We start from the raw sequence: 56,774 nt of genomic DNA, 5'->3' as shown, positions 1-56,774 counted from the left end.
TGCGGGCGGCGACCGAGGTCGCCCGCTGGGTCTCCGTCCAGCTGGAACTCGCCGAGCTCGACCGCTCCCGCACCCGGCTGATCGAGGCGGAGATCCGCGCCCTGCGCGCCCAGATCTCCCCGCACTTCATCTTCAACTCGCTCGCCGCCATCGCCTCGTTCGTCCGGACCGATCCGGAGCGTGCCCGCGATCTCCTGCTGGAGTTCGCCGACTTCACCCGCTACTCCTTCCGCCGGCACGGCGAGTTCACCCATCTCGCGGACGAGCTGCGCTGCATCGAGCAGTACCTCGCGCTCGCGGGCGCCCGCTTCGGCGACCGGCTGAAGGTGACCTTGCAGGTGGCCCCCGAGGTGCTGCCGGTGACCCTGCCGTTCCTGTGCCTGCAGCCCCTCGTCGAGAACGCCGTCAAGCACGGCCTCGAGGACTCCCGGCACGAGTGCCGCATCATGATCGCGGCGCAGGACGCGGGCTCGGAGGCGACGGTGACGATCGAGGACGACGGGGTGGGCATGGACCCCGAGGTGCTGCGCGCGATCCTGGCGGGGGAGCGGTCCGCCTCGTCGGGCATCGGGCTGCTCAACGTCGACGAGCGGCTGCGCCAGGTGTACGGCGACGACTACGGGCTCGTCATCGAGACGGCCGTCGGAGCAGGCATGAAGATCACGATCCGGATCCCCAAGTACCGTGCGGGCGTGCACTTCTCGGCGGGCCGGCGCGTCGACTGAGGCCGCCCGGCCGTGGTGCGGTCCTCACCACAGGTGGATCGCCAGATGCCCCAGGGGCAGTCCCAGCTGCCAGGCCGGGGTCCACACCTGGCTCGCCTCGTCCACGCCGGCGGCGAGCGGGAGCGCCGGATGCCACGGCTCCAGGTCCCCGAGGTCGGCCGCGAGCAGTTCGGTGGTGCGCAGCCAGTCCCAGGCGGCGGTCGCCAGCGCCAGATCGGGGTCCGGGCTGCCGTGCCGTTCCCGGGCTGCCCTGGTGGCGAGCCGTTCCTCGACCCACTCCTGCCAGGGGTGTCCGTACGTGGTCAGCGACAGCCACTCCTCGATCGTGGCCGCCGAGCGCACCGCCTCCGGTGCTCCCGGGCCGTCGCAGAGGTGGATGGTCAGCGCCAGGGCCCGGCGCCCCGCCCGGAACTCGAGTGAGCCGTACTCGACGAGCGCACCGACCCGCAGCATCTCCTCGGCCGTGTACTCGGCACACAGCCACGCCATGGGGACCGCCAGCCCCGGTCCCCCGGCGCCGTTCGCACTCTCACGCTGCACGCCTCCCACCCACTTTCCTCTCGACGCGTCCGGGACTCGATGACGAGCCTCCACCGTCCAAGACGGGCGGGAGCCCTTCTTTGCTCAACTCCGGCGTGACGTTCGGCATAGGGACACCGCGCGGTCGTGATCCGTGTGCACGGAGTGCGGCACCGGGGCCGGCGGGGCGGACGGGACGGCGCGCCTGCTGTAGCCCGGCAGGGACCGGGCGAGGGCACGCAACGCGTAGTACGAGCGCGACTTGACGGTCCCCGGCGGGATGCCGAGCGCCTGTGCGGCCTCGTTGACGCTCAGCCCGCGGAAGTAGATCTGCACGAGCACCGCGCGGTGCTCGGGGCTCAGGGCGCCGATCGCGGCCCGGACGTCGAGGGCCAGGGCCGTGCTCTCCGTCGGGTCCGTCGGGTCCGGGGTGGTGGCGAGGACGCCGTCGCCGATCTCCGTGGGGCGCGCGAGCCGGGAGCGCCGTGCGTCGATGGCGAGGCGCCGGCCGACGGTGAAGAGCCAGGGCCGCATCGACTCGTAGGGGCCATCGAACGCTTCCGGGTGCTGCCACGCGCGCACCAGCGTCTCCTGCAGCAGGTCCTCGGCGCGCTGCTGGTCCCCGTAGGTGAGGCCGAGCAGGAAGCTCATGAGGGCGGGGCCGTGGTCGCGCTGCAGCTCCGCCATGGCCCGCTCGTCGGTCGTCACGGTCGCCGTTGCCATCGCCAAACACCCTTCCACCCGTCGGTCGCTGCCACGTGCCGTATACGAACGCATCCGGGCGCACAGCGACAGACGCCGCACAGCGGTCGTCGACGAACGGTCGCACCGAGCGGCGAGTGGTGCGGCGAACGGGCGGCCGGACCGGTACGCCCGTTGCGCGGTCACCGCCCGGCTCGGCCCTCGCGGACGTCGGCGCCGCCGCGCCCGGCCACGGCGGCGCGGCACGACGGACTCACCAAGGGCCGCTGAGGGCCCCGGGCACCGGCCCTACGGGACGACGGTCACCGGCCACCGGCCCGCTTTCACCAACCGCACCGCGACCGAGCCGATGATCCGGTGGCCCGCCGACTCCGAGGCCCCCACCACCACGGCGTCCGCCTTGAGTTCGTCGGCCGCGGTGACCAGACCCGTGTACGGGTCGCCGCGGAAGGTGTGGAACTCCCAGCGGACGTCCCAGATAGCGCGCACCCGCTCGGCCGCCGCACGGATCTCTGCGACGAGACCCTCGGCGATCTCCCCGGTCGCTTCGGCCACCGGCACACCGAGGGCCGCGCCCGCCGGCATCACCGGCTGGACGTAGACGATCGCCAGCAGCGCACGCTGCCGTCGCGCGAGACCGCTCGCGTAGGCCGCGGCCCGCAGCGACGAATCCGATCCGTCCAGGCCGACGAGGATCACCTTCGGCCCGTCCGTGCCGCGTTCGAACCGGTGGGCTGGATGCTCGGTCACGCCACCGAGGCTAGTACCCCGGCCGGAACGGCCGCCGACGCGCCCCAGGACCCCTGCGGAGCGCCCGGCCCGCGGTACTGCTCCCATCGGGTCAATCCGCCGCGCAACCCGGTGTCGATCGGTTGCCCGCGGCGTCAGCCGTGCGAGCCATGAGCCATGGACAAGGACCAGCTGCTCCGCGGACGCCGCTCGGTGCTCCGCCTCGCCGCTTGCCTCGGCGGCGCCGCCGTCGTCGGCGAGCTGTACGCCGGCGAGCCCACCACATCCGGGCGCACCGCGTCCGCGCCCGCCCCCGCTCCGCCCGGCCGTGCCGTGGGACCTCGGACCGCGGCACGGCCGCCGAAGGCGTCGTCCTACCGTCTGGAGCCCATGACCGCGTATCCCCCCGCGAGTCTGCGCCGCGCGGTCCCGCCGGTGCGCACGAGGCCCTTCCGCAGGGTGTCCGCGACGGACCGCACGATGGTGCTCACCTTCGACGACGGACCGGACCCGCGCTACACCCCCGGCATCCTCGCGACCCTGAGGGAACACGGCGTGCAGGCGATGTTCTTCGTCTGCGGGGAGATGGCGACGCAGCACGGGGACCTGCTGCGGGAGATGGCCGACGACGGCCATGTGATCGGCAACCACACCTGGTCCCACCCGCTCGTCCCCGGCCTGGCGCCGTCCCGGATCCGATACGAGCTGGGCAGGACGAGCGACGTCGTCGAGGAGGCGGTGGGCTCCGCCCCGCTCTGGTACCGGGCGCCCTACGGAGCGTGGAACCGGCACTCCTTCGAGATCGGCGCCGAGCTCGGCATGGAACCGCTGGCCTGGACCCTGGACACCCTGGACTGGGCGACCCCCGGCACCCGCACCATCGTCAGGCGGGTGCTGCGGGGCGCGGCCCCGGGTGTCGTCGTGCTCTCCCACGACGCGGGCGGCAACCGCTCCCAGAGCGTCGCGGCCCTGCGCAGGTACCTGCCGAAGCTGCTGGAAGAGGGCTACCGCATCACCGTCCCCCGTCGCTGAGCGGGCCGGCGACCGGCCGGCCGCCGGCCACGGAGGCCGCGGCCGGCAACGGGCCCCCGGTCAGCGGGCCTTGACCATACGGGCGAAGACGACGACGTTGCCGTCGTAGCCCTGCGTCTTGGAGTAGCCGCCCCCGCAGGTGATGACCCGCAGCTCGGGCGAACCGGTGTCGCCGTAGACGCGGACCCCGGGGAAGTCCGTCTTGGAGAACACCTCCACGCCGTACACCTCGAAGACAGCCGTCCTGCCGTCCTGTCGCGGCACCTCGACCGAATCCCCGGGCTTCACCGAGCCGAGACCGTAGAACACCGCCGGGCCCGCCTGGTTGTCGACGTGCCCGACGATCACGGCGGTGCCGCGCTGACCCGGGGCCACGCCGTTCTGGAACCAGCCCGCGAGGTTGGGCTCCTGCGCGGGCGGTGCCGCGATCCACCCCTTCTCGTCCAGGCCGACGTCCATGATCGGCGCGTCCACCTTGAGCGAGGAGACGCGCACCCGGACCGGGGGCGCGTACGGCAGCGGTTCGAGCGGCACGGGCAGGAACGTCTCGCCCGCGTGCTTGCCGAGCGACGCGGCGGCCGCGGGCTGCGGGGGCCCGATCCCCGCGTCGACGCCGTTCCTCATCAGCGCGATCCCGCTGAGCATGACGAGGGCCAGCACGCCCCAGGGCGAGCGTCGTCTCGGCTCGGAGCCGTAGATGTCCTGGCCCATGGTTCTCCCCTTTGTGCGCATGCGGTCACGCTAAGTGCGGTCGGCGGGCGCTGCGAGAAGGGAAGAGCGAACGGGTGGCGGCGGCCACTCGGGGTGACCCATCCGAGTAACGGGCTGATAAACACGCTGACGGTCTGTGACCTGCGGCTCCGTCAGGCGGCGGGACGCCCACACGGCGTGTCGCTCACTGGGGTGGACCAAGGCCGAAATGCGACGTACGTCACTGGCGGTGAGGGTTCGTCATGGGAGGCGTCCTCGTCGAATTTCCCGGAGCGCCGCTCCGGAACGTCTTCCGCTGGAGGTTCAACCATGCGTGCTACACGCGCTCTCGCGGCGACCGCGACCGCTTTCGCGGCCGTCGGGCTCTGCGCTCCGCTGGCCGCCGCCGGCGGTGGCGACGGCCCGAGGAACGTCCACGTCAGCCCGTCCTCGGTCTTCCCCGGAGGCACCCTGACGATCAGCGTCGACGGCTGCCACCGCGGTGGCGTCGTCAGCTCGAACGCCTTTCCCGACGCCGTGCTCTCCCGGAACGACGGCGGCGGCCGTGGGGGTGATGGCGGCAACTTTGGTGGTGACGGTGGGGGCCGTGGGGGTGATGGCGGCAACTTTGGTGGTGACGGTGGGGGCCGGGGTGGTGACGGTAGGGGCCGCGGGGGTGATGGCGGCAACCGCGGCGATAACGGCGGCGGCCGTGGGGGCGACGGCGGCAACCGCGGCGATAACGGCGGCGGCCGTGGGGGCGACGGCGGCAACCGCGGCGATAACGGCGGCGGCCGTGGGGGCGACGGCGGCAACCGCGGCGATAACGGTGGCGGCCGTGGTGGTGATGGCGGCAACCGCGGCGATGACGGCGGCGGCCGTGGTGGCGACGGCGGCAACTTGGGCGGTGACGGCAACCGCGGCGATAACGGTGGCGGCCGTGGGGGTGATGGCGGCGACCGCGGCGATAACGGCGGCGGCCGTGGTGGCGACGGCGGCAACTTTGGCGGTGACGGCAACCGCGGCGATAACGGTGGCGGCCGTGGGGGTGATGGCGGCAACCGCGGCGATAACGGTGGCGGCCGTGGTGATAACGGCGGCGACTTTGGTGGTGACGGCGGCGGCCAGGGCGGTGATGGCGGCAACTTTGGCGGTGACGGCGGCAACCGCGGCGATAACGGTGGCGGCCGTGGTGATAACGGCGGCGACTTTGGTGGTGACGGTGGCGGCCGTGGTGATAACGGCGGCGACTTTGGCGGTGACGGCGGCGGCCAGGGCGGTGACGGGGGCAACCGTGGTGACGACGGTGGCAACCGTGGTGATGACGGCGGCGGCCAGGGCGGCGACGGCGGCAACCGTGGTGATGACGGTGGCAACCGTGGCGGCCAGGATGACAACCGCGGTGGCGACACCGAAAACCGCGGTGGGGACGGTGGCAACTTCGGTGGTGACGGTGGCAACTTCGGTGGTGACGGTGGCAACTTCGGTGGTGACGGTGGGGGTACGGCCACGGCCACGGCCCGCGTCCGCAACAACGCTGCTCCCGGCACCTACCACCTGACGGTCCGGTGCAACGACAGCTCGCGGACCGCCAGCGCCTCGTTCAGGGTGATCCGCGCACGCGGTGCGGCGGGTGGTCTCGGCGGCTCGATCGGGCCCACCGGCACCGAGATGGCGGTCGGCGCCGGCCTGGTCGCCACGGCGGCCGTCGGCGGCTGCCTCTTCATCGTCCGCCGCCGCCGCACGGTCAGCGGTCAGGCCTGACCGGCCGAACCTCCCGGTCGGACCCATAACCGCCCGTTGCCCCGAGTCCTGTGCGGGACTCGGGGCGGCGGGCGGTTGGGTCCGGTTGAGAAGGGCGTTGGCCGCCAATCAGTGGCGGCGGTGCGCCGCGCGCCTGCGGACGACGAGGACGGTCGCCGTGGCGGCGGCCGCGACCAGGACACCGCCCGCCACGATCTCGGTCGTGTTCATCGCCTCGAAGCTGCCGCCCAGGCCGCCGCCCACACCCGAGGGGGCGATGGTCGTCGTGGAACTCACGGTCGGCGTGGAGGTGCCGCCGGAGATCCGGAGATCGAGGGTGCCGATCCGGCCGATGCAGTTGAACTGGACCGAGTACACGGCGCCCGGCGTGGCGTCCTGGTCGACCACGGCCGTGGCCGCGCCGTTCTGGGGAACGGTGACGACGTCGAAGACACCGGACGTCACCGTGGTCGTGCTCGGGCAGCCGCCCGCGGTCAGGGTCACGCGGCCGCCCGGGGCGACGGTCGAGGGCGTCACGCGGAAGTCATACGGCGTGTTGTTCACGGCGAAGGCTGCGGTGGGAGCGGTCAGGGCGAGTGCGGCCGCTCCGAGCAGAGCGGCGGACGCGGCACGTATCGCGCGCATGGTCGGACCTCCGGGTTCTCGGGGAGCAGTAGCGGAACCGTTCCGCACAGGTCGGGGAGTGCTCCTCGATCACCCGAAACGTTAGGAGCGGGGTGGGACGGACGCGATCGGTGTAGGTCAAACGGGGCATAACGCTGCGCCGGACGGGGGAGATGCCGGGCGTGTCGGCGTATCGGGACAAACCGGGGATGCGAGGGGCGACGACGCTGCTGTTCGCGGGGCCGGGCAGGGTCGGGGAGAGCCGTCCTGTCCTGGACTCGTACGACGGGGGCCGGACCCGCACGGCGGGCGGCCGACGACGGCGCCTCTCGCGCCGATGGGGATGGCCGGCTTTGCTTCGCCCACCGCGCCCCGGCTCGAAGAGAGGGCGACCCTGACCGCGGCCCCGTACCCGTGCGGAACTGGTCGTCGAATGGAGTACTCGGGGCCCAAGGCGAGCACAGAACCGCGCAGGCGGATGCGCTCCGCACGAGACCCCTGCCGCTGAGACACCGGCGTTGGAGTGACACAAGGGCCACATGGTTCAGTTGGGTTCAAGCCATTTCCCGCGCTGCCGGACCGGGGTGAATTCACCTGGTGCCACCGGGATTTCCCCATTCGTGTCCGTGCCGGCTTCGAAGATTTTTTCGCGCGCATTGAACACAGGCCGCTCCCCCGTCCGTACCTATGACCATGAACGGCGCCCCGAGGCGCCGGAACCGGCTGGAAGAACTACGGGAGTGGACATGAACACCTGGCGGAACGCCTCGCTCGCGGTGACTGCGGCGGCCGTACTCGCGCTGACGACGGCGTGCGGTCAGGACCAGGGCACCGAAACCCCCGGCCAGGCGGTGGGCGCCGCGAACCCCGCGCAGCCAGGCAGCGGAGGCTACGGAGCGGACGCCGGGTACGGCTCCGGCGCCGGGGAGGGGGCGGCTGCGGCCAAGCCCGCGGGCCAGCTCGCCGTCTGGGAGAGCAAGGACCTCGGCAAGGTCGTCACGGACAGCGCGGGCTTCACGCTCTACCGGTTCGACAAGGACACCGCCAAGCCGCCGAAGTCCAACTGCGAAGGGGACTGCGCGAAGGCGTGGCCCGTCGTCGCCGCCGGCGGTGCGACCGCGGCACCCGGTGTCGACCCGTCCCTGATCGGCGAGGTGACCAGGGAGGACGGCACCAAGCAGCTCACCATCGACGGCTGGCCGATGTACCGCTACGCCAAGGACACCAAGGCCGGCGACGTCAACGGCCAAGGCGTGGGCGGCACCTGGTACGCGGCCGCCCCCGACGGCAAGAAGGCGGCGCCCGGCGGCGGTGCCGAGGGCGGCGGCGAGGAGGAGGCCGGCGAGAACGAGGGCGGCGAGGCGGCGGATCTCGCGGGCCTGTCCGTACGCAAGGACCCCAAGCTCGGCGAGATCGTCGTCGACAAGAACGGCATGACCGTCTACCGCTTCATGAAGGACTCGGCCTGGCCCATGAAGACGGCCTGCACCGGCGAGTGCCTGGAGAAGTGGCCCGTCGTCGAGCCCGTCGACAAGAACGACACCGAGGGAATCCTCAAGAAGGGCTTCGTCACCTTCGACCGGCCCGACGGAATCAAGCAGCAGACCATCGACTGCTGGCCCATCTACACCTTCTCCGGCGACGCCAAGGCCGGTGACACCAACGGCCAGGGCGTCGGCGGCACCTGGTACGCCGTGTCGCCGGAGGGCAAGCCGGTCGGAGCGCCCAAGTAGTCCCCACACCGCGCCTCCGACCCGGGGCCTTTCTCGGGGAAAGGCCCCACGCCGGCCCGCCTCGCACCCCCAGGGTGTGACGGCGGGCCGGCCGCATGTGCGGGGCGACTGTACCGCGGTCCTGTGACGATCGGTCATGACCCGTGTACGTGACGACGACGTGTGACCAAGAACGGACCGCTAATTTCCGTTTGGGGTCGCCCTCTTGGCGGGCGATCAGTAGCCTCGGCTCGAACGCTGGCCATGGACATGGCCGATCCGCCGTGGCGACTTGTTGGAGACATCGATGGAGCGTCCCGCCTGGGCCCCGCAGAGCATCGACATATCGGTGCCGAGCGTGTCCCGCATTTACGACTTCTACCTGGGCGGCTCGCACAATTTCGAGGCCGACCGCGAAGCGGCGCGCAAGGCGATGCGGTTCATGCCGGGCCTCCCGAAGATCATGCAGGCGAACCGCGCGTTCATGCGCAGGGCCGTGAATTACGCGGTGGGCGAGGGGATCAGCCAGTTCCTCGACATCGGCTCCGGCATTCCCACGTTCGGCAACGTCCACGAAGTGGCCCGCGCGGCGGACCCCGAGGCCCGGGTCGTCTACGTCGACCACGACGCCGTGGCCGTCGCCCACAGCCGGACCATACTCGCCGGGGACGAGCGGTCCGGCGTGGTCTGCGCCGACCTCCGCAAGCCGGGGCAGATCCTCGACAGCCCCGAGGTCACCGGGCTGCTCGACCTGGAGCGGCCGGTGGCCCTGCTGCTCGTGGCCGTACTGCACTTCCTCGAGGACGAGGACGATCCGTACGCGGCGGTGGCGGAACTGCGCGACGCGCTCGCGCCCGGAAGCCTCCTGATCATCACCCACGCCTCGTACGAGGGGATACCGGTCGCCGAGGACGTGGCGGGCGGCGCGGTCGCCGTCTACGAGGAGATCCGCAACCCCCTGGTCATGCGCACCCGCGAGGAGATCGCGGCCTTCTTCGAGGGATACGACATGGTCGAGCCCGGACTGGTCGCCATGCCCCACTGGCGGCCCGACACGCCCGTCGACCAGGAGGACCCATATGCCTTCTCGGGCTTCTCCGGGGTGGGGCACAAGGCGTGAAGCCGTCGTCGCAGGCGACCGGTCCCGACGCGGAGGCGGACGCCCTTGAGGACAGACTCAGCCGGTTCGCGACGATCTGGAGCCGGGCCGTCTTCCCGGTGACGTCGACGTCGCTCACCCGGCCGGAGTTGGAACAGCATCTGCTGCCGGTGGCACGGGACCTGTGCCGCGTACTGCGCGAGCGCCCGTTCAACCCGCAGTCCGCGCAGCGGATCGGCAGGTCGCTCGTCGACGCCCACTGCACGGACCCCGACGCGCTCAGCCGCACGCTCGGCGTCGTCGAGTCCTACCTCGTGCTGTACTGCGGCGACCAGGAGCAGAGTGCCGAGGAGAACAGGGCGCGCTGCGCGCGGCTCCAGCACGCCGTCGCCGCCGGGTTCGCGGCGGCGCTGCGCGAACGCACTCTCGCCGAGCAGGAGGCCATCGCCCGCTCCTCGCTGCTCGCGCGCAACGACGCCCTGGAGGCGATGCACGCCACCGAGGTCCGCTTCCGTGCGGTGTTCGACGGGGCCGCGATCGGCATCGGGATCGCCGACCTCGACGGCAATCTGCTGGAGGTCAACGACACCCTCATGCAGATGTTCGGCGGCCTCGAACACCACGTGCGCAGCCGCAAGCTCACCGAGTGGGTGCACCCCGAGGACCGGCCCCAGGTCTGGGACCTCTACCGGGAACTGGTCCGCGGCGAGCGCGAGCACTACCGGACGGAGAAGCCGTTCTACCGCAACGACGGCACGGTGCTGTGGACCAACCTCACCGTCTCGCTGCTGCGCGACGCCGAGGGAGCCCCGCAGTACCAGCTGGCCCTCCTGGAGGACACCACCGAGCGCCGGCTCCTCAACCTGAGGCTGCGCTACGAGGCCACGCACGACGCGCTGACCGGACTGCCCAACCGCACCCTGTTCTTCGAGCGGCTCGAGAAGGCCGTGTCGGCCGGCGACGGCGCCCGCTTCGGGCTCTGCTACCTCGACCTCGACGGTTTCAAGGCCATCAACGACAGCCTCGGACACGCAACCGGCGACCGGCTGCTCGTGGAGGTCGCCGACCGGCTGCAGAGCTGTGCCACCGCGCCGGGGGAGATGGTCGCCCGGCTCGGCGGGGACGAGTTCGTCGCGCTGACCACCGGACCCGACACCGAGCGCGAGGTCGACGAGCTCGCCTCCCGCATCCTCGGCTCGCTCGCCTCGCCGGTGACCGTCGACGGGCGCGAGTTCACCGTGCGCGGCAGCATCGGCATCGTCGAGGGCCCGGGGGGCGAGCGGACCAGCGCCGAGGTGCTGCGCAGTGCCGACATCACCATGTACCGGGCCAAGTCGGCGGGCGGCAACCGCTTCGAACTGGCCGACCCGGAGGCCGACGCCCGCGCCATCACCCGGCACGGGCTGACCAACGCCCTGCCAGCCGCGCTGGAGCGCGACGAGTTCTTCATCGAGTACCAGCCGCTCGTCCACCTCGGCGACGGCAGTGTGCACGGCGCCGAGGCACTCGTGCGCTGGTGCCACCCGCAGTACGGGGTGCTCGGGCCCGACCGGTTCATCCCGCTCGCCGAACGCACCGGGCTGATCGTGCCGCTCGGCCGCTGGGTGCTCCAGGAGGCCGTACGGCAGGCCCGGTACTGGAGCATCCGGCACACCGACGGCGGCCCGCTGCGCATCAACGTCAACCTCTCGCCGGCCCAGCTCCAGCACCCGGGGCTCGTCGCGGACACGGTGGACGTGCTGGAGCGCTCGGGCCTGGAGCCCGGCGCCCTGTGCCTGGAGGTCACCGAGTCCGCGCTCATCGGCGCCGACGAGGACCTGCTCAAGCCGCTGCGCCAACTCGCCGAGATGGGCGTGGACATCGCGCTCGACGATTTCGGCACCGGCTACTCGAACCTGGCCAACCTGCGCAGACTGCCGGTGAGCGTGCTCAAGCTGGATCGTTCCTTCACGCAGGGGATGCAGCAGCACCCCGCCGACCCCGTCGATCTGAAGATCGTCGAGGGCATCGTGTCGCTGGCGCACAGTCTCGAACTCGCCGTGACCGTGGAGGGCGTGGAGACGGGAGCCCAGGCCGAGCAGCTGCGCGAGCTGGGGTGCGACACGGCCCAGGGCTGGTACTACGCACGGCCCGGTGCGCCGGACCGCATCCACGCGCTGGTCCTGGCGGACGCGGTCTGATCCCGGGGGTTCCTCCCCCTACGCCCTGCGGGCGTGGGGGTGCCTCCAGCGGGGCTTGTCGTGTGCGACGCGCTCGTTGGGGCGGAGCCCCGGTTCGGGATGGGGGTCACTCCCGCTGGCTTCGCCGGGCGGACCGCCACCCACGGCCGCCAGGCCGCAAGGGGAGGGAGGGAAGCCTCCCGGTGGGGCGCCGGCCGCGGTCCGGACCTGCCGGCCCCGGTCCGGCCCCGGCCGCCCCGGCCGGACCCGCTCAGGTCCGCGAGTCCAGCAGCACCCGCTGCAGCTCGCGGGCCGCACGCGGCGGCGCCACATCGCTGCGGTGGGCGAGCGCGATCGTGCGCCGCAGACCGGGGCGGGCCAGCGGGGTGACCCGCAGGTCCCCTCCGGCGCCCGCCGCGACCATGCTGGGCACGACGGCGACGCCGAGCCCCGCCCGCACGAACCCCAGCACGGCGTCCATCTCGCCGCCCTCCACCGTGAACGACGGCTCGAAGCCCTCCGCGCGGCAGGCGGCCACCGTCAGCTCCCGCAGGTCGTACCCGTGGCGGAACATCACCAGCGGCTCGCCCGCGAGATCCGCGATCCGCACCGGAGCCGGCGGCGCAGCGGCCGCCGGTGAGGAGATCACCACCAGGTCCTCCCGCAGCAGTTCGACGGTGGTGAGCGCCGGCGAGGGCGAGGGGAGGGGCAGCACGACGAGCGCCAGGTCGAGTGCACCGCGCGCGAGCTCCCGTACGAGATCGTGCGAGCCGGACTCCTCGATCAGGATCTCGATGCCCGGGTGCAGATCGTGGAAGGTGCGCAGTACCTGCGGCAGCAGACCGGTGCACAGGCTCGGAGTGGCGCCGAGACGGACCCGGCCCCGGCGCAGCTGGGCCAGTTCCTGCACCTCGCGGCGGGCCGTCTCGGTGTCGGCGAGGATGCGGCGCGCCAGCGGGAGCAGCGCGTCACCGGCGTCCGTGAGGGCGATGTTGCCCCGGGCGCGGGCGAAGAGATTGGCGCCGAGCTCCTGCTCCAGGGCCCGGATCTGCTGGGAGAGGGAGGGCTGGGAGACGTGGACGCGCTCGGCGGCGCGGGTGAAGTGCCGGGTTTCCGCGACGGCGACGAAGTAGCGGAGCTGCTGGAGCTGCATGGCACCACTCTAGAGCTTCCATAGGACCAGCCTATTGATCCGAGCAGAATCATGTCTTGGACCTCTCGTGTTCTCCGCCCTAGCGTCGACGGCATGGCTCTGGCAACGCGGACGGAACGACAACCGTCCAGGACGCGCACCTTCTGGGCATCGACCATCGGCAAGAAAACGGTCATGGCCGTCAGCGGTCTGATCATGCTCGGGTATCTGGTCGCCCACATGTTCGGCAACCTGAAGATCTTCTTCGGGCCGGGCGAGTTCAACGCCTACGGCCACTGGCTGCGCACCATGGGCGCTCCGGTCCTGCACCACTCCTGGGCTCTGTGGCTCGTCCGCGTGGTGCTGCTCGCCGCCGTGGTCGGGCACGCGGTCTCCGCGTACCAGCTCAGCCGCCGCGACATCAAGGCCCGTCCCAGCCGCTACGTCCACAAGCGGCCGCGCGCGAGCTACGCCACCCGCACCATGCGCTGGGGCGGCGTCATCCTCGGCCTCTTCATCGTCTGGCACCTCCTCGACCTGACGACCGGCACCGTGCACACGGGCGGATTCCAGGAGGGCCACCCCTACCAGAACGTCGTGGACACCTTCTCCACCTGGTACGGCAACGTGATCTACATCGTCGCCATGCTCGCCGTCGGACTCCACATCCGGCACGGCTTCTGGAGCGCCGCCCAGACGCTCGGCGTCGGCAGCGCCACCCGCGACCGCGTCCTGAAGACCACCGCGAACGTGCTGGCGCTCGCACTGACCGCCGGATTCCTCTCCGTACCCGTCGCCGTCATGACCGAAGTGGTGAGCTGACATGAACGACTTCGTCGACTACACAGGCTACGAGGTCGGCGCCCCGCTCGCCGACGCCAAAGCGCCCGAAGGGCCCGTCGCCGAACGCTGGGACAAGCGGCGCTTCGAGGCGAAACTCGTCAACCCCGCCAACCGCCGTGGCCACACCGTCATCGTCGTCGGCACCGGCCTCGCCGGCGGCGCCGCCGGCGCCACACTCGCCGAACAGGGCTACCACGTCGAGCAGTTCTGCTACCAGGACTCTCCGCGGCGCGCCCACTCCATCGCCGCCCAGGGCGGCATCAACGCGGCCAAGAACTACCGCAACGACGGCGACTCCATCCACCGCCTCTTCTACGACACGGTCAAGGGCGGAGACTTCCGCGCCCGCGAGTCCAACGTCCACCGGCTCGCCCAGATCTCCGTCGAGATCATCGACCAGTGCGTGGCGCAGGGCGTCCCCTTCGCCCGCGAGTACGGTGGACTGCTCGACACCCGCTCCTTCGGCGGCGTCCAGGTCTCCCGCACCTTCTACGCCCGCGGGCAGACGGGCCAGCAGCTCCTCCTCGGCGCCTACCAGGCCCTCTCCCGCCAGATCGCCGCGGGCAACGTCACCCTGCACGCCCGCACCGAGATGCTCGACCTGATCGTGGTGGACGGCCGCGCCCGCGGCATCGTCGCCCGCGACCTCGTCACCGGCCGGATCTCCACGTACGTCGCCGACGCGGTCGTCCTCGCGACCGGCGGCTACGGCAACGTCTTCTACCTGTCGACGAACGCCATGAACTCCAACGCCACCGCGATCTGGCGCGCCCACCGGCGCGGCGCGTACTTCGCCAACCCCTGCTTCACCCAGATCCACCCCACCTGCATCCCTCGCACCGGCGACCACCAGTCCAAGCTGACCCTGATGAGCGAGTCGCTGCGCAACGACGGACGCATCTGGGTCCCCAGAGCACGCGGCGACCACCGCCCGCCGAACGAGATCCCCGAGGACGAGCGGGACTACTACCTGGAGCGGATGTACCCGTCCTTCGGCAACCTCGTGCCGCGCGACATCGCCTCGCGCGCCGCGAAGAACGTCTGCGACGAGGGCCGCGGCGTCGGCCCCGGCGGCCAGAATCAGGGGGGCGGAGCCGAAGGCTCCTCGGTTGAGGGCGGTGGTGGGCGACGGGAGGGCGTCTACCTCGACTTCGCCGACGCCGTCGCCCGCATGGGCCGGGCGAAGGTCGAGGAGAAGTACGGCAACCTCTTCGACATGTACGAGCGGATCACCGCGGAGAACCCGTACGAGGTGCCGATGCGGATCTACCCCGCCGTGCACTACACGATGGGCGGACTGTGGGTCGACTACGACCTCCAGACCACCGTCCCGGGCCTCTTCGCCATCGGCGAGGCCAACTTCTCCGACCACGGAGCCAACCGGCTCGGCGCCTCCGCCCTGATGCAGGGCCTCGCCGACGGTTACTTCGTGCTCCCCTCCACCATCAACGACTACCTGGCCCGCACCCCGCACAAGGACCCGGTCACCGTCGAACACCCGGCCGTGCAGGAGGCCGTGGCCGAGACCGAGGACCGGATCAGCCTGCTGCTCTCCGTCGACGGCGACCGCACCCCTGACTCCTTCCACCGCGAGATCGGTGAACTCATGTGGGAGTACTGCGGCATGGCCCGCACCGAGACCGGGCTGCGCAAGGCACTGGAACGGATCCCGCAGATCCGCGAGGAGTTCTGGCGCCGCATCAAGGTGCCGGGCAGCGGCGAGGAGTTCAACCAGTCGCTGGAGAAGGCCAACCGCATCGTCGACTACCTGGAACTCGCCGAGCTGATGTGCCTCGACGCACTGCACCGCACCGAGTCCTGCGGCGGTCACTTCCGCGAGGAGTCCCAGACGCCGGACGGCGAGGCGGCCCGCAAGGACGAGGAGTTCTCCTACGCCGCGGCCTGGGAGTTCACGGACACGGGCCGAGCCCCCGTCCTCCACAAGGAAGACCTCGTCTTCGAGTACGTCCACCCCACCCAGCGGAGCTACGCATGAAGCTCAACCTGCGCGTCTGGCGCCAGAAGAACGCCGACGCCCCCGGCGCCATGGCCACCTACGAGGTGGACGGTATATCCCCGGACATGTCCTTCCTGGAAATGCTCGACACCCTCAACGAGGACCTCATCCTGCGCGGCGAGGAGCCGGTCGCCTTCGACCACGACTGCCGCGAGGGCATCTGCGGCGCCTGCTCGCTCGTCATCAACGGCGACGCCCACGGCCCCGAGCGCACCACCACGTGCCAGCTCCACATGCGCTCCTTCCAGGACGGCGACACCATCGACGTCGAGCCGTGGCGGGCGGCCGCCTTCCCGGTCGTCAGGGACCTGGTCGTCGACCGCACCGCCTTCGACCGGATCATCCAGGCCGGCGGCTACATCAGCGCCCCCACCGGATCGGCACCCGAGGCCCACGCGACGCCGGTGCCGAAGCCCGACGCCGACCTCGCCTTCGAGCACGCCGAGTGCATCGGCTGCGGCGCCTGCGTGGCGGCCTGCCCCAACGGCTCCGCCATGCTCTTCACCTCGGCGAAGATCAACCACCTCAACGTGCTGCCGCAGGGCGCCCCGGAGCGCGAGACCCGCGTGCTCGACATGGTCGCCGCCATGGACGAGGAGGGCTTCGGCGGCTGCACGCTGACCGGCGAGTGCGCGACCGCCTGCCCCAAGGGCATCCCGCTGCCCTCCATCGCGGCGATGAACAAGGAGTGGCTGCGGGCGAACCGCAAGGTCAGGAGGTAGGCGTCAGGTCCGCCCCGAAGACCGTCGCGTAGTCAGGAACGACCACCCGGGAAGTGGGGCTGCACCGGCGGACCTCGGCGACGAAACCGTCGAGGTCCATCACCGGATCCGGCTGCGGCGGCCCGCTCAGCGGCCTCTCGAAGTGGTCCCAGTGCACCGGGACGACGGTCGCTGGGCCGCCGAGCGCACCCAGCAGCCGCGGGACATAGCGGTGCGTCGCCCGGCTGGAGGGCACCGCCGCCATCAGGACGTCCGGGCGCAGCCCGGCCACCGCGCGCTCGTCGACGTCGCTCGCGCCCATGAAGAACACCGAAGGACCGCCCGCCACCGTCAGCTGGAACGCCAGTGTGTCGCCCTCCGGCAGGTCCGAGACGGTGCGCGGGGCGCGCGGCGGCGGCGCATGCAGCGTGCCCGGGGCGAAGTACGACCACTTCGCGTTGCGGCTGTGCCGACTGGAGACCACCTCGACCGTGTAGTCGCCGAAGTCCAGCACCTCGCCGCCCTTGACGACGCTGATCTGCGCCGCATCGACCCCGAGGGACCGCAGCACGTGGTACGTCGTCTCCGTGCCGAAGACCCGTGCGCCCGTGGACTTCGCGATGAACGGGACGTCGTTGACGTGGTCCCAGTGGGTGTGGCTGACCAGGACGGTCTCCGGCCTGCCCGCGTGCCGGGCCACCAGGTCCTCGTCACAGGTCAGCTCCGTGGCCGGGTCGAAGCTGCCCTTCGGGCCGAACAGGCCGGTCTCGAAACGGGTGATGTACGGGTCGAAGAGGACACCGCGGCCGCCGATGCCGACACGCCAGCCCGAGGTGCCGAGCCATTGCAGGGTCGCGCTGTCCGCCCGTACCCGCGCGGTCGCGTCGCCGCTCCGTTCCGCCGCCCCAGCCGCGGCGGGCAGCAGGGGCACCGTCGCTCCGAGCGCGGCGCCGCGCAGCAGCGTCCTGCGGACGAACGACCGCCGACCGCCTTCCTCCGTGGTGTTCTCGAATTCGCTCATGACACGCAGAAGATCAGCCCCAGGCCGATAGCGTCCAAGACCGGAGCCGCTCATGACCCATACCGTCAGGTGTATGACACCTGGTCACCTGCTCTGTCCACCGGACGGAGCGCGCAGGAAATCCACCGCCGTCCGCGCCGCGGTGCCGATCGCCACGTCCGTCCGCGTGCGGTTCGCCACCGGATCCGGCGTACGGGCGAAGACCGCGACCGCGTACCGCCCACCGTCCGGGTACGCGGCCACACCCACCTCGTTGTGCAGTCCCGGCAGCGTGCCCGTCTTCGCCGCGACCCGCACGCCGTCCCCGAACCCCGCCGCGAGACGGTGCCGGAATACCTGACGTGCCATCAGGTCCCGTACCTGGGCGCACGCCTGCGCGGGACCGGCCTCGTCACGCCAGATCATCCGCAGCAGCCGCGTCATCTCCCGGGGTGTGCTCGCGTTCGTCCGCGCCGGGTCGAAGACGCCGAGCGCACCGACCTCGGCGGGGGACAGCGCCGGGAACAGGGACGCGAACTCCCGCTCGTCCCGCGCCCCCACCTCCTCGAGCATCGACTCCAGCAGCTGCCGGGGGCCGCCCACGATCCGGGTGCGCACGAGCCCCAGCTCCTTCGCCAGCAGGTTCACGGTGTCCACGCCCACCCGCTCCAGCAGGAGATCCGCGGCCGTGTTGTCGCTGACCGACATCGCGAAGTGCGCGAGGTCCCGCAGGGAGACCTCCACGTCGTCCAGGCACCCCGCCGTGCCCCAGCCGCCGAGCCGGTGCCCGGCCGTGACCAGCACCCGCTCCCGCGGATCGAGCTGACCGGCCGCCGCCTGCCGGGCGAACTCCAGCACCAGCAGCACCTTGAACACCGAGGCGACCACGACCGGTTCGTCGGCGCCGTACCCCACGTCCCCGCCGGAGTCGATGTCCAGCGCGTGCATCCTGCCTTCCGCACCCGCCGCCGCGAACACCGCGCCCAGCCTCTCCTCGATCCGCACCCCGAGCCCCCGCCCCCTCGCCTACTGTCGTCCCGTGGATCTCTTGCGCCACCTGCGTATCTTCCTCGCCGTCGCCGACGAGATGAACTTCGGGCGGGCCGCCGAGCGGCTCGGCATGGCCCAGCCCCCGCTCAGCCGCGCCGTCCGCAGACTGGAGGACGACCTCGGCGCCGAACTCTTCGACCGCTCACGGCGACAGATCCGGCTCACGCCGGCCGGCACGGTCCTCCTCGACGAGGCGCGGGACCTGCTGGCGCGCGAGGAACGCACCCGGGTCCTGATACGGCGTGCCCGCGACGGCGACCTCGGCACCCTGCGCGCCGGGGTGCCGCCCGACACCTCGGCAGCGGTCCTCGGCTCCCTCCTCGCGGAGTGCGCCGACCGGGCACCCGCGCTGCGGGTCGACCTCCAGGAGGTGACGACGGACGAGCAGGTGCGCCTGCTGGCGTCCGGAGGGCTGGACGTCGGCCTGGTGCACGCCCCCGTCGACGCGACCGACATCGTCCTCGGTCCCGAGACCGGCGTCGACCTCGGAGTCGTGCTGCCGAGGACGTCGCCCCTCGTCCGGCTGCCCGAGGTGGCACTCGCCGAACTCGCGGGCCACGACCTGGTGCTCTTCCCGCGCTCCACCGCACCCGGCTGGTACGACAGGACGCTCGGCATCTGCCGCGCGGCGGGGTTCGTGCCCGGTCGCGTACGGCACGCCCGTAACCCCGAGTTCCTGATCGGGCTCGTCACGGCGGGCCACGGAGTCGCCTTCGACCAGGGGCCGGTGGCCCGCAAGGAGCCCAGGGTGGCGTGGCGGCCACTGGCCGGGCGGCCGCTCACCCAGCGGATCCGCGCGGCCTGGCCGCGGCAGTCTTCGCACCCGGGCGCGCGGGAGTTCGCCGCGGTCGCGGCGGACGTGCTGGCGCGCGACCACACGACGGCGGTGCCGATGGGCGACGCGGGGGAGGCACCGCGCCCGTGGTCCGTGGTCTTCGGCTGAGCAGGGCCGGTGCCGACGGCCTCGGCCGCCGGCACGCGCCCTGACCTTCGGACGCCCCGGCCCTGTACGGGGCGACAGCCGCCGGGTGCGGCACCGCGGGCCGCGGGCCATCCCCGGGCGGTGGCTCACCACCGGCTGACCGCTGTACGTCCCCGGGGCCCGGCCGCTGAGCGGCCGTGCCCCGGGGACAGGTGCGCATTGCCCCCCTTGGGCGTAGACACTGTCTACCCCTTGCGGTAGACAGTGTCTATGACTGAACAGGACGAGGGCCTGCGGGCCCGGCTGGTGGCTGCGGGGGTCGAACTTGTGACCAGTAGGGGAGTGGAGGCGCTGTCCCTCCGGGAGATCGCCCGCAGCGCGGGCGTCTCGCACGGCGCTCCCCGCCGGTACTTCCCGACCCATCTGACGCTGCTGTCCGCCATCGCCCGGGAAGGCTTCGCCGACCTGGCGCGCAGGGCCGCCGAGGTGGGCGAGGTGGGCGAGGCCCACGAGCAGGATCCGCGCGCCCGGGTCGCCGAACTGTGCCGCGTGTATCTGGACTTCGCACGGACCGACGGCGGCATGTTCGAGCTGATGTTCCGCCATGACCTGCTGAAAAGCGGCCATCTCGGTCTGCGGGAGACCAGCCTGCCGCTCTTCGGCAGATTCGTGGACGCGGTGGCCCAGGTGCGGCCGCGCCCCGGAGAGGACCCGCCGCAGGTCGTCGCGACCGCGTTGTGGGCGAATCTGCACGGCGTGGCTCAATTGTGGGGCTGGGGCAGCCTCCAGCTCGCGACGGGCACCGACGACGTCGAGCCGCTGTTGCGCACCGTGCTGGACGCCCACCTCGGTCCGGCGGCCCGGTGAGCGTGTCCCACCGCCGGATCACGCTGGCCGGCAGTGTCGTGGGGGCCGCGATCGTCGCTCTCGACGGAACGGTGCTGACCATCGTGCAGCCCACGATGCAACGGGATCTGCATGCCTCCTTCGAGCAGGTCCAGTGGACCAGCACCGGCTATCTGATCGCGGTGGCGAGCCTGCTCGTCTTCGCCGGCCGCCTCGGTGACCAGTACGGCCACCGGCAGGTGTTCGCCTCCGGGATCCTTGGCTTCGGCGCCGCCTCTGCGGGAATCGGCCTGGCGTCGGACATCGGCTGGGTGATCGCGCTACGCGTCGCCCAGGGCGTCTTCGGAGCGCTGCTGCAGCCGGCCACTCTCGGGATGCTGCGGGCGGCCTTCCCGCCCGACCGGCTCGGGATGCCCATCGCGCTGCGCACCAGCGTCATCGCGGTGGCGGCCGCCGCAGGGCCGCTGGCCGGCGGGGCGCTCGCCGCGCAGTTCGGCTGGCGGGCGGTCTTCCTCCTCAACGTCGTACCGGCGCTGACGATCGGACTGCTCGTCCTTGCCGTACGGGATCCGGAGTCCGCGGACCCGAAGGCCGCCGACCTCGAGTCCGCCGCGGCGTCCGGCGCCCGGCTCGACCTGGCCGGGGCCTGCCTGCTCGCTGTGACCCTGGTCTGCCTGGTGCACACGCTCGTCGGCATGCCGGAGGCCGGCCGGGCGGCGGCGACCGCGGCGGGATTCGCCGCGACCGTGATCGCGGGTGTCGCGTTCGTACGGCATGAACGGCGCACCCGGTGTCCGCTGGTGCCGCCGGAGGTGCTCGGGTCGGCGGCCGTCGCCTCGGCCCTCGGCCTTCTGGTGGCCGGGTCGGCGGTGCTGTTCGGTGCCCTGTTCACCGGCACCTACTTCCTGCAGGACGTCCTCGGCCTCGACCCCTTCCGCAGTGCTCTGCGGGCGCTGCCCGGGGCCGTGGCGATGGTCCTGGGCGCGCCGGTCTGCGCCGTACTGCTGCGCCGTTGGGCTCCGCGCCGGACAGCCGCGGTGGCGATGGGCCTCCTCGCCTTGGGTGCCCTCGAACTCTCCGGCCTCGATCGGGCGTCGGGCGCGGTGGCGATCGGTTCCGGCTTCTTCCTGGTGGGTGCCGGTTTCGGTGCCGTGATGGTCACCGCGACGGCGGTCGTCGTGCGTCATGCGCCCGCGGAGCACGCCGGGGTGGCGGGCGGACTCCAGCAGACCGCCATGAACATCGGCCCGACGCTGGGAGTGGCCGCGGCGACCACGCTGACGGCCTTCGCCGGGGCTGCCGAAGTGCCCGGCTCCGCGACGGCGCCCACGCTGACGGCCCTTGCGGCCGTGGCGGCGGTCGGCGTGCTCCTGACGGCCGCGCTGCCGGGCCGCACCGGTGTCGCCTCGCCGCCCTTGCCGTAGTAGATCACCGTGTTCGCCCGGTTCCAGGCCTCCTTCACGTTCAGGCACTCCTCGATCTCCCGCTGGAGGCCGCGGTCGCGCAGGAAGCGGGCGACGAAGGCGCTCTTGTCCCATGGGTATCGTCCGCTCTCCTACCCAGGGGACTGCGCCGAGCCCGGAGCCGTGCGGCATTCCGCGTCGGGCGATGACCGGCTTGATCCTGCGCGGCCGCAGCAGGCGCCGGGCCTGCAGAGCGGAAGGGCCCGTCACTCGGTGACGGACCCTTCCCCTCTGTGCGGCCGTGTACGGCTCAGGCGGCGACGGCCGCCCGGCCCGCGATGAACGTACGAGCGGTCTCCGCCACCCGGCCGCCGAGGTGCTGTGCGGTCGCGATGTCGGCCTTGTGCACGCCCTCCGGACCCTCGTCGGAGTTCGTCTGGGCGGCGGCGCCGAAGAAGAAGCCGAGGCGGTTGAGGTCGTCCTCGGAGCCCTCTGTGGAGTTCCATCCGGGCTTCAGACCGAGGTTCACCCAGTGCATGCCGTGCTGAGCGGCAAGCGTCGCGAAGTACTGCAGGGTGTGCAGCTTGTCGCCGCTCTTGGAGCCGGAGTTGGAGAAGCCGGCCGCCAGCTTGTTCTTCCAGGCGTCGGTGAACCAGCGCTTGGAGGAGTCCTCGGCGAACTTGTGGAACGCACCCGAGGCGGTCCCCATGTAGGTGGGCGACCCGAAGACGATCGCGTCGGAGCCGTCGAGCAGCTCCCACTGGGCCTCGTCGATCTCGTCGACCTTGATCAGGTGGACGGTGGCACCGGCGGCGGCCGCTCCGTCGCGGACGGCCTCGGCGATGACGGCGGTGTGGCCGTAGCCGGAGTGGTAGGCGATCGAGACAACAGGGGTGGTCACGGTAGAAGGCTCCTCGAAAGCGATGTGCTCGTCGTTGGGGGCCCAGACAAGCACTAACTTTCAGAAAGCGCAACCCTATAGTTAGCGCCGACCCAAATGCGGGTGGTCTTTGACTGTTCGGCCGTTCTGGCCCAGGCCTGTCCGGCATGGTGCGGGCCGTGGGGCGGCAGCCGGTCGGCATGGGTGAGTTGGTCGAGCACCGGACGGTGCTCGGTGGCGAGTTGGAGCTTGTCACGGGGAAGCGGGGCGGGGCGCGCCTGGGCTTCGCCCTGCTGTCGAAGTACTGCACCGCGCGTCCGCCCGGAGCGGGACGACCTCTGGTCCGACGGTCGATGGACCGAATGATCGCGACCGCGCAGTTCGGACAGCAGGACATCGCGCGGCGGCTCGGCCTCAATGTCACGGATCTCACCTGTCTCGGCTTCCTCATCGAGGCCGCCACGGCCGGCGAGTCCCTCGTGGCGGGCGACCTCGCCGAGCGGGCCCGGCTGACCACCGGAGCGGTGACTGGTGTCCTCAACCGCCTTGAGAAGGCCGGCTACATCCGTCGCCAGGCGGACCCGCGGGATCGCCGACGGGTCCAAGTGGTCATGGAGGAGTCCGCACTTGAACGCATCCTCGAGGTCTATGGCCCCTTCTACGAGCGCCTGGGCATGCTCTTCGCCGACTACAGCCCGGACGAAATCGCCGTACTGGCGGATTGGTTCACTCGCGCCAAAGCCCTGTTCCAGGAGTCATTGGACGAGATCCGCCAAGGCGTCTCCGAGTGGCCCCCGTCCGACCGCGAGTTGTAGACACGTCCACCTGCGGGTTCGCGGTCACGGGTGGAGGTGTCGGCAGACGGGGGCAAGCTCGATCATTGGTCGGCAGGAAGAAGCGTTGCGGAACCAACAGCGCCATGACGGCCACCTTTGGTGGTGAGCAGCGGCTGCGGTCCCGCGCATCCGTTCGGGTCTGAAGAACCGCAGGGCTTGCGCGTGTGACGAGTGCCACACGCAGGGGCGTGCCGGTGAAGCAGCGTTTTGCGGCACGGGTGCTGTCTGGGGGGTGGATGGGACAAGAGAGAGCCTGTCTGCTCCGGTCGCGGTGGCTGGAGGCTCGGGCTGTTTGATCTATAGGAGTTACTGATGACTTCCATCGGTTCGCACAAGCGGAAGCGCGGGTGGCTGGCTGTGGTTGCGGGTGCTGCGGTGCTCGCGACGGGGACGGGAACGGCGGTCGCATCGTCCGTAAGCGCATCGCCGGTGTCGGCAGCGCCCGCAGGCGCCTCCGCCCGGGTGGCCTCCTCGGCCGGTGCCCTGCAGGTGGTTGCGCCGGGTGAGCGGATCGCGGTTGCCGGCAACAAGCTGTGGCTGACGGCGGAGGGCCTGCACGTTGTTGCCCCGAAGTCTTCGGGTACTGACAAGCCGGATGTCATTCGGGTCGCCGACGTACTCCCTGGGAAGGTGTCCACGATCGCCCGCGGTGACGCTTCCGGTGTGCTGTTCGCGGGGATCTACCGCGGTCCGGTGACGGCGACGACCAAGGTCACTGTCAAGCTCGGGACCCGGACCCTTCAGGCCAAGGTCGCCACCCTGGCCGGCGAGCCCGGCTGGGGTGCCTACTACGTCTTCGACGCGAAGGCGGACGCTTCTGCGAAGCCCTCGATCATCGTCCAGAGCTAGTCAAGAACTGCCGCTGTCGCCCCGGATGGGGCGGCAGCGGCGGCTGCAGCAAGTGTCTCTTCGCGCCGCCTGTCTCTTCCCTGCCGAGGTTCAGTCGTGACAAACACCGCGGAATGCCGCAGGCTGGCCAGAGCCGAACCTTGGCGAGGTCTGCTTGAGCAACGCCAGCGATGACGAATTCCACAACTTCATGACAGGCCGGTGGCCCAGCCTGGTACGCACCGCGTATCTGCTGACCGGCAGCCATCACGATGCCGAAGACCTGGCCCAAAGCGCCCTGACCCGCGCCTATGCCAAGTGGGACAAAGTGCGGCATAGCGACGACATGGCCGCGTACGTCCGCAGGATCATGATCCACGTTCACGCGGACGGGTTCCGCAGGCGGACCGTTCGCGAATGGTTTACTTCCCGGCTTCCGGAGACTGCGGTGGCCGACCGGACCGCCCAGGTAGAACATCGCAGTGCGCTCGTTGACGCGCTGGCCAGGCTGCCGCTGCGGCAGCGGTCCGCAGTGGTGCTCCGCTACTTCGAGGACATGACCCCCGCCCAGATTGCTGCAGCATGGGGAACCCGGGAAAGCACCGTACGCAGCCAGATCACCCGCGGCCTGGCCGGACTCCGCGACGACGGCGTCCTGGCCGCCCTGGCCGGAGACCCCCAGGAAGCCCGTACCCAGCCGAGCGACTCGGTCGCGCTGAAAGGAATGCCCCGATGAACCAGGACGAGACCCTGGCCGCGGCGCTCCATGAGGCCGCAGAAGGCGTGCCGGTGGGGACGGCCCCCACGGCGGCTGTGATGCGCCAGGGAAAGATGATCCGCCGACGCCACAAGGCGATGCGATCTGCTGTCGTGGCAGCCGCGGTTCTCGTCCCGGCGGTCGGCGTGGCGTTCTCTGCGACCTTTGATTCTTCCCCTCGGCCCCAAGTGCCCGCGGCATCGGCGGCCGTGAAGGTGGTGGATCCGGGTGAGAAGGTGATGCTCGGCCGTGGCAAGACGATGTGGCTGTCCGATCAGGGCATGTTCCTGGCGACGCCGAACGCTTCGGGCTCGGCCAAGGAGCGGCTGATGGAGGTGGCTGAGGTGCCCGGAGGCAAGATCTCGGCCACTGCTGCCGGCGACGACGCCGGCACCGTGTGGGCCGGCATCTACCGCGGCCCCGAAAAGCCCACCAGAGTGACCTTTTCTCTTGAGGGCCGGACTATGAACGCCCGCATCGTCACGCTGCCCGGCCGCCCTGGATGGGTCGCCTTCCATGCGGATGACACTCATGCCAGAAAGAACGACATCACCATCACCGTCCAGGGTGCCGACGGCGCGATCCTGGCGTCGCTGGCCAAGCCCGGCATGGGCTGAACCGCCCTACACGCCTACCGCCCCATGAGGGGCACGGAGGTTGGTCTCAACCCCACCAGCAGTGGCGTGCGTACGCTCCAGTCAAAAGACTGCCCCCACTCGTCTGGCGCCTGGCGGAGCTTCGAGTCCGGCTCCGGCTGCGCAGGGCGCCGTCATCAGCTGCACCGCGCGGGCCGGGTACGACTTGAGGCTGAAGCATGAGCCGTTTGTCCATGTCGAGGCGAAAGGTGCCGTACGGGTTGATGCTCGACCAGAACAGCGCGGTCAGTCCGCGCCGGTCGTCATCGGTGGGCCTCGATACGCAGGCCGGTTCCGCGAGGATCTGCTGAAGCGCAGGGCGTTGACGTGCACGAGCGCGGACGATCTATGCGTCCAGCCCCCTCAGAATCGCGCATGTGCTCGTCGGCGCACACGGCTCAAGCAGAGCACCAGGCCTTAGACCATGTAGGACATGGTCTTAGAAGCTGCAGGCCGAGGGGGCGGCGCAAGGCACCAACTCGTCATAGAAACCGGTCGGCAAGCTGTCGGCGGGTGGTGAGGCCGAGCTTGGCGTAGACGCGCTGCAGGTGGTTGTCGACGGTACGGACGGAGAGGGTCAGCTCGGCGGCGATGTCCTTACTGGGCATGCCCCGGGAAGCGAGGAGCGCGATTTCCTGTTCTCTCGCGGTGAGCGGCACGACGCCCTTGTAAGCCCTGAGAGCGGGGGTAGGGGCCCCTTCGCAACGGGCGGCGAGGGCCTCAGCGCGCACCACGGCGGCGTTGGCTCGGCGGACCTCTCCGGCCTCCCTCAGGAGGGTGGCGGCCGTGGTCGCCGCCTCGGCCGCCAGCAGGTCCGCTCCGATCCTCTCCAGGGCATCCGAGGCGGCGATCAGTCCGTCGGGATCCTGTGCCGCCCATGCCGTTGCCAGATCCGCACGGGCACGGTGGAAGTGTCCCGAGCACTCGGCCGCGATCTCCTCCAGCCGCGCGGCGGCTGCCCGCGCACCGCCCAGCCGGACAAGATCAGTCAGCAGGATGCTCTCGAATGCGGTCTGTCCGCGCTCGAAGGCTTCCCTCGCGGCAGCCGTCAGTACGGCTCGGGCGCGGGTCAGCTCGCCCCGGGCGACGTGCACCCACGCCCTGCCCAACTTCTCCTCAGCGAGGAACACGGAGCGCGGGAGCCCTTCGTACTCGACCAGGGCCGCCTCGGCCGCTTCGAGATCACCCTGCATGGCAGCTGCCGCCGCCAAACCCGCCAGCGCTATGGGCAGGACGACCGCGGCGTGGGGCCGTGACGCACGAGCCAGCTCCGCGTACAAGCGCCGGGCCTGCGCCGGGCGACCGGCAAGCCACGAGCCACGAGCCAGATGGAAGGCCAACAGCCGGCGCTCGGGTTTCGCACTCATTTCGGAAATGCCATCGCACGCCTGCTCGCCCACCGCACGAGCCTCGGCCAGGCGGCCGAACTCCGTCAGAGCCAGGACAAGGATGGAATGGAGCGCCGCTTCGTGCGAAGCCAGTGCGGACGACGGGTCGGCAGCGGCCGAACCGGCGGCGATGGCACGTCGGGCCCAGTCCACGGCCTCCTCCGCATGCCCCAGGCACGCCAGGGCGGCGGAGCGGATCATGGCGGCCATCAGCCAGATCTGCGGGTCTGGCGACTGCGCGACATCCGGTTCGAGGTCGGCACACAGGCTGAGGCTGTGCTGGGCATCCCCGACGGCGAAGCCTCCGGCGGCCTCGTTGTACCGCAGGGCTCGGAGGCCGGACGGGCTGGTGACCCTGCCGCGGGCGGCCTCGATGACGCCGAGGACGTCCTCGTAGGGGGCCCCTAGCCCCCAGATGAGGTTTTGGGTCCGCATCAGAACGAGGGCCAGTACTTCCGGCTCGCCGACCGCCTTTGTGTCGGCCTCGGACAGTTCGGCCTCGGCCTGTTCGAAGTCACCGGCCTCGAACAGCGTCTTTCCCAGCAGTAGCCGGACTTGGAAACTGCGGTGTTCCTGGGGGATCGCACGGAGCAGTTCCAGCGCGCGCGGGTACTGGCGAGCATGGGTGGCGAGCACTGCCGCCTGGATCAGCAGCGCTGGATCGGCAGTGCCGGTGGCCGCGAGTTCGTAGGTGGCGAGCTGGATCGCGTCTTCCCGGCGGCGCGCCCCGCACTCCTTCAGCAGCCGGACCTGCCGCAGCAGTGTTTCCCGACGGCGCTGCGTGGTCATGTCGGCGCGCAGTATCTCGCCGTAGAGGGGGTGAGCGAGCCGAACTGTGGTACGCCGACCCGCCTGCGCGACGACGATCAGTCCAGCCTCCTCCAGTTGGTCGAGTGCCTCCGGGCCGACGTCCTTGCCGAGGCGGTCCAGGGACAGCGGTTCGCACAGCGAGAGCACATCGAGCACCTGTCGGCCTTCTGACGGGGCGACGGCGAGCCGGGACCGGATCAGATCGGTAAGTCGCCGGGTCCCCGGCACCTCGTCCGCGGTCATGTCCCAGATGCCGTCGTCACAGGTAAGCGCTCCGCCGGCCACTGCTCCCCGTACCAGCTCATGCAGGTAGAGCGGATTGCCCCCACTCGTGGTGAACAGCTGATTGACCGCGTTCGTGCCAACCGGCCCGTCCAGGACCTGTTCAAGCAGGGTCTCGACCTGCTCGCGGCCGAACTCGGCCAGGTCCACCCGCCATACGGCGTCCTCGTGCCCTAGGGCGGTGACGGCCAAGGCCGTCCCGTGCCCTGACCGCACTGTTCCCAACAGGAAGGCCACTCTGGCGTCCATCAGCTGCCGCAGCAGCATCGCCGAGGTCGCATCCAACAGGTGGACGTCATCGACGAGGATCACCATGCGGGACGTCGGCGAATGCGGCTGCGAAAGCAGTTTGACCACCCTCGCGAACCCCGAGACCGGGTCGGACAAGTCGATGCCATGGGGCAGCAGATGGGCAAGAGCGCCCAGTGATACCGACGCCGCGGCGTCGGTGGCCACCGCCCGGCCCGTGCGGTGCCCGGCTTCGGCCGCCCGGCCCAGGCACTCCTCGGCCAGCCGGGACTTGCCGACTCCCGCCGGCCCGAAAAGCAGGAATCCGGTGCTGCGCGCGTCCTGCAGGACCTGGTCGAACTCCTTCATCTGGTCTTCGCGCCCCACCAGTGGCCAACGCCGCGGCATGCTGTTCCGACTCATCCTGTCCCTCATGTAGTTTCCCGGGCCGTCGGCACATGAACGTTTCACCCTCTTACCGTTCCCGAGTCAGGCGAATTATGGCAGTACCGGCCCCTCGAGCCCTTCGGGCTTCCAGGGCACCCGTCCTCTCCCGGTGGTGGACCGAGTGGTGAGCGCTCGGCACCCCGACGCCCTGCCGTAGACGACTAGCCGTTGCTCTGCCGTCGGCCTCACGTCCCCTCAATGCTCATTCTCACCACTTCGGCGGGGAAGTTCTTGAACCCGCTCCTGTGCTCTGGCTCTCGTTCGTGAGTGAGTAGTTCTTACTCAAGTGCTGAGCGCCTCTAGTGATCCAAGCTTTCCTTCGACGTACGGGCTGGGGTTCACCAAGGCTTTGGGAGTATTGATGAGCGCACATGGTGATGTAGACATGGGGCACACGGTGGCTGGGTGGACAGGAACTTCCATCGGAACCTTTGGGTTTGGCGTTGCCGGCCTTGGCATCGTCGCTGCCTCCGGTCCTGTGATCGCAGCGGGAGTCGCGGTCATCGCTCTGTCCGTGATCGTCACCTGGGTCCTTCATCTGGCCGGTTGGGGCAAGCCGAGCGGCCCCCGTCCGGCTGACCAGTGGGACTGGCGCGTAAAGGACCTCACTGCTCGTCGAGGGCACCCCAACTGCGTTGGCTGCCGGATAGCCGGACGGCGGGCAGTGGCCGCAGCTGAAATCGGTGAGCCGGTGCCCGAAACAGTCGGCGCCCAGCTGTAGAGCAGTGCTCTGACATCCACAGCCTCAACCTGTAGGCATGGACTTTCTCGTCCAGTTGTCGATGCTGGCGCCATTGCGTGTCAGTTCTCTGGTCATAAGGGGGATGAACGACCAGGTGATATGGTCTTCGAGGAGTAAACGCAAATGCGTCGGACGCGTCGGTGGGTGATCACACAGCAGTACTTGAGTAGTTGATAATGCATGTGGATCCTGGGCATCCTGTGGCGTATAGCCACGAGCGGAGCCGACCGGGGGGAGCAGTACGTATGAGGGCTTTGGTTTTCGAGGCTTTCGGACAGGAGCTTTCGGTCCGTGAGGTGCCCAACCCTGACCCTTCCCCTGCCGGGGCAGTGATCAAGGTTGAGGCGGCAGGGCTGTGCCGGAGTGATTGGTACGGCTGGCAAGGCCACGACCAGGACATCCGCTGCCTCCCGCATGTGCCAGGACATGAGCTGGCAGGGGTGGTCGAGGCGGTGGGCTCCCAGGTCTCGAGATGGCGGCCTGGGGACCGGGTCACAGTTCCGTTCGTGTGTGCATGCGGGACCTGCGGCGCGTGCGCCGCGGGAGAGCAGCAGGTGTGCGAGCGGCAGACGCAGCCAGGATTCCATCATTGGGGCTCGTTCGCGGAGTACGCGGCAGTCGACTATGCCGACGTCAACCTGGTCAGACTGCCGACGGCGATGGAGTTCACGGCTGCCGCGGGCCTGGGATGCCAATTCGCCACCGCCTTCCGCGCCGTGGTCCAGGTCGGCGCAGTTCGACCGGGTGAGTGGGTGGTGGTCTACGGATGTGACGGGATCGGGCTCTCGGCTGTCATGATCGCCGCAACCTCAGGGGCCCGGGTAGTCGCGGTGGACAGCAGTGGCGAGGCACTGGCCCTCGCAGAGCGACTGGGCGCTGCCGCAGTGCACCGGATGCCTGCGAGTGGTGAGGCACCCGGCAACGCCCGTGGCGTCCCTGAAGCCGTTGATGAAGTCGCCGCCGCGGTCCGGGACATCACAGGAGGGGGAGCCCATCTGTCGATCGACGCCATGGGCCAGGCCTTCAGTACCGAGCTGGGGATCGGAAGCCTCCGACGGCGCGGACGGCATGTCCAAGTTCGGGCCGCCGGAGGGCTCACCGGGCTGTCGATGAACCGTGTGCTGGCATACGAGCTGGTCGTCTCGGGCAGTCACGGCATGGCCGCGCATGCGTATCCTGCAATGATGGATTTGGCGACGGCCGGCATTCTGCGGCCGGATCTGCTGATCACCAGGACTGTCGGTCTGGACAAGGCCGGGCTCGCCCTGGCCGAGATCGGCACCGTACCCGGCATCACGGTAATTCTCCCCCACGGCTGATGCCGCATCAGACGTCCCAACGGGCTTGTCAAGCTGCGCCTGTGGCGGGTTGTGCGGATGGGAAGAGGCGTCCGTCTCGAAGTAGAGCCCAGAGGACGTTGCGGATCTTCGACCCGCACTTGCCCCGGTCGACAGGATTCGGACCTGTCAGGTACCCCTTTTCAGGCCCGCATGTTCACCGAGTGAATCGCGCACCGAGGCCAGTCCAACTCACCGCGGGAGACGCCGATGAGCCGTCGCCCCTGGCGGTCCGAACGACGCCGTAGGCAACTGCTTCCACGTGCAGCCTGACGTGGCCACGAACGCGATCGCCGCCAGCACCTCCCGGTCACCATGTCGGCGTCGGCCGCCACCCTGAGGCCGCGAGAGAGCCTCCGGCACCACCCGCTGGAACAACTCCCACAACTCGTCCGGCACCAGCCGCTCAACGATTCCGCGGCGACCCCTGTACCGATGTCCCACGGCCGGTTCCCCACCCGGCCGGTGCGGCAGAAGTGAGTAGCGATCACTCATGCGCACCGGCTCCCGGACGGTCAGGCTGAACCGTGCTGCCACCCCCTGGCTTCCCCTACGCGGCGGAGCGTCGGGCACGGAGCATCACCGCCCGGCACGGGCACACAGTGAAGAAAGGCAGAAGGGTCACGTGAAGAATTGGTCGATTCCCGGCTTCGTGGAGACTCGGGAACTGGGGGCCGGTAGCAGCGGACGTGTAGTGATGGCCGTCGAGCACTCCACGGGTGACCCGGTGGCGATCAAGTACCTCGATGCCCGGCTGGCAGGGGACTTCCGATTTCTCCAGGCCTTCCGCACCGAGGCGGGGCTTCTGAGGGACCTGCGCTCTCCGCATGTGGCCCGCTTCCATCGGTATGTGGAGAGCGAGGAGGGCGCCGCGCTCGTGATGGAACTGATCGACGGCCCTTCCCTGAGGACGCTGCTCCGGCAGGAGGGAGCCACCACCCCAGAGGCAGCTCTGACGGTCCTCAAGGGCTCCCTGCTCGGCCTCTGTGCCGCGCACGGGGCCGGCATCGTGCACCGCGACTACAAGCCGGAGAATGTGCTGGTCACGGGCGAAGGCGTGTCAAAGCTCGTCGATTTCGGGATCGCGGCCCGCGACGGGAGCACCCCCAGCGGGGCAGGAACCCCCATGTACATGGCACCTGAGCAGTGGCAGGGAGAGGCAGCCTCCCCGGCCACGGACGTGTATGCCGCCACCGCCACGTTCTTCGAGTGCCTGACCGGGGTGCGGCCGTTCCACGGCGAGCACCTGGCGGAGATAGCCATGCAGCACCTGTCGGCGGAGGTACCCGTCCGTTCCGTGCCGGAGCCGGTTCGGCCTCTGATCGAGCGCGGTATGGCCAAGCGCTCACTGGACCGGCCGGCATCGGCAGCCGACTTCCTCGCTGAACTTGAGGCGGTGGCTGTCGCAGGCTATGGGGACGAGTGGGAGGAGCGGGGCCTCCGCGCACTGGCGCTCTGCGCTGCGGGACTGATGGTGGGCTTGTTGGAGCCTTTCGACGGTGAGGGAGAGGAAGCGACGACGTCACTTGCCACCACGGACCTTGACGGACCGGATGGCGCCCAGGGCGTACGGCGGCCCGGTCGGGTTCGGTCCGGGGGCGGCGCCGTGCCTGCCGGCCGGTCCGCCGGGGCGGGACGTCGCCTGCGCGTCCCTGTACTCGTCGGCGCCGGCGTGCTGGCGGGTGTGGCGGTGCTGACTACCGTTGCGGTGAGCGGGGGTCCCTCCTCGCATGAGGCGTCCTCGTCGTCACCGGGGTCCAGGGCCCGCCCGGTGCCCGGCAAGACGACTTCGCCGCCCGCCCCAGGGCCGGCGGAGGTTTCGGCGTCCGCCTCCTCCTCGGCGTCCCCTTCCGTCTCCATTTCACCTGGCTCGCCCTCGGGCGGAGCCGATGCGACCCCCTCCGGAGGAGGCCCCGCAGGCGGTACGGCCGGGGAGGGGAAGTCCGGCGCGCCCTCCCTCGAACCCGTCGGTCCGGGAGAGCCGGCGGCCACTCCCACCGGTGGCGGGCTGCAGACGCCCGCGGCGCGCTCCGTGGCGGTCAGCGGTGCGGAGATCACCCGGCTCGGTCCGGCGTCGTCGGGGCGCGCAGCCGATGCCGCGGTCGCGGTGACCACGACCGGCCCCGAACCAGTCACCCTCACCCTGACCTGGTACAACAGCGACGAAAGTGGCACTCCGGGAGAGCAGGACGGCTCCACGGAGACCTATGTGCTCAAGGGACGCACCTCATACGACCTCCGCTACACGCACACCTTCCGCAGCGACAGATGCCCGCGGTACTGGGGCCTGCGGATATCCACGACGCCGGGAGCCGGGTCGGGTGAGCCGTATCGGGACACGGGCGCCCTGGCATGCACCATCGAATTCCCCGAACTGGGCTGAACGCTGTGTCTGGAGCTACCATGCCGGATTCCCACGACTGGCCGACGCAGCGTCTCGGCCGGCTGGGGCGGGCGCCCGCGCCCCACGGCCCGGCCGACGACGGCCCTGAGTACCTGACGACAGGCTGGAGTGTCAGCTCCGGCGACTCCTCCGTCTCCCGGAGCGACGCCCTTCCCACAGCCGCGACGTTGTGGAAGACGGGTCTGTACCCCCTGAGCCCTCCCGGGGCGGGCGGTGAGGCGCCGACGGTGCTCCTGACGGACGGGGAGGAGGCCGGCGGAGCTGTCACCGCCGTGTGGCGGGGTGGTCCGCAGGTCATCCCGTCACGCCGGCGTCGAAAGGGCGCGCGGATACGGAGGTGGGTTCTGCCGGTCCTGCTCGCCGCCGCCGTGACCGCGGTCTTCCTTGCGCTGCGGGCTCTCCCGGACCAGGCTGCCAACAAGGTCACCGAGGTCACCGTTCGCGTCGAGCCAACCGAGGTGGGCTGCAACGGTACCGCCGAGGTGGTCGCCACGGCGAGGACCAACGGTGCCCCCGGCATGATCCGCTACCGCTGGCTCCGCAGCGACGGCACCGTCTCCGGGGAGCTGACCCAGTCCGTCTCGGCCCACCAGAAGGAGGCGCGGCTCGTCCTGCGCTGGACCTTCAACGGCCGGGGTACGCAGCGGGCCGGCGCCGTCGTCGACATCCTCTCCCCGACCCCGCACACGGCCAAGGCTGCCTTCACCTACCGCTGTCGCTGAAGGCGCGTGCCGCAGACCGGGAAGGCGTCGCGCTGGTACGGCCGGTCATTGTCTCCTGGCTCGTCAGTAACGCCATCCACGGCCGTGGACTTCCCCTGGTCGACATGCTCGCCGAGCAGTGGGGAAGCGAGCACAGGCGGGATGGGCATCACGTGTGGGCATGCGTCCGCGACTGCAGCCGCGATGACAGCGCGGGAGCTGTTGCATGATGCCGACGGGCAAGACATGTGTCGACCCTGCCCGTACCGTGAGGGTGAGTGGACCTGCCCGAGTGGTTCGCGACCGTACGGATACCGAGTTGGGACGACGCCGCCTCGGAAGGTCTGACCGACCGATTGGGAGACGGCGCGTGCTCCTCGAGCGTGACGACGAACTGCAGACTCTCAGGGCCGCCATCAACAACCTGGGGGAGGCGGTGCTGGTCCGGGGCGGCCCCGGTCTGGGCAAGACGGTGCTCCTGCACCAGGCCGAGGAACTCGCGAAACAGTCCGGGCTGCAGGTCCTGAGCGCACGGCGGTACGGAGATGGAAGCAGCTACGCATTCGGCGCCGTGCGTCAGCTGTCTGAGAAAGCTCTTGCCGACCGTCCCGGCCTCCTGGAAGAACGCGCGATTGCCCCGGGGCTTGCCGCTGTCCACACAGAGACAAGGGGAGCGGGGCCTGGCGATTTCGCAGTTCTGCACGGCCTCTACCGTCTCACCGCCCTACTCGCGCAATCCGCGCCGCTCGCCCTTGTCGTCGATGACCTGCACTGGGTGGACAGCGAATCGCTGCGGTTCCTGGCCTACCTCCTGCCGCGGCTTCGTGGCGCCCCCATCGTGGGTATCTGGAGCACACGCCCGGCCACCGGGAGTGCTGATCCCGGACTTACTCAGCTGCTCGAAGACCCACCCTGCCGTGTGCTGAGGCCCGCCCCCTTGACCCTGCCGGCGGCCGGGAGGCTGCTCGCCACGGATCTCGGACTCCACCCCGAGGCGGCATTTGTCGAGGCATGTCACACCGCATCCGAAGGCAATCCGCTTTTTGTTGTCAGAACTCGCCCGTGTTGCAGCAGCCGACCGCGTCGCACCCACGGCCGTCAACGCCCGCCGGATCGCCGACCTGGGTGCCGAGGCGGTGCGGCACCGAGTGTCCCTATGGTTCGGCCGCCTCACCATGGCGGCGGTGAGCGTCGCACGCGCCATTGCGGTACTGGGCAGCGACGCCACACTGCGCTATGTCGGCGCTCTCGCCGGCCTGAGCCTGGATTCGGTGGCAGAGGCAGTCGACGTGCTGAGGGAAGCCGACTTGGTTGTCACGTCCTCTGCCTCTTCCAGTCCCGTCGACCCACTACGGCTCGAATTCGTACATCCCTTGCTTCGCGAGGCCATCTACGAGGACATGGGGACAGTGGCCCGGATCAACGGGCACCGTACGGCGGCCGCACTGCTCCTGGCAGCCGGCGCTCGTACCGAACACGCCGCGTCGCATCTGATGCGCACTCCACCGCAGCATTCTTCCCACCATGCGTTCGTCCTGAGGCGCGCGGCCGATGAGGCAATGCGGCGCGGGGCGGAATCCGGATCGCACAGTCACAACGAAATCGTCCTCGAAGTCCCCGAGGAGTCATCGCTTCCCGACCCGAACGTCGCGTCAGATGCCCAGGAGGCGGTCACACTCAGCGCGGGGCCGATCGGCTGCTGTTCGAATCGGTGAGGAGGACTGCGACGAGTCCTCCTCCGAAACCGGTCGCCACTCGCCTTGCAGACGTCGCGAGGTCCCCGCTTCGAGAGGGCCTGGCATTGACCTCGCGAAGTGACGCCATCTCCCTGCTGTCTGGCCGCCCTCCAGTGCTTCAGGCCGGCAGGCGCCCGGGTGATCCCCCTGCGCGCATGGGAAGGGGGATCGACCCTGTCCACCTGGCGGAGGTGGTGCAGCGCGAGCGCCCAGGACCCCTAGCGTGTTGTCGGCGGGGAGGCCGGTCGGCCCAGGGCGCCGTCGATGCAGCCCGCCAGCCAAGCCTGGGAGGGCGGGAAAGGTTCCACTCCATCTGTCTCTGCGTGCTCACCGCACTCCGATTCCGCCGCGCCGGTGTCGGCGGTGCTGTCGGCAGAGGCGGGAGTGCCGAGATGGGCCGCAGGTCCCCCTTGGCCGAAGCGGTGACCCTCCTGGTACTGCTCGGCAGGGCTCTCTGCGCACCCGGCTACGAGCAGCAGCGGAGAGACCAGAAGTGCAGATATGCAGTTTTTCACCTGCTGGGTGAAGCCCAGGCGGTCGTACCACGCGACTGCCGCAGCGGCATCCTTGACCTGAAGAATCGGGATCACTTCCTCGTCCATGTGGCGCAGCATCCCAGGTGCCTTCGACACCGCCGTGCGGATCAGCCAATGCGTGGCGTCCTCATGCTGGGTCCGGCGGGAGTCGGCAAGTTCCGGCCTGCGCGGGAATGCTGGGATCGGGCGGCGGACGCAGGATGGCCGGGCGCGCGCATGAAAGCGAGCGCGGCCGCCGCTTCCGTTCCGCGTGCCCGGTCGACCAGCATCGCGATGAGCTGTTCGTCCGACGTGGCCGACGGCATCGCACGGCCTGCCGACTCCGCGACGGACTCATGCTCGATCGTCGTCTCGCCTACGTGGCGTCTCTTCCTTGATCAGCAGATCCGCCGTTGATCAGACACTCCCCTTCTTGGAGACGAAGTGCAGGTGGAAGCTGGTGTCGATCGGGCCCGCATGGCTCCGGCAGACGACGGAGAGATGGCCCGGTCGGCCCGGGTCGGGCACCCACACACGGCAGAGGGCGGTGGAGCCGTTGGCCGTGGCGATGAGGCTCGCGTAGCCGATGTCGGGTTCCTGGTTGGCGATGTCGACGGTGTACTGGCCGGTGGCATGGCGCTGTACGGCGACGGCCCCGGTCGTGACCGGTCCAGGGTCGTGGACGGCACTGTTGGGCAGGACCACACGAGTGTTTGTGGAGATCCAGGGCGCGGTGAGGTATGCCTCGCCGACGCCGGACGCTCCCGCCAGGTTGACGCCACGGGTGTATCCGACATGGATCCGGGTGCCGCCCGGAGCCATGCCTCCGGTGACCGCGTCCCGGCAGATCACCGAGATCTGCCGGACCGGACCCGCGTCCCCGGGGATCAGCGCCCGCCCCGTCGTTCCGCACACCACGTCTGGAATCCGGCCGGTAGCGGCCTCGGCGATGGGGGCGAGGGCCGTGACGGCGAACGACTCGGGTGCCGTGCCCGGCAGATAGGGCAGGTCGACGATGTATTGGCCCGGCGACGGGTGGGTGTAGGCGACACGCGCGGCACTGCCCGTGTCCTGCGGTTCGGCCACCCGCCAGTCGGAGGACACGGCACCGGGCGCGGTCGCGGCGCTCACCATCGCCCCGTGTGCCGCGCCGCGGGCGTTGTACGCGATGGTGAAGCGGCGGTCGGCCGGACGCCCTGCGCTGTCGAAGCAGGCCACGTCGATCTGCAGACCCGGATGACGGCTGGGGGTGATGCCGTCGAAGGGCATGCAGTTGCCGTCGGTCATTGCCCGTACATGAAGCCCGGCTGTCGGTGCGGTGCCGAGGTGGGGGCCTGAGAAGAAGACGGAGTATCGCCCCGTGGCGTCGTGGCGCACATGCGCCGGCATGTCGAGGGGGACGCTGCTGTGGAAGGCCAGCGGTGACAGGTCTGTGTACCTGCCCGCGGGCTCGTTGCCCGCCACGGTGGCGAAGACAGACACGCGCGGAGGGGCCGGCGATCCCGCCGCAGCGGCCGGAGCAGGAAGGGACACGAGCGTGCTCGCCGCGACGCTCGCGGCGACGGCGAGGTGAGCCGGCGAGCGCCGGAGCCTGCTGAAGAAGTGCATCGGTGGATGAATCCTTGTCCGGTCTGTCGAAGGTGGTGGGGGCCAGTCCGTGACGGCCGGCCCGGTGCCGCGCTCCGGGGCGCATCGCGAAGTCCTCGTCATGGAAGCGACAAGCACGGCCTGTCGGCGGTGAGATTCCGAAGCCCGCGTCTCTCACCATCGCCGTCCGCGGAAGGCAGCAGGGCACGGCGACGGCCCGGCCCACCCGGAACAGGCACTCACCTCGGACCTGGGACGACGCGACACCGCGCGGTGCGCCTGGACGCCCGAGTTTCCCCGATCCGCATGTGGACCGGTCAGAGTAACGACTGCTCAATTTCCGTATGCGGTCCGGAATGCCGGCCGGACGATGCTGTGGCGCGGCTTGCAGCAAGGCGCGGCGAACGGACATGTGGCGATGGGTGACGTTCGGGCCCGGGGCCGGCACGCGGCTGCCGCCCGCCGACCCCGGGAACTCTGTGCGGCTCTCGGTCCGGGCACACGGGCCGGAGGCCACTCGCACTGATTCGGTGCTGATGTCCGTGATGGCGGATGGCTCGGTTCTGGGGCCGGGCCATCCGCCATCCCTCGGCGAGTACTGCTCGGACCCCATCAAGGGGAGGTCGGCGCAGAGTTACCGCGTGAGGAAGTCGAGGAGGATCTGTCGGCTGGTCTGGGAGGTAAGGCTGCCGTAGGCGTCGTCGAAGGCGTGTTCGGCGAACGGCAGTTTCTTGACCGTGGTCTCGACGCCCTTGGCGCATAGGGCGTCAGCGAGGTCGTCGATGGTGGTGGGTGTTGCGCTGCGGTCGCGGTCGCCGACAACGAGGAGGGTGGGCTGGAGCCCTGCGGTGACATGAGTGGTGGGCGAGACGGCACGGTAGCGGTCCGGGTGCTGCTCGGGGGTGCCGCCGGTGAACAGTTCGGCGGCCTGGCGCGAGCCCGCGACGTCGCGTTGCCACATGTCGGTGACGTCGGTGCCGGGGTAGAACCCGACGACGGAGTGCGGGGGCTTGGGGGCGCGGCCGTCGCCGGCCTTGATGGTGCCGTTCTTCAGGCGCCAGGCGGCGTCCAGGGCGAGGGTTCCGCCGGCGGACATGCCGCCCAGGGAGATTCGGTTGGGGTCGATGCCGTAGTGGCCGGCGTGGTCCTCGGTCCAGCGAAGTGCGGTGACGAGGTCCTGGGGGGCTTTGTCCCAGGTGGGCCGGTCGGGGCGGGCGAGGCGGTAGTCGATGGCGATCGCGGCGACGCCGTGGTCGGCCAGCCACCGGGCGGTGCCGCGCAGGTCGCTCTTGTCGAAGGTGTGGAAGCCACCGGCGTGCGCGAGCACGATCGCCGGAACCTTGCCCGAGCGGTTCTGTGCGGCCTTGGGAAGGTAGAGGTCGGCCTTCAGCTTCTCCCCGTCGCGCTCGGCGTAGGTGGGGGAGTCGTCGGGGACGGCGCCCGGGTAGGCGAGCTGGGTGATGACCTCGCCGAAGGAGATTCGGGTGTGCTCCTTGCCGGCGGTGGCGTACTGGACCGCACCGATCGCCAGGGCGAAAGCGGCCGACACAGCGGTGAGCGCGGTCAGTGTCCGACCCCAGCGGACAAGACCGCTACGCCATGCCAGCACACCGAGGCCGAGCCCGACGAGAGCGAGCAGCGCGATGTGGAACGGATACTGGCCTCCCAGGACCGGCCCGATGACGCCGGCTTTCGGGATCGCTGGTATCCAGGCGCCCAGCACGATCGATCCGGCGAGGAAGGCGATCAGCGAGGCGATCAGCGCCAGGACGACGCGGAGGATCCTGCGGACGGGCCCGGGGTGTGCCTGACGGCGGGCCGACCGGGCGGCCGGGACAGAGGGCTGGGGCGTGGACATGTTGGCGCTCCGTGAGGTGGGATCACCGGCGGCCGGATCAGGCCTTGCCGGACATGGCACCAGCGTCCCTGCCGGACCTCCTGGCCGGCGTCCCCCCACCGAGCCAAACCGCCGCCTGGCTCCCCGGGGGTACGCGCGATCACCGCGGTTTGGAGCCGGGCACCACCAGACCGCTTTCGTAGGCGAGGATGGCTGCCTGAGTGCGGTCCCGAAGCTGCATCTTGCTCAAAATGCGGCCGATGTGGGTCTTGACCGTCTCCTCGGCGACCACGAGTTTCCGCGCGATCTCCGCGTTGGACAGGCCGAATGCGACCTGAACCAGGACCTCGGTCTCCCGCGGCGTGAGCCTTTCGATCCGTGCCCCGGGCGTGGGCCGGGGACCGGATGTGGCGCGGGCGAACTCGTTGATCAGCCGCATGGTCAAGTCCGGGGCGAGCAGGGCGTCACCGCGCGCGACGATCCGCACCGCCTCCGCGAGCTGGTCACCGGAGGCGTCCTTGAGCAGGAAACCCCCGGCGCCGGCACGCAGCGCCTCGTACACGTACTCGTCCAGGTTGAACGTGGTCAGGATCAGGATCCTGGTAGCCGCCTCGGGGCGTGCGGTGATGCGGCGGGTGGCCTCGATGCCGTCCAGGTTCGGCATCCGGATGTCCATGACGACCACGTCCGGCCCGAGCTTCTCGGTGAGCGCGACGGCCTGCTCGCCGTCCTCGGCACACGCGATGACCTCGAGGTCCGACTGGGCGCCGAGCATGACCGAGAACGCGTCACGGACCATGGCCTGGTCGTCGGCGATCAGCACGCGGATTGTCACGGGGGCGACTCCTTGCCGGTGGGTGGGGCGGGGACAGGGAGCACAGCATGGACCTCCCAGCCGCCGTCGGACGCGGGGCCGGCGGTCAGCTCGCCGCCCAGCATCGCGGCACGCTCGCGCATGCCGGTCAGGCCGTGCCCTGCGCCGGGTGACGGTCCGGAGGCCACAGGCACGGCAGTGTTGGTGACGCTCAGCGTCAGCGTGTCGTGACCGTATCCGATCCGCACGACGACCTCGGCGCCGGACGCGTGCCGCAGGGAGTTGCTGAGTGCTTCCTGAACGATCCGGTACGCGGACAACTCCACCCCTGGCGGCAGGGCCCGCGCCGTCCCCCGGACCTGCGAGGTGACGGTCAGCCCCGCGGCGCTGACCGAGTCCAGCAGGTCGTCGAGTCGAACCAGGGAGGGCTGCGGTGCGGTGCCGGCCGCGCCATCGCCGGGAACCTCGAAGCGCAGCACACCCAACAGGCGGCGCAGCTCCGTCAGAGCCTCCAGCGCGCTCGCCCGGATCGACGCGAACTCGTTGACGAGTTCCGCGGGCGGATCCGGCACACGGTAGCGGGCGGCGTCGGCCTGAACGGAGATCAGGGACATGTGATGGGCGACCACATCGTGCAGCTCACGGGCGATTCGGGCTCGTTCCTCCAGTACGGTCCGCGCGGCCCGCTCGTGGGCGGTCGCAACGAACTGCTCAGCCAGCCGGGCACGATCCTCGCGCCGTCCCCGCCTGATCGACCCCAAGACCGGCCCCACAACGAGCAACACGGTGCCAAGGGCGGTCACGGGCCAGTCCCCGACCGCCGTCCCGGACAGCTTCAGAACCAGCATGAGCAAGGCGGTGACAGCGGTCGCCACAGCCGCTGAGAAAGGACGCACCCGAAGCGACAGCAGGAACAGCACCACGGCCTGCACCGCCCAGACCCACAGCCAGTTGTCGTGGGTGGGCGGATGCCCCACCACGACAACGACCGTCATGGCCATCGCGAGCCACCACGCCGGCGTCGGCCACCGCAACGCCACCACCGCGGTGACGGCGTGCACCGCAGCCAGCACCTGTGCGGTGAGATCCGCGCCGGTCCCGCCCAAGGCCACAGCGAGCAGAAACACCGAGACCTGCGGCAGCCGGCTCAAGCGGCGGGGCCAGGACAGCGTCGGCAACGGCCGGGCCCTCGCAGTCAGCAGATCCGCCCGAAGTCCCCACCTGTCCGGCACCCATCCGCTGACACTTTCCTTCATCCGGATATTTTCGGGCACAACAGGCATCCTCCGAGGTCAGCGCGTGGCAACGCCCCACCGACGGTAGACAGCAAACCTTCTCGGCACATCCCCCCACAGAGCTCACCACCGCATGGCTCCCCGGAGCCATGCGCTGCTGGACACGGGGCTGAAGTCCCCGCTACGGCACAGGCCGGGAAGGGTCTCTCCGAGCTCATCCCGCGGATCAACGCGCGGCAGGATCCGGACGCCACCTCAAGTGAAGCGTGGAGGTCAGGCGTGAGACGAGGCCGGCGCCAAGGCACCGTGGGCGGCACCACGGTGATTGCCGACGGCGGCTGCCCGGGCAACGCAACATCCTGTGCCGCCGCGGCGTGTCATCCCGGGGCAGGGGCCGCGCGATAGCCGCGGAAATAATCCACAGTGAATCGCTTGGGATAAGAGCTGGCGACCTGTCGGCCTTCAGGAAATTCGTAAATGCTGAGCATGAATTGCATAGGATAACTGGGGGACTGGTTCGAAACCTTTACCAGCTTGTCGTCGACGAAGAAGGCGACGTGGTCCGGAGTCCATTCCACGGCATATGTGTGATACTCGCGTGCATCGATGGCGAGGTGTTCCGCGGCCCACTCCTCGTGAATGGTGGGATCGCCCCATGGGTGGAGTCCCATACCAACGGCTGTCGTGTCCGGAGTCAATTCACGGCCGAAGATCTCAAAGATGCATATCTCCGCGGAATGCTCCGGCACATCCTCATGACCGATCATCCATAGAGCGACCATGCAGTGCGGGTCGGCGGTCGCCTTCGCCCGCATCTCGAAGAACCCGTACTGAGGGGTATAGAGCTTGCCGGATTCCTGTGCCTCGCGCACGCGGAGGGACGGCTTGAAATGCATTTGTCCGATCGGACTCCCGATGGGGCCGGCGAACAAACCGGTCTGCAAGGAAGAAACCCTGATGTCACCGTCGAACTCAGGACACCATGGCTTCTGTTCTTCTTCGATGAGCAGATTCAAAGCGCCCTGCTCAATATGATACCTGGCGCGCGCTGCTTCGCGAGAACTCCAGTGCGGCAAATAGTACGGCAGCCACCGGGAACCATCCAGGTCGTCGCCGTGAAAGGATTCGTCGAATTCCAGAATATAACCCTGCTTGCTGACAGGGTTGATGACAGGTGTTCCTTCTGTCACTGCACTCTCCGTATTTCCGTGGGTGGTCGATAAATGTAAGTGTGTGCAGAGAATGCCCCGTATTGAGCATCCCGGGCCGGGCGCCGTGCCGGACCGATCCCATCCGGTCCGCCGGTCGACAGGCCCAGAGTGATCACGCTGTCGACGCAGCAATCCTTCGGTGGCTTACCTGACGGTGCGTCAAATAGCGAGGCGCGACGGATGTGTGCGCCAGGGAACACCGGGCGTACCGCAGCGCCAATCCCTGGTCGTCACCCCTGCGTGGGAGGAGTCCATGGGTTGCAGCCTGCCGGACGGGAAGCCGCAAGAGTACTGGCAGGACTGACAGGGTGCGGGAAGTTTCTGCCATGATGGAGCTGTGATGCGCAACGTGGTCGCCCTGGTCGGCGACAGAGCGGCAGCGTTCGAACTCGGTGTGATCTGTCAGGTCTTCGGGCTGGACCGCTCCGACGATGGCCTGCCGGTCTATGACTTCGCGGTCTGCGCACCGCGTCCGGGCCTCGTGGCCACCACGTCGGGGTTTTCCATCCATGTCGAGTACGGGCTCGAACGGATGACCAATGCCGACCTGGTGACCGTGCCGGCCTGGCCGGACCTCGACCGGCCTGTGCTGCCGTCGATTGCTGAGGCGCTGCGCGACGCGGTCGTCCGCGGTGCCCGAGTGCTGTCCGTGTGCACGGGTGTCTTCCCGCTCGCCATGGCGGGCCTGCTCGACGGGCGGCGAGCCGCAACACACTGGCAGTTCGCCGACCAGCTTGCTGAGCAGTATCCAAGCGTCCGGGTCGAGCGTGACGTTCTCTATGTCGAGGATGGGCCCATTCTCACCAGTGCCGGGGCTGCCGCCGGGATCGACGCCTGCCTGCACATGGTGCGCCGCGAGTATGGCGCCGCGACTGCCAACGCACTGGCCCGCCGTATGGTTGTACCGGCGCACCGATCTGGCGGTCAGGCGCAGTACGTCGAAATGCCGGTCCCCGAGGTCGGCAACGGCTACGAGCTTTCCGACCTGCTGGACTGGATGCAGGCACACCTCGAGCGCCCTCTGACTGTGGACATGCTGGCTTCCCGGGCACGAATGTCGCCTCGGACCCTCGCCAGGAGATTCAAGGCAGCCACTGGCACCACGCCGCACCGCTGGCTGCTCGACCAACGGCTGCACCGAGCAGAGCAACTCTTGGAGAGCAGCGATCTGCCGGTGGAAGCCGTAGCCACACGGTCGGGCTTCGGCAGTGCCGACGCCCTGCGCCATCACTTCACCGCACGTCGCGGAGTGGGTCCCCTCGCGCACCGGCGCTCTTTCCAGTCCGGCCGAGAGCGCCGCCCGGAGCGGAGCATGTAACGCCATGAAATGGCGAAGGCGATGGTCCGCCGCGCGATCGCGGAGAAGGTCCCGTTCGGCTGGGTGCCCCCGGATGCCGCCTGCCGCTACAGCAAGGTCTGGCGGCACGAGTGCGAGCAGGCCGACGTCTGCCAGTCATGGCGACCACCCGGCGCGACACCGTCGATTGCCGAGGCAACCAGCCTGCTCGCCCGGGCGACAGCCGACACTGAACCGCAGTGGGTGAGTACTGCCCAACGGTTCTGTTCGGTCTGCTGATGGTTCCGTGCCCGGTGAGGGCAAGGAACCGCCAGCAGCAATGGCACGCTATGACCGCTTCAGGCCTGCTATCGGGATCCGCGGATGCACTTGGGGCCGTTGCCCGGCCACAGCGAAACGGAGTAGCCGGAGACCTGCTTGGGGTCGTCAAAGACGAAGGTCAGTGTCTCGTCGGCGGGGATTCCCTTGGGGCTGATGTACACCACGTCCTTGCCGTGCTCGACCTCCGAGCGAATGGCCTTGCCGAGCTTGCCGCCGGGATCGACAGGAATGGGCTTTCCGGACTTCGGCGCGGAGGCGCTGGCGGTTTCATCGTCGGTTGCCGCCGAGGGGCAGTGGGGATCGGTCACGACGACCTTGACGCGCACGCCCATGCGGGCCAGGTCACGCTGCAGGCCTTCAACGTCTATCTTGCCTTCGGTCTTTCCGGTGATGACCTTGACCTCGCCGGAAGGCTCACGTTGCAGGGTGTAGGCGACGGTGGAGATCCGGTTGAGGGAGTCGGCCGAGGAGCCGCCGCCGGCGACGGCGGACCCGGCACCGCCACCCGGGTTCAGAACGAGAACGGCGGCGGCGGCCGAGGCAGCGAGGCCGGCGGTCAGCCCGACCGGGACCCAGCGCCTGCTGCCCGTCCGGCTGGGGCGGCGCGCGGCTTCTTCCGCAGCTGCCACGTCCTGTGCTCGCTGCTCGACATGATTCTTCAGCTCGTGCATCAATCGCTCCTCGAAGCGTCCGGGGTTCATGGGGTGACCTCCAGTGGGGGCGAAAGGGAAGGAGTGGAGTCCGTTGTCGTCTGTGAGGCCAGTTCGCGCCGCATGGCGCTGCGGGCGCGGTGGAGCCTGACGCGGGCAGCGACCGGGTTGATGTCCAACGCGGCTGCGGCCTCGGCGATGGTCAGGCCGTCGACCGCGACCAACTCGAGCACGGCCCGCTGGCCCGCCGGCAGCGTGGCCATCGCGGCCAGCAAGTCGTGGCAGGCCTGCTCGGCATCGATGCGTTCTTCCAGCCGAGCGATGTCGTCGTTCTCCAGCAGCCGATGACCGGATATCCGGCTCTCGGCCACCGACGAACGAGCCGCCCTGCGGTCCTCGGCCGCAGCAACCTTCCGGGCGATTCCGTGCAGCCACGCAATAGGACTGCCCAACTCCTCCCGGTAACCGGAAGCCGCCGAGATCGCCGCCAGGAACACGTCGGCAACCAGATCAGCCGCAGCGAAAGGATCACGGCTCCGCCGGGCCGCGTACCGCAGCATCGTCTGCACGTGCTCGCGGTAGAACGCCTCGAACGCCGCCGGATCCTCACCGATCCGCGCCACCTCGTAACCGCCTGGCGGGTGCCTCACATCGACTCCTTCTTTCTCCCCGTCCCTTTCACTTCCTCTTGTCGCTTCACGACCGGTGCGTTACATGCCGGCTTCGAAGAGGTCCTGCGGCAGCTGGTGGCGTGGGTGCACTGTCCGTCACGCTGATGATCAGGACCGGCGTTCCAGGTGGTCGCAGAGCGCGGCTCGGCATCACACACAAGAACGACTGCCCGGCCGGCTTGCCGCAGGCCACCCTTATGGTGCCCTGCGGCAACGGGCAGGTCGGTACGCAGGGTGGCAGGCCCGCCTCCAGTGGGACGACGAGGGCCTTCCGTGGTCGCTGCAGATGTCGTATCCACATCGAACCCCAGAAGGCCCTCGCCCTGTTCAAGGGCTACTCAGCACGCGCCGCCCGTCAGTGGCGTCCGGCGACAGCACACTAGCTCTGCGATATCACCCAGTAGCTTCCGCCGGCGCCGAAGCGAAGATGCGTGAGCGGCCGGGAGTGGGTGGTGCACGAATCCCAGAGCGGCACGTAGAGGGGGCAGAGATCCCAGTTGTAGCGAACGTCGTGGACGTTGAATCCCACACCGTAGGAAGGACTGGCGGTACAGCTCAGGTACTTGTATGTCGGGATCCAGGGGGCGTCATACCCGGAGCAACTGGAGGAGGCGTAGGTGATGGCGCTTCCGTTGCCGCACCAGTCGGTGTGACCAGTGCCATGGAGCTGGTCCGTACCGACGCTCCTGGTGTCGTGGGACCAGCATCCGGAGGCGGCAGCCGCGGCCGGACCATTCTTGGAGTTCGCCCGGGCGGCGGCGGGATACCCCGCACCGACGCTCTTATGCGGTTTCGTGATCTCGTAGCGTGCGAGGTTCACATACTCGGCGAGTCCACGTGCTTTGACCTCTGCGGGGGTCAGTGCACGAATCGTCTCGGTGCCGCCTGCAGCGTTCTTCCAGCTGACGGCTGTCGCTTCGGCGGTCTGCAGGTCGGGGTCGGGGCCTGTTGCCGCCTGGGCAGCGGGAGCGGCCATCGTGGCAGTCAGCAGGGCCGCGCTGATGAGGGTTCCGGCCTTGACGACTCGCCGCTGGTGTTGCTTTGCCATGCACATTCTCCTTGTTTCGGCTGCTACTTGACGCAGCCTCATCCAAGGAGGACGCGACGGTCATGAGTAATTCCTGCTCGCTGATCGCCAGCAAGCGGTCTCTGTCGGTAAGTGGCCGTATTCGAATGAAGGTTGACTCACGTGCGGTCCCCCAGCCACGAGCTGAAGACCCCTTCGCACCGCTCGGCGACCCATGGCGACCACGTGGCAGGTGAGTAACAACTGCTCGGGACAGCCATTGCAGGCAACTCCTACGTTCGTTTTCCCCATCCATTGACGTCATGTCAGCACCGAGATTTGGGGGACACCCGCATGACTTTGCGATCACGGTTGAAGAAGGCGCCCGTCGTCGGAGCGCTCGCACTGGCCACCACCGGGCTGGGGGTCTGCGCGGCGCCCTCCGCCTCGGCGGCGACGACGCCCATATACCACATGCACTGCACGACCGGAATCTGGGGCAACCAGGGGGGGGCACCTGCACCGGCACCGGGCGGTGGGTCGTCCGTGCCGAGTGCGCCTGGAGCCCGCTGTACTCCACCAGCGCCGGAGGGTGGACCGATGGAACGGTCACCAAGTGGACGGGCTCCTGCGCCTTCGGTGTCGAGTCCGTGCGGATCGTGGAGTACTGATCCGGTAAGGGCCCGGCTGAAGCAGGTGCGTCCGCCCCGGCCCTGGCACTGCCTCGGCGGCGAGCCCGGCACCGCGGAATGGGCCGACCGGTCACCGCCACCAGCCGTTCCACGCCCGGCAGTTCCTCCGTGATCGAACCGACCAGCGTCGACTTGCCGGAGCCCGACACCCCCGCGACCGCCGTCAGCACCCCGAGCGGGAGCCGGGTCGTCAGGCCGCGCAGGTTGTGGCGGTCAGCGGGCCGAGGGCCAGGTGCCCCCACGGCTCCCTCGGCGTCCGTACCGGCGCCGGGCCCGCGCCGAACAGGAAACGGGCGGTCGCCGACTCGGCCACCCCGGCGAGCTCCCCCGGCGGGCCGCTGTGCAGCACCCGCCCCCGTGCTCGCCCGCGCGGGCCCGACGTCGACCAGCCAGTCGGCGCGGCGCACCACGTCGAGAGCGAGGACTTGCCGGGTCCCGAGACGCCGGTGAAGACGACGAGCGCGTCGCGCGGGATGTCGACGTCGACACCGCGCACATTGTGCTCCCGTGCGCCGCGGACACGGACGTACGGGTCGTGGGGGCTGCTGTGCATGAGGAACGAGTCCAGGCGTCCGCGCCGGTCAGGCGGCCGTCGGCCGGGCCGGGACGGCCCCGGGCAGGTCCGCGACGCGGGCGAGGCGCCGGAAGGAACCGAGCAGCGCGTCGCGGTCGTACGTGCTCGTCGTCACCAGCACCTCGTCCGCGCCGGTGTCCTTGATCACCGTCTCCAGGGCGTCCGCGACCTGCTCCTCCGTGCCGGCGATGTGGCCCTCGAGCCCCGCGAGGTAGAAGCCGCGCTCCCTGTCGGTCATGGTCAGCGCCTCGATCCGCTCCGGCGGCAGCAGGGGCGGGAAGACGCCGTGCGTACGCGAGTACGCCATCGACCACGCCTCCGGCACGAGGAGCCTGCGGGCGTCCTCCTCGGTCGCGGCGACCGCCACCGTGCCGGCGACCACCACGTACGGCCGCGCGGACCACTCGGACGGCTCGAAGCCGCTGCGGTAGCCCTCGACCGCGTCCAGCAGCTTCTTCCGGCCCCGCAGGTCACCGATGACCAGCGGAAGCCCGGCCCGGGCCGCGATCGCGGCCCCCTCGCCGGTGGCGAGCACGTACGGAGGGACCCTGAGGCCCTCGGCGGGCCGGGCGTGCACCTGCGGATGCGCACGCTGCCCGCCCGCGAACCAGCCCAGCAGCTCGTGGAGCTGCGCCGCGAAGTCGTCGGCGTCCTTCTTGTCCCGGCCGAGCGCCCTGCGGATGCCGTCGGTGAAGCCGACCGAGCGCCCGAGGCCCATGTCGATCCGGCCCGGGAACAGCGACTCCAGCACCCCGAACTGCTCGGCCACGACGAGCGGTTGGTGGTTGGGCAGCATCACGCCGCCCGTGCCGACCCGGATGGTGGAGGTGGCCGCGGCGACCGCAGCGGCGAGCACGGTGGGCGCCGAACCGGCGACACCGGGCACGCCGTGGTGTTCGGACACCCAGAACCGGTGATAGCCCAGTGCCTCCAGCTCCTGGGCGAGGCGGACGGTGTCGCGCAGCGCGGCCGGCCCGTCGTGCCCCTCGCGGGTACGGGAACGGTCGAGTACGGACAGACGGGTGGCGGCGATCACTGAGCTCACCTTCAGTTCAACGCCGCTGAGCCGGGCAGATTCCCGCACCGTCGCGGACTCGCCGTCCGGTGCCGTCTAGGGTCTTTCGTTTGGATCAGGCCGGATCGTCAGTGAGTGGGGGGTCCCCCCACGCCCGCAGGGCGTAGGGGGAGGGGCTGGTGCGTGCGATCGCAAGGCGGAGGAGGGAGACAATGGCGGAGCCATGGCGACCGACGACAACGCGGCGAGCGCGCGTGCCAGGGCCCGCGAGCCCGGCATGATCCAAACGAGAGGCCCTAGTCTCGTGCCGTGACGCGAAACACCGGGCCGCTGGCCGTATTCGACCTCGACGGGACGCTGTCGGACGCCGGGCACCGCCAGTACCTGCTGGAACGCACGCCGCGCGACTGGGACGCCTTCTTCGCCGCGGCCCCGCAGGACCCGCCGCTGCCGGAGGGGATCCGGTTGTGCAGGGAGGCGGCCGAGGAGTGCGAGGTTCTCTACCTCACGGGCCGGCCCGAGCGGTGCCGCGCGGACTCCCTCGACTGGATCGCCGCCCAGGGGCTGCCGGAAGGACGCCTGTTCATGCGGCGCAACGACGACCGGCGGCCCGCCCGCAGGACCAAGCTGGAGATCCTGCGACGGCTCGGCCGCGACCGGGAGATCCGCATGTTCGTCGACGACGACGAGCTGGTGTGCCAGGACGCCGAGCGCGCCGGATTCCGGGTGGTGCGGGCGCGGTGGGGCGCGAGGAGTACGAGTGAGGCGATGAAGGACGCGCAGGAGCGCGAGGGGCGTACCTGAGGCCCCGCTGCGCCCGGGCCAGGCCTCAGGCGCCGTCCTCCAGGCGGAACCCGACCTTCAGCCCGACCTGGTAGTGCTCGATCTGCCCCTCGACGATATGGCCCCTGACCTGCGTCACCTCGAACCAGTCGAGGCCCCGCAGCGTCTGGGACGCGCGCGAGACGCCGTTGCGGATGGCCTGGTCGACGCCGTCCGGGGAGGTGCCCACGATCTCGGTGACACGGTAGGTGTGGTTCGACATGAGCGTCGTACTCCTCTCGATGCGTTCACTCCACGGTGCCCCACGGGAGGACGTCCCGCGAGGCGTCGCGTCCGGGCGACGGTCCCGTGCGACCACCCCGGGCCGCGCCCTCCCGCCGGTCGGAGCGGCGGTAGCCGGTGCCGCTCCGGCGCGCGCCCGGATGGGCCGTCCGGCGCGCGAAGCGATCCGTGCGCACCACGACGCCCTGCGCGGGCGAGGCCCGACGTGGCGGCGCAGCCCGAGCCCTGTCCGTACCTGCGCCGCCGTGGCCGCGCAGGTCCCGCCCCGCCCCACCTCACGCCGCCAGGAGCTCCGCGCGGAACGACGCAGCCGTCCGGCGGGCCTCGCGCAGGCCGATGCGGTCGAACTCGCCCTCCAGGGCGGTGAGTTCGACCAGGCTCTCGTCCTGTGGACGGCCGCAGCGGAAGCGTGAGCGGGCGAGGCCCAGGCGGGCCAGCGCCGCGCCCCGCGCCTCGTCCATCTCCTCGAACTCGCGCAGCGCCAACCCGTAGACCGCGCAGGCCTCCTCGTAACGCCCGGCCCGGAACAGGACGTTGCCGCGCATCTTGTGGTTGTACGCCAGCGCTCCCGCCAGCTCCATCTCCCGGCAGACGGCTTCGGCCCGCGTCAGCAGCCCGAGGGCCCGGTCCGTCGCGCCCCGCAGCGACAGCACGTCGGCCATGCCGCGCAGCGACCAGGCGCGCCCGCGGGCGTCGTCGGCCTCGGACGCGATCCGTACGCACTCCGTGAACAGCTCCAGCGCCGTGGCGTGGTCGCCGGTGTTCCGGTGCATCTGGGCGATGCCGGACATCGCCCACACCATGTGCCGCGACTCGCCGTGCGCCCGCGCCTGCCGCAGGAGTTGCTCGTGCAGGTCGGCCACGGCCGCGTAGTCGCCCTGTATCCGGCCGGTCTCGGCGAGACCGGCGAGGGCGTAGCCGTGGGCGATGCGGTCGCCCGCCGCGTCCGCGCACGAGACGGCGGCGGACAGCAGCCTGCGCGCGAGCCGCAGGGCGCCGCACTGCCGTGCCAGCGTCCCGCCGCTCCACAGCGCCCACGCCATCCCCGCCGGGTCACCGGCCTCGCGCGCGCAGCGGTAGCTGTCGTGCCACGCGGCCCTCGCGTCGGCGGAGCGCCCCAGCCGCCGGTTGGCCTCGGCGAGTGCCAGCGTGGCCCGGGCCCGCTCACGGGCCGATCCCGCCTCGTGCCGGGCGCGCAGCGCGGTGGTGAGGACCTCGTCGTACGAGGAGTTCACGCCGAGCGCCGAGCCCAGATCGCCCTGGTACTCCGGAGCGAATGCCTTGCCGTACATGTCGAAAGCGCCTCCTGACCGTGGGGGGTTCGATCAAGAAGCTATGGGCGTCGGCGCGTAGCCCGGATCAGCCTGCTGATGTGTTCGCGAGGTCGGTCCCCAGTGCTACGGGGCGGTGCAGCGTCATCATCACGACGGACGGGTCGCGCGGTGATACCGGCCCGCACGGCCCGGCCCGGGGGGTTGACCGGTCCTTTGGTCCATACCAAAATCCAGCCACACCCGTGCGAGCGCGCGCGCTTCCCCCCATGTCGGGTCCGTCCTCCGTGCCCTCACGCAGAAGGTGACGCCGTGAAGAACCGCGCGCTCGTCCTGTCCACCGCTCTCGTGTGTGCGGTCACGCTCGGCGGCTGCGGGCTCGTGCCCGGCGGCTCCGGCACCCGCACCGTACACATCTGGCTGATGAAGGACAGCGTCTCCCAGGACTTCCTCGACCGCTTCACCGAAGCCTTCGAGGAGCAGCACCCCGGCATCGAGCTCGACGTCGCCTTCCAGGAGTGGACCGGCATCGGCAAGAAGGTCACCGCCGCCCTGGCGAGCGACGACGCCCCCGAGATCATCGAGGTCGGCAACACCCAGGTCGCCCAGTACGCCGAGAGCGGCGCCCTGCGCGACCTCACCCTCGAGTCCGTCCGCGACCTCGGCAACGAGCACTGGCTGCCCGGTCTCGCGGAACCGGGCAGCATCAACGGCTCCCAGTACGGCATCCCCTGGTACGCGGCCAATCGCGTCGTCATCTACCACAAGGACCACTTCGCCGAGGCCGGCGTCGAGAAGCCGCCGAAGACCCGTGCGGAGTGGCTGGAGGTCTCCGAACGGCTCAACACCGCGGGCACCGACGGCATCTACCTGTCCGGCCAGGACTGGTACACACTGGCCGGCTTCATCTGGGACGAGGGCGGCGAGCTCGCCGTGGAGAGGGCCGGCGAATGGGAGGGCGCGCTGCACACCCCGGCCGCCCTGCGCGGCATGGACTTCTACAAGCGGCTCCAGTCGCACGGCTCCGGACCCAAGGACGGCGACGAGGAGACCCCGCCCCAGGCCCAGGTCTTCGCCAGGGGCACGGTCGCCCAGATGATCGCGGTGCCCAGCGCGGCCACCGTCATCGAGCAGGCCAATCCCGCGCTCAAGGGCAAGCTCGGATTCTTCCCGGTACCCGGCCGGACCGCTGCCGAGCCGGGCGCGGTCTTCATCGGCGGCTCCGACCTCATCGTGCCCGAGAACTCCGCCGAGCGGGCCGCCGCCGTCGAGGTGGTCTCCGCCCTGGCGAGCGACACATGGCAGCTCGACCTCGCCCGCACGATGAACTACGTGCCGAACAAGACCACGCTCGCCGCCGAGCTGGAGGGCGAGGAGAGCACCTCCGCCATGGCCGCCGGCGCGGCACAGGGCAGAGCCACCCCGAACTCCCCGCAGTGGGCGAACGTCGAGGCGGACAACCCGATCAAGCCGTACATGACGGCCGTCCTGACGGGCCGGGACCCGCGGCGCGCCGCGCGGACCGCCTCCGACCGCATCACCGCCGCGCTGCTTCCCTGACCCCCGGGGGCACCGGAGGGTGAACGGATCCGTACGCCGAATGCCCGGCATTCAGCGTTCGCACATCCACTCTCCGCCGGGCGGTCATGTCGAATCCAGCCGGCCACGGAAGAAGTAAGGAGCCGGGCCGCCGCACCCGCGGTCCGTCCCCTTCGTCCGGCACAGGAGACCGCCATGCCAGCATCGCCCGTCGTCGCCGCCCCGGCGCCCGCCCTGATCCCGGCCCCCGCCCCGGCGCCGGCCCCCACCCCCGAGGCCGAGGAGCCCCGCTACATCGTCTCGCTCGCCCGGGACCAGGAGGACGTGCGCGCCGCCCAGCGGCTGCGCCACCAGGTGTTCGCCGGAGAGATGGGCGCCCGCCTCGACGGCCCGGAGCCGGGGCTCGACACCGACGCCTTCGACGCGTACTGCGACCACCTCCTCGTCCGCGAGGCGGTGACCGGCGACGTCGTCGGCACCTACCGGCTGCTGCCCCCCGAGCGCGCCCGCATCGCCGGCCGCCTCTACTCGGAGGGCGAGTTCGACCTCGCCCGGCTGGAGCCCATCCGGGACGACCTCGTCGAGGTCGGCCGCTCCTGCGTGCACCCCCTGCACCGCAACGGCGCCGTCATCGCCCTGATCTGGGCCGGCCTCGCCCGCTACATGACCCGCACCGGGCACAACTGGCTGGCCGGCTGCTGCTCCCTCCCGCTCGCCGACGGCGGCACGCTCGCCGCCGCGACCTGGGACACCGTGCGCGCCAAGAACCTCGCCCCGGAGGAGTACTGGGTCACCCCGCACAAGCTCTGGAACGCGGACGGCGTCGCCCGCCCCGCGGGACGCGTCGAACTCCCGCCCCTGCTGCGCGGCTATCTGCGGCTCGGCGCGTGGGTCTGCGGCGCCCCCGCGCACGACCCCGACTTCAACGTCGCCGACCTGTACGTCCTGCTGTCGCTGCGCCGTACCAACCCCCGCTACCTGCGCCACTTCCTCTCCCTCGCCCCGGTGCGATGAGCGTCTGGCTGCCCACGGCGCCGTGCACGCCCGAGGCGTGCGCCACCCACACGGGACGGACGGCCGCAGCACCGCTCGCCGTTCTCCGCCTGCTCGCCGGCGTGTCGGCAGTCCTCGCCGGAGTGGTGCTCTCCCCGTTCGCGGCGCTGCTCGGCCTGCTGTTCGGCGCGCGGGTACGGCACGCGCTGACCCGGTACTGGGCGCGCGCGGTGCTGCGGGCCTTCGGCGTACGCCTGCGCGTCACCGGCGTCCCGCACGGCGAACGCGCCTCGCTCGTCGTCGCCAACCACATATCCTGGCTGGACATCCCGGTGATCGCCGCCGTGATGCCGGGCCGGATGCTGGCCAAGACCGAGGTGCGCCGCTGGCCGGTCCTCGGCCCGCTGGCGGCTCGCGGCGGCACGCTGTTCCTCGAACGCGACCGGCTGCGTGCCCTGCCCGCCACCGTCGCCGCGATGGCCGACGCCCTCCGCGGCGGCGCCCGGGTGATCGTCTTCCCCGAGGGCTCCACCTGGTGCGGCCGGGGCCAGGGCCGGTTCCGGCCGGCCGCGTTCCAGGCCGCCCTGGACGCGGGCGCCGCCGTCCAGCCCGTGCACATCGGCTACGGGCCCACCGGCGCGGCCGCGTTCGTGGGCGACGACCCGCTCCCGGCGTCCCTGTGGCGGGTCGTGACGGCCGGTGCTCTGACCGCGGAGATACGGCTGCTGCCGCCGATCCTCCCCGGCAGTCGCACCGACCGCCGTTCACTCGCCCTGTCGGCTCAGCTCGCCGTCGACAGGCTCAGCGCGAAGCGGCCCGCCTCGTCGGTCCACCAGTGCGTCAACTCCATACCCGCGGCCGCCAGTTCGCTGCGCACACCGGCCTGACGGAACTTCGCCGACACCTCGGTGCGCAACTCCTCGCCCGCCTCGAACGGCACCACCAGATCCAGCGCACGGATCTTCACGCTGAGCGCGGAACGGGCCCGCAGCCGCATCTCGATCCACTCGTTCTCGCGGTCCCAGACCGCCACGTGGTCGAAATCGGCCGGGTCCACGTCCGCGCCCAGCTCCCGGGCGATGACGGCGAGCACGTTCTTGTTGAACTGCGCCGTCACCCCGGCCGTGTCGTCGTACGCGCGCACCAGCACCTCCTCGTCCTTCACCAGGTCGGTGCCCAGCAGCAGCGAGTCGCCCGGCGACAGCAGATCGCGCACCGACTTCAGGAACACCGCGCGCTCGGCCGGCAGCAGATTGCCGATCGTGCCGCCGAGGAACGCGACCAGCCTCGGCCCCGGCGTGCCGGGCAGCGCCAGGCCACGGGTGAAGTCGGAGATCAGCGCGTGCACATCGAGCTCGGGCCGCTGGGCGAGCAACGCCTTCGCGGCTCCCATCAGGGCGCTCTCGCTCACGTCCACGGGCACGTAGGTGTGCAGATCCGTCAGCGCGTCCAGGAGGAAACGCGTCTTCTCCGACGACCCCGACCCCAGCTCGACGAGCGTGCGGGCCCCGGTCGCCGCCGCGATCTCCCCGGCGCGCGCGGCCAGGATCTCCCGCTCGGCACGGGTGGGGTAGTACTCGGGCAGCCGCGTGATCTCCTCGAACAGCTCGCTGCCGCGGGCGTCGTAGAACCACTTGGGCGGCAGCACCTTCGGCGTGCGGGTCAGGCCGTGCAGCACGTCGGCACGCAGATCGGCGTCCGTCGCGTCCTCGGGCAGCGTGCGGGTCAGCAGGAACGGGCTCACTGGGTCGGCTCCTTGAGCTCGGTCAGCAGGAGATCGGCGCGCGTCGCGGTCAGCAGGGTCCGGTCCGGCACCTCCTGCCAGCGGGGATCGTCGTCGTACGGCTCCGAGGCGACGACCAGGCGGCCGCCGGAACCGGTGAGGTACCACAGGGTGTCGCCCCACGCGGTCGCGGCGATCGCGCGGCCGTCGGTGAGGAGGAGATTCAGCCGGGAGTCGCCGGCCGCAGCAGCCGCGTCGCGCACGGTGTCGGCGAGGGCCTGACCGAGGCTGTCGCCCGCCCGCAGCCGGTGCAGCACCAGTGCCCAGATCAGGGCCGAGTCGTTGCGCGCCTCCAGTGACAGCAGCTCCGTCGCCGGCAGTGACGCGGCCAGACCCGCCAGGGAACCCGGCCAGCCCTTCACCGCGCCGTTGTGGCTGAACAGCCAGCGGCCAAAGGCGAACGGCGCGGCCGCCGCCTCGTTGTCCGCCCCGGGTTCGGTGGCATCGCGCACGGCCGCGAGCAGCGCCTCGCTGCGCACGACCCGGGCGAGATCGGTGAAGGACAGGTCGGCCCAGATCGGCCCGGCGCGACGGTAACGGGCGGGCAGCGGATCGCCCTCCGCGTACCAGCCGACACCGAAACCGTCCGCGTTCACCGTTCCGTAGCGCTGCAGGCGGGGAGCCCACGACTGGCGCAACAGGGCGTGCTCCGGGGCGGTGAGCAGTGCGCCCAGCGGCTCCGGCGGCCCGAGGTAGGCGAGGTGCCGGCACATCAGGCGGCACCCCCCGTGCGCACCTCGGCGTCCCGCGCGGTACGGAAACCGGAGAAGATCTGCCGGCGCACCGGCAGGTCCCAGTTGCGGAAGGTGCCCCGGCATGCCACCGGGTCCACGGCGAACGAGCCGCCCCGCAGCACCTTGTGCGCGCTGCCGAAGAACACCTCGGAGTACTCGCGGTACGGGAACGGGGCGAAACCGGGATACGGCAGGAAGTCGCTCGCCGTCCACTCCCACACGTCACCGATCAGCTGACGCACGCCGAGCGGCGAGGCGCCCCCGGGGTAGCCGCCGGCCCGGGCGGGCCGCAGATGACGCTGCCC

The 56,774-nt window shown here is 70.4% G+C and carries 51 protein-coding genes and 5 pseudogenes (2 of these 56 only partly in view); 27 read left to right on the top strand and 29 right to left on the bottom strand.

Translation table 11 applies throughout. The features are described from left to right. A protein-coding gene (locus tag HW130_RS00515) for a sensor histidine kinase (RefSeq protein WP_177147312.1) crosses the window boundary here: on the top strand, window positions 1-725 show its 3' portion. It extends 505 nt beyond the left edge of the window; 725 of the gene's 1,230 nt are visible here — the last part of the coding sequence; the start codon falls outside the window, past its left edge; the stop codon is at window positions 723-725. A 24-nt stretch (window positions 726-749) separates the two neighbouring features. Here the strand turns inward: HW130_RS00515 and HW130_RS00510 are convergent, their stop codons facing one another. The 3 genes from HW130_RS00510 to HW130_RS00500 form a co-directional block, all read right to left on the bottom strand. Further along, window positions 750-1,265, bottom strand: coding sequence for a hypothetical protein (locus tag HW130_RS00510; RefSeq protein ID WP_309140268.1), 516 nt, complete (start codon window positions 1,263-1,265; stop codon window positions 750-752). Between the two features lie 84 nt (window positions 1,266-1,349). Beyond that, the gene (locus HW130_RS00505; RefSeq protein ID WP_256355719.1) at window positions 1,350-1,967 is read right to left on the bottom strand and encodes a sigma-70 family RNA polymerase sigma factor; all 618 of its coding nucleotides are present in this window, start codon (window positions 1,965-1,967) and stop codon (window positions 1,350-1,352) included. Between the two features lie 267 nt (window positions 1,968-2,234). Next, complete coding sequence (locus HW130_RS00500) at window positions 2,235-2,696, bottom strand: universal stress protein (RefSeq protein WP_177147311.1); 462 nt, start codon at window positions 2,694-2,696, stop codon at window positions 2,235-2,237. Window positions 2,697-2,852: 156 nt separating this feature from the next. Between HW130_RS00500 and HW130_RS00495 the strand changes: the two genes are divergently transcribed. Next, window positions 2,853-3,707 carry a polysaccharide deacetylase family protein gene (locus tag HW130_RS00495; RefSeq protein WP_177147310.1) on the top strand — a complete coding sequence of 285 codons (855 nt, stop codon included), beginning with the start codon at window positions 2,853-2,855 and terminating at the stop codon, window positions 3,705-3,707. Window positions 3,708-3,767: 60 nt separating this feature from the next. On the opposite strand, the gene HW130_RS00490 is transcribed toward HW130_RS00495, so the two are convergent. The 3 genes from HW130_RS00490 to HW130_RS00480 form a co-directional block, all read right to left on the bottom strand. Further along, window positions 3,768-4,418 (bottom strand): class F sortase, encoded by a 651-nt coding sequence (locus HW130_RS00490; protein WP_177147507.1) that lies wholly within the window; start codon window positions 4,416-4,418, stop codon window positions 3,768-3,770. A gap of 303 nt (window positions 4,419-4,721) precedes the next feature. Beyond that, the gene (locus HW130_RS00485; RefSeq protein WP_177147309.1) at window positions 4,722-6,188 is read right to left on the bottom strand and encodes a hypothetical protein; all 1,467 of its coding nucleotides are present in this window, start codon (window positions 6,186-6,188) and stop codon (window positions 4,722-4,724) included. A gap of 81 nt (window positions 6,189-6,269) precedes the next feature. Then, entirely contained in the window at window positions 6,270-6,785 is a 516-nt protein-coding gene (locus tag HW130_RS00480; RefSeq protein WP_177147308.1) for a hypothetical protein, read from the bottom strand. A gap of 725 nt (window positions 6,786-7,510) precedes the next feature. Here HW130_RS00480 and HW130_RS00475 point away from each other — a divergent pair. The 3 genes from HW130_RS00475 (at window position 7,511) to HW130_RS00465 (ending at window position 11,755) form a co-directional block, all read left to right on the top strand. Next, window positions 7,511-8,497 (top strand): SCO0930 family lipoprotein, encoded by a 987-nt coding sequence (locus HW130_RS00475; protein WP_177147307.1) that lies wholly within the window; start codon window positions 7,511-7,513, stop codon window positions 8,495-8,497. A gap of 286 nt (window positions 8,498-8,783) precedes the next feature. Further along, window positions 8,784-9,596: an SAM-dependent methyltransferase gene (locus HW130_RS00470; protein WP_177147306.1), complete on the top strand. Its 813-nt coding sequence runs from the start codon at window positions 8,784-8,786 to the stop codon at window positions 9,594-9,596. Next, window positions 9,593-11,755 carry an EAL domain-containing protein gene (locus HW130_RS00465; protein ID WP_177147305.1) on the top strand — a complete coding sequence of 721 codons (2,163 nt, stop codon included), beginning with the start codon at window positions 9,593-9,595 and terminating at the stop codon, window positions 11,753-11,755. Before HW130_RS00470 ends, HW130_RS00465 begins: the two co-directional genes overlap by 4 nt. Window positions 11,756-12,005: 250 nt before the next feature. On the opposite strand, the gene HW130_RS00460 is transcribed toward HW130_RS00465, so the two are convergent. Further along, the gene (locus HW130_RS00460) at window positions 12,006-12,887 is read right to left on the bottom strand and encodes a LysR family transcriptional regulator (protein WP_177147304.1); all 882 of its coding nucleotides are present in this window, start codon (window positions 12,885-12,887) and stop codon (window positions 12,006-12,008) included. Between the two features lie 93 nt (window positions 12,888-12,980). Between HW130_RS00460 and HW130_RS00455 the strand changes: the two genes are divergently transcribed. Genes HW130_RS00455 through HW130_RS00445 form a run of 3 tightly spaced genes read left to right on the top strand, consistent with a single transcriptional unit; the run spans window position 12,981 to window position 16,448 of the window. Beyond that, window positions 12,981-13,688 (top strand): succinate dehydrogenase, encoded by a 708-nt coding sequence (locus HW130_RS00455; RefSeq protein ID WP_177147303.1) that lies wholly within the window; start codon window positions 12,981-12,983, stop codon window positions 13,686-13,688. Window position 13,689: 1 nt separating this feature from the next. Beyond that, on the top strand, window positions 13,690-15,705 hold the full coding sequence (locus tag HW130_RS00450; protein WP_177147302.1) for a fumarate reductase/succinate dehydrogenase flavoprotein subunit: 2,016 nt from the start codon (window positions 13,690-13,692) through the stop codon (window positions 15,703-15,705). Continuing rightward, on the top strand, window positions 15,702-16,448 hold the full coding sequence (locus HW130_RS00445; protein WP_177147301.1) for a succinate dehydrogenase/fumarate reductase iron-sulfur subunit: 747 nt from the start codon (window positions 15,702-15,704) through the stop codon (window positions 16,446-16,448). Before HW130_RS00450 ends, HW130_RS00445 begins: the two co-directional genes overlap by 4 nt. Here HW130_RS00445 and HW130_RS00440 read toward each other — a convergent pair. Together HW130_RS00440 and HW130_RS00435 are read right to left on the bottom strand one after the other, a co-directional pair. Then, window positions 16,438-17,448 (bottom strand): MBL fold metallo-hydrolase, encoded by a 1,011-nt coding sequence (locus HW130_RS00440; protein ID WP_177147300.1) that lies wholly within the window; start codon window positions 17,446-17,448, stop codon window positions 16,438-16,440. The two genes, HW130_RS00445 and HW130_RS00440, sit on opposite strands and share 11 nt — an antisense overlap. 84 nt (window positions 17,449-17,532) lie before the next feature. Then, window positions 17,533-18,375, bottom strand: a complete 843-nt coding sequence (locus tag HW130_RS00435; RefSeq protein WP_177147299.1) for a serine hydrolase — start codon at window positions 18,373-18,375, stop codon at window positions 17,533-17,535. A 91-nt stretch (window positions 18,376-18,466) separates the two neighbouring features. Here HW130_RS00435 and HW130_RS00430 point away from each other — a divergent pair, with 91 nt between their 5' ends. From HW130_RS00430 to HW130_RS00420, 3 genes are all read left to right on the top strand, one after another. Then, window positions 18,467-19,420 (top strand): LysR family transcriptional regulator, encoded by a 954-nt coding sequence (locus HW130_RS00430; RefSeq protein ID WP_309140266.1) that lies wholly within the window; start codon window positions 18,467-18,469, stop codon window positions 19,418-19,420. A 249-nt stretch (window positions 19,421-19,669) separates the two neighbouring features. Then, a complete protein-coding gene (locus HW130_RS00425) occupies window positions 19,670-20,266 on the top strand; it encodes a TetR/AcrR family transcriptional regulator (protein ID WP_177147297.1) in 597 nt (198 codons plus the stop codon). Beyond that, window positions 20,263-21,669 (top strand): MFS transporter, encoded by a 1,407-nt coding sequence (locus HW130_RS00420; RefSeq protein ID WP_177147296.1) that lies wholly within the window; start codon window positions 20,263-20,265, stop codon window positions 21,667-21,669. The genes HW130_RS00425 and HW130_RS00420 overlap by 4 nt, the downstream gene beginning before the upstream one ends. A 123-nt stretch (window positions 21,670-21,792) precedes the next feature. Here HW130_RS00420 and HW130_RS35340 read toward each other — a convergent pair. Then, window positions 21,793-21,891, bottom strand: a pseudogene (locus HW130_RS35340) (IS5/IS1182 family transposase); the annotation flags it as partial. A gap of 67 nt (window positions 21,892-21,958) precedes the next feature. After that, complete coding sequence (locus HW130_RS00410; RefSeq protein WP_177147295.1) at window positions 21,959-22,549, bottom strand: flavodoxin family protein; 591 nt, start codon at window positions 22,547-22,549, stop codon at window positions 21,959-21,961. 332 nt (window positions 22,550-22,881) lie between these two features. On the opposite strand from HW130_RS00410, the gene HW130_RS00405 reads away from it, so the two are divergent. The 4 genes from HW130_RS00405 (at window position 22,882) to HW130_RS00390 (ending at window position 25,566) form a co-directional block, all read left to right on the top strand. After that, window positions 22,882-23,343 carry a MarR family transcriptional regulator gene (locus tag HW130_RS00405; protein ID WP_177147506.1) on the top strand — a complete coding sequence of 154 codons (462 nt, stop codon included), beginning with the start codon at window positions 22,882-22,884 and terminating at the stop codon, window positions 23,341-23,343. Between the two features lie 333 nt (window positions 23,344-23,676). Then, window positions 23,677-24,213 (top strand): hypothetical protein, encoded by a 537-nt coding sequence (locus HW130_RS00400; RefSeq protein WP_177147294.1) that lies wholly within the window; start codon window positions 23,677-23,679, stop codon window positions 24,211-24,213. 154 nt (window positions 24,214-24,367) lie between these two features. Then, window positions 24,368-24,928: a SigE family RNA polymerase sigma factor gene (locus HW130_RS00395; protein WP_256355718.1), complete on the top strand. Its 561-nt coding sequence runs from the start codon at window positions 24,368-24,370 to the stop codon at window positions 24,926-24,928. Further along, entirely contained in the window at window positions 24,925-25,566 is a 642-nt protein-coding gene (locus tag HW130_RS00390) for a hypothetical protein (RefSeq protein ID WP_177147293.1), read from the top strand. Before HW130_RS00395 ends, HW130_RS00390 begins: the two co-directional genes overlap by 4 nt. A gap of 500 nt (window positions 25,567-26,066) precedes the next feature. Here HW130_RS00390 and HW130_RS00385 read toward each other — a convergent pair whose 3' ends face one another. After that, window positions 26,067-28,700: a LuxR C-terminal-related transcriptional regulator gene (locus tag HW130_RS00385; RefSeq protein ID WP_375256494.1), complete on the bottom strand. Its 2,634-nt coding sequence runs from the start codon at window positions 28,698-28,700 to the stop codon at window positions 26,067-26,069. 400 nt (window positions 28,701-29,100) lie between these two features. Here HW130_RS00385 and HW130_RS35505 point away from each other — a divergent pair, with 400 nt between their 5' ends. Then, window positions 29,101-29,460 (top strand): HGxxPAAW family protein, encoded by a 360-nt coding sequence (locus HW130_RS35505; protein ID WP_256355716.1) that lies wholly within the window; start codon window positions 29,101-29,103, stop codon window positions 29,458-29,460. A 266-nt stretch (window positions 29,461-29,726) separates the two neighbouring features. Beyond that, the gene (locus tag HW130_RS00380; protein WP_177147291.1) at window positions 29,727-30,800 is read left to right on the top strand and encodes an alcohol dehydrogenase catalytic domain-containing protein; all 1,074 of its coding nucleotides are present in this window, start codon (window positions 29,727-29,729) and stop codon (window positions 30,798-30,800) included. Here HW130_RS00380 and HW130_RS36900 read toward each other — a convergent pair. Continuing rightward, window positions 30,722-31,232 (bottom strand): annotated as a pseudogene (locus HW130_RS36900) (transposase); the annotation flags it as partial. The gene HW130_RS00380 and the pseudogene HW130_RS36900 overlap by 79 nt on opposite strands. Window positions 31,233-31,443: 211 nt before the next feature. On the opposite strand from HW130_RS36900, the gene HW130_RS36555 reads away from it, so the two are divergent. The 4 genes and pseudogenes from HW130_RS36555 (at window position 31,444) to HW130_RS35495 (ending at window position 35,638) form a co-directional block, all read left to right on the top strand. Beyond that, a complete protein-coding gene (locus tag HW130_RS36555; RefSeq protein WP_177147290.1) occupies window positions 31,444-33,201 on the top strand; it encodes a serine/threonine-protein kinase in 1,758 nt (585 codons plus the stop codon). A gap of 20 nt (window positions 33,202-33,221) precedes the next feature. Further along, window positions 33,222-33,944: a hypothetical protein gene (locus tag HW130_RS00365; RefSeq protein WP_177147289.1), complete on the top strand. Its 723-nt coding sequence runs from the start codon at window positions 33,222-33,224 to the stop codon at window positions 33,942-33,944. A gap of 205 nt (window positions 33,945-34,149) precedes the next feature. After that, a pseudogene (locus HW130_RS36895) lies at window positions 34,150-34,737 on the top strand (ATP-binding protein); the annotation flags it as partial. 232 nt (window positions 34,738-34,969) lie between these two features. Next, a complete protein-coding gene (locus tag HW130_RS35495) occupies window positions 34,970-35,638 on the top strand; it encodes a hypothetical protein (RefSeq protein ID WP_256355715.1) in 669 nt (222 codons plus the stop codon). Between the two features lie 239 nt (window positions 35,639-35,877). On the opposite strand, the gene HW130_RS35490 is transcribed toward HW130_RS35495, so the two are convergent. The 6 genes from HW130_RS35490 to HW130_RS36615 all read right to left on the bottom strand — a co-directional run bounded on the left by HW130_RS35490 (window position 35,878) and on the right by HW130_RS36615 (window position 42,837). Further along, window positions 35,878-36,261: a hypothetical protein gene (locus tag HW130_RS35490; protein WP_256355714.1), complete on the bottom strand. Its 384-nt coding sequence runs from the start codon at window positions 36,259-36,261 to the stop codon at window positions 35,878-35,880. A gap of 330 nt (window positions 36,262-36,591) precedes the next feature. Beyond that, entirely contained in the window at window positions 36,592-37,656 is a 1,065-nt protein-coding gene (locus HW130_RS00350; RefSeq protein ID WP_177147287.1) for a hypothetical protein, read from the bottom strand. Window positions 37,657-38,395: 739 nt separating this feature from the next. Beyond that, window positions 38,396-39,619 (bottom strand): alpha/beta hydrolase, encoded by a 1,224-nt coding sequence (locus tag HW130_RS00345; protein ID WP_177147286.1) that lies wholly within the window; start codon window positions 39,617-39,619, stop codon window positions 38,396-38,398. A 139-nt stretch (window positions 39,620-39,758) separates the two neighbouring features. Next, the gene (locus HW130_RS00340; RefSeq protein ID WP_177147285.1) at window positions 39,759-40,433 is read right to left on the bottom strand and encodes a response regulator transcription factor; all 675 of its coding nucleotides are present in this window, start codon (window positions 40,431-40,433) and stop codon (window positions 39,759-39,761) included. Further along, window positions 40,430-41,695: a sensor histidine kinase gene (locus HW130_RS00335; RefSeq protein ID WP_256355713.1), complete on the bottom strand. Its 1,266-nt coding sequence runs from the start codon at window positions 41,693-41,695 to the stop codon at window positions 40,430-40,432. The genes HW130_RS00340 and HW130_RS00335 overlap by 4 nt, the downstream gene beginning before the upstream one ends. Window positions 41,696-42,024: 329 nt before the next feature. Beyond that, window positions 42,025-42,837 carry a glycoside hydrolase family 16 protein gene (locus HW130_RS36615; RefSeq protein WP_218182965.1) on the bottom strand — a complete coding sequence of 271 codons (813 nt, stop codon included), beginning with the start codon at window positions 42,835-42,837 and terminating at the stop codon, window positions 42,025-42,027. Window positions 42,838-43,198: 361 nt separating this feature from the next. Here HW130_RS36615 and HW130_RS00325 point away from each other — a divergent pair, with 361 nt between their 5' ends. Then, window positions 43,199-44,176 (top strand): helix-turn-helix domain-containing protein, encoded by a 978-nt coding sequence (locus tag HW130_RS00325; RefSeq protein WP_218182964.1) that lies wholly within the window; start codon window positions 43,199-43,201, stop codon window positions 44,174-44,176. A gap of 9 nt (window positions 44,177-44,185) precedes the next feature. Next, a pseudogene (locus HW130_RS00320) lies at window positions 44,186-44,349 on the top strand (IS701 family transposase); the annotation flags it as partial. 153 nt (window positions 44,350-44,502) lie between these two features. Here the strand turns inward: HW130_RS00320 and HW130_RS00315 are convergent. The 5 genes and pseudogenes from HW130_RS00315 to HW130_RS00295 form a co-directional block, all read right to left on the bottom strand. Continuing rightward, a complete protein-coding gene (locus HW130_RS00315) occupies window positions 44,503-45,147 on the bottom strand; it encodes a hypothetical protein (protein WP_177147283.1) in 645 nt (214 codons plus the stop codon). A gap of 26 nt (window positions 45,148-45,173) precedes the next feature. Next, window positions 45,174-45,776 carry an RNA polymerase sigma factor gene (locus tag HW130_RS00310; RefSeq protein ID WP_177147282.1) on the bottom strand — a complete coding sequence of 201 codons (603 nt, stop codon included), beginning with the start codon at window positions 45,774-45,776 and terminating at the stop codon, window positions 45,174-45,176. Between the two features lie 400 nt (window positions 45,777-46,176). After that, the gene (locus HW130_RS00305) at window positions 46,177-46,845 is read right to left on the bottom strand and encodes a hypothetical protein (RefSeq protein ID WP_177147281.1); all 669 of its coding nucleotides are present in this window, start codon (window positions 46,843-46,845) and stop codon (window positions 46,177-46,179) included. Between the two features lie 700 nt (window positions 46,846-47,545). Then, window positions 47,546-47,911: pseudogene (locus HW130_RS35480) on the bottom strand (ABC transporter); the annotation flags it as partial. 165 nt (window positions 47,912-48,076) lie between these two features. Further along, the gene (locus HW130_RS00295; protein WP_177147279.1) at window positions 48,077-49,114 is read right to left on the bottom strand and encodes an MsnO8 family LLM class oxidoreductase; all 1,038 of its coding nucleotides are present in this window, start codon (window positions 49,112-49,114) and stop codon (window positions 48,077-48,079) included. A 279-nt stretch (window positions 49,115-49,393) separates the two neighbouring features. On the opposite strand from HW130_RS00295, the gene HW130_RS00290 reads away from it, so the two are divergent. Continuing rightward, window positions 49,394-49,888 carry a hypothetical protein gene (locus HW130_RS00290; RefSeq protein WP_177147278.1) on the top strand — a complete coding sequence of 165 codons (495 nt, stop codon included), beginning with the start codon at window positions 49,394-49,396 and terminating at the stop codon, window positions 49,886-49,888. 25 nt (window positions 49,889-49,913) lie between these two features. Here HW130_RS00290 and HW130_RS00285 read toward each other — a convergent pair whose 3' ends face one another. After that, window positions 49,914-50,129, bottom strand: a complete 216-nt coding sequence (locus HW130_RS00285) for a dodecin (RefSeq protein WP_177147277.1) — start codon at window positions 50,127-50,129, stop codon at window positions 49,914-49,916. A gap of 295 nt (window positions 50,130-50,424) precedes the next feature. After that, a complete protein-coding gene (locus HW130_RS00280; protein ID WP_177147276.1) occupies window positions 50,425-51,441 on the bottom strand; it encodes a tetratricopeptide repeat protein in 1,017 nt (338 codons plus the stop codon). 291 nt (window positions 51,442-51,732) lie between these two features. On the opposite strand from HW130_RS00280, the gene HW130_RS00275 reads away from it, so the two are divergent. The 3 genes from HW130_RS00275 to HW130_RS00265 all read left to right on the top strand — a co-directional run bounded on the left by HW130_RS00275 (window position 51,733) and on the right by HW130_RS00265 (window position 54,839). Then, on the top strand, window positions 51,733-52,980 hold the full coding sequence (locus tag HW130_RS00275) for an extracellular solute-binding protein (protein ID WP_177147275.1): 1,248 nt from the start codon (window positions 51,733-51,735) through the stop codon (window positions 52,978-52,980). A 174-nt stretch (window positions 52,981-53,154) separates the two neighbouring features. After that, window positions 53,155-53,973 (top strand): GNAT family N-acetyltransferase, encoded by an 819-nt coding sequence (locus HW130_RS00270; protein WP_177147274.1) that lies wholly within the window; start codon window positions 53,155-53,157, stop codon window positions 53,971-53,973. Beyond that, window positions 53,970-54,839: a 1-acyl-sn-glycerol-3-phosphate acyltransferase gene (locus HW130_RS00265; protein WP_177147273.1), complete on the top strand. Its 870-nt coding sequence runs from the start codon at window positions 53,970-53,972 to the stop codon at window positions 54,837-54,839. Before HW130_RS00270 ends, HW130_RS00265 begins: the two co-directional genes overlap by 4 nt. Here the strand turns inward: HW130_RS00265 and egtD are convergent. The 3 genes in view from egtD to egtB are tightly spaced (each overlapping or abutting the next) and all read right to left on the bottom strand, a layout consistent with a single transcriptional unit that may run on beyond the window. Continuing rightward, window positions 54,734-55,696: an L-histidine N(alpha)-methyltransferase gene (egtD, locus tag HW130_RS00260; RefSeq protein WP_177147272.1), complete on the bottom strand. Its 963-nt coding sequence runs from the start codon at window positions 55,694-55,696 to the stop codon at window positions 54,734-54,736. The genes HW130_RS00265 and egtD overlap by 106 nt on opposite strands. Further along, complete coding sequence (gene egtC, locus HW130_RS00255; protein WP_177147271.1) at window positions 55,693-56,448, bottom strand: ergothioneine biosynthesis protein EgtC; 756 nt, start codon at window positions 56,446-56,448, stop codon at window positions 55,693-55,695. Before egtC ends, egtD begins: the two co-directional genes overlap by 4 nt. Continuing rightward, window positions 56,448-56,774: the final stretch of an ergothioneine biosynthesis protein EgtB gene (gene egtB, locus HW130_RS00250; RefSeq protein ID WP_177147270.1), read on the bottom strand. Its footprint extends 990 nt past the window's final position; only the last 327 of its 1,317 coding nucleotides appear in the window; the start codon falls outside the window, past its right edge — the gene reads right to left on this strand; the stop codon is at window positions 56,448-56,450. Before egtB ends, egtC begins: the two co-directional genes overlap by 1 nt.

The organism is Streptomyces sp. PKU-EA00015 (assembly GCF_013387495.1).
Classification (GTDB): domain Bacteria; phylum Actinomycetota; class Actinomycetes; order Streptomycetales; family Streptomycetaceae; genus Streptomyces.
Note: the sequence above shows the minus strand (reverse complement) of the source record. Positions and strands in the feature narration are given on the sequence as shown.

Coding starts and splice junctions, on each gene's coding strand:
- HW130_RS35490 (WP_256355714.1), bottom strand. CDS start 36,261: ATGGACGAGGAAGTGATCCCGATTCTTCAGGTCAAGGATGCCGCTGCG.
- HW130_RS00445 (WP_177147301.1), top strand. CDS start 15,702: ATGAAGCTCAACCTGCGCGTCTGGCGCCAGAAGAACGCCGACGCCCCC.
- HW130_RS00365 (WP_177147289.1), top strand. CDS start 33,222: ATGCCGGATTCCCACGACTGGCCGACGCAGCGTCTCGGCCGGCTGGGG.
- HW130_RS00435 (WP_177147299.1), bottom strand. CDS start 18,375: ATGCACGCGCTGGACATCGACTCCGGCGGGGACGTGGGGTACGGCGCC.
- HW130_RS00390 (WP_177147293.1), top strand. CDS start 24,925: ATGAACCAGGACGAGACCCTGGCCGCGGCGCTCCATGAGGCCGCAGAA.
- HW130_RS00505 (WP_256355719.1), bottom strand. CDS start 1,967: ATGGCAACGGCGACCGTGACGACCGACGAGCGGGCCATGGCGGAGCTG.
- HW130_RS00380 (WP_177147291.1), top strand. CDS start 29,727: ATGAGGGCTTTGGTTTTCGAGGCTTTCGGACAGGAGCTTTCGGTCCGT.
- HW130_RS00470 (WP_177147306.1), top strand. CDS start 8,784: ATGGAGCGTCCCGCCTGGGCCCCGCAGAGCATCGACATATCGGTGCCG.
- HW130_RS00460 (WP_177147304.1), bottom strand. CDS start 12,887: ATGCAGCTCCAGCAGCTCCGCTACTTCGTCGCCGTCGCGGAAACCCGG.
- HW130_RS00280 (WP_177147276.1), bottom strand. CDS start 51,441: ATGTACGGCAAGGCATTCGCTCCGGAGTACCAGGGCGATCTGGGCTCG.
- HW130_RS00425 (WP_177147297.1), top strand. CDS start 19,670: ATGACTGAACAGGACGAGGGCCTGCGGGCCCGGCTGGTGGCTGCGGGG.
- HW130_RS00440 (WP_177147300.1), bottom strand. CDS start 17,448: ATGAGCGAATTCGAGAACACCACGGAGGAAGGCGGTCGGCGGTCGTTC.
- HW130_RS00480 (WP_177147308.1), bottom strand. CDS start 6,785: ATGCGCGCGATACGTGCCGCGTCCGCCGCTCTGCTCGGAGCGGCCGCA.
- HW130_RS00490 (WP_177147507.1), bottom strand. CDS start 4,418: ATGGGCCAGGACATCTACGGCTCCGAGCCGAGACGACGCTCGCCCTGG.
- HW130_RS00455 (WP_177147303.1), top strand. CDS start 12,981: ATGGCTCTGGCAACGCGGACGGAACGACAACCGTCCAGGACGCGCACC.
- HW130_RS00475 (WP_177147307.1), top strand. CDS start 7,511: ATGAACACCTGGCGGAACGCCTCGCTCGCGGTGACTGCGGCGGCCGTA.
- HW130_RS00325 (WP_218182964.1), top strand. CDS start 43,199: ATGCGCAACGTGGTCGCCCTGGTCGGCGACAGAGCGGCAGCGTTCGAA.
- HW130_RS00305 (WP_177147281.1), bottom strand. CDS start 46,845: ATGGCAAAGCAACACCAGCGGCGAGTCGTCAAGGCCGGAACCCTCATC.
- HW130_RS00495 (WP_177147310.1), top strand. CDS start 2,853: ATGGACAAGGACCAGCTGCTCCGCGGACGCCGCTCGGTGCTCCGCCTC.
- HW130_RS00345 (WP_177147286.1), bottom strand. CDS start 39,619: ATGTCCACGCCCCAGCCCTCTGTCCCGGCCGCCCGGTCGGCCCGCCGT.
- HW130_RS00270 (WP_177147274.1), top strand. CDS start 53,155: ATGCCAGCATCGCCCGTCGTCGCCGCCCCGGCGCCCGCCCTGATCCCG.
- HW130_RS00285 (WP_177147277.1), bottom strand. CDS start 50,129: ATGTCGAACCACACCTACCGTGTCACCGAGATCGTGGGCACCTCCCCG.
- HW130_RS00265 (WP_177147273.1), top strand. CDS start 53,970: ATGAGCGTCTGGCTGCCCACGGCGCCGTGCACGCCCGAGGCGTGCGCC.
- HW130_RS35505 (WP_256355716.1), top strand. CDS start 29,101: ATGAGCGCACATGGTGATGTAGACATGGGGCACACGGTGGCTGGGTGG.
- HW130_RS00405 (WP_177147506.1), top strand. CDS start 22,882: ATGGACCGAATGATCGCGACCGCGCAGTTCGGACAGCAGGACATCGCG.
- HW130_RS00400 (WP_177147294.1), top strand. CDS start 23,677: ATGACTTCCATCGGTTCGCACAAGCGGAAGCGCGGGTGGCTGGCTGTG.
- HW130_RS00385 (WP_375256494.1), bottom strand. CDS start 28,700: ATGCCGCGGCGTTGGCCACTGGTGGGGCGCGAAGACCAGATGAAGGAG.
- HW130_RS00450 (WP_177147302.1), top strand. CDS start 13,690: ATGAACGACTTCGTCGACTACACAGGCTACGAGGTCGGCGCCCCGCTC.
- egtC (WP_177147271.1), bottom strand. CDS start 56,448: ATGTGCCGGCACCTCGCCTACCTCGGGCCGCCGGAGCCGCTGGGCGCA.
- HW130_RS00485 (WP_177147309.1), bottom strand. CDS start 6,188: ATGGGTCCGACCGGGAGGTTCGGCCGGTCAGGCCTGACCGCTGACCGT.
- HW130_RS00315 (WP_177147283.1), bottom strand. CDS start 45,147: ATGCACGAGCTGAAGAATCATGTCGAGCAGCGAGCACAGGACGTGGCA.
- HW130_RS00335 (WP_256355713.1), bottom strand. CDS start 41,695: ATGCCTGTTGTGCCCGAAAATATCCGGATGAAGGAAAGTGTCAGCGGA.